This window comes from Vibrio sp. S12_S33, from assembly GCF_963889785.1.
GTDB lineage: Bacteria > Pseudomonadota > Gammaproteobacteria > Enterobacterales > Vibrionaceae > Vibrio > Vibrio aestuarianus.
Genome location: NZ_CAWPQZ010000009.1, coordinates 1 through 57,671 on the forward strand (window position 1 = coordinate 1; position 57,671 = coordinate 57,671).

52 protein-coding genes, 9 tRNA genes and 2 pseudogenes (1 of these 63 running past the window's edge) are annotated in these 57,671 nt (G+C 43.5%); 40 read left to right on the top strand and 23 right to left on the bottom strand.

Translation table 11 applies throughout. From position 1 onward, the window contains the following. Window positions 1-843, bottom strand: a pseudogene (locus AACW06_RS06095) (Ig-like domain-containing protein); the annotation flags it as partial. Window positions 844-1,105: 262 nt separating this feature from the next. On the opposite strand from AACW06_RS06095, the pseudogene AACW06_RS06100 reads away from it, so the two are divergent. Next, window positions 1,106-2,248 (top strand): annotated as a pseudogene (locus AACW06_RS06100) (IS3 family transposase). A gap of 303 nt (window positions 2,249-2,551) precedes the next feature. On the opposite strand, the gene glmS reads toward AACW06_RS06100, so the two are convergent. Together glmS and AACW06_RS06110 are read right to left on the bottom strand one after the other, a co-directional pair. Beyond that, a complete protein-coding gene (glmS, locus tag AACW06_RS06105; RefSeq protein ID WP_192074423.1) occupies window positions 2,552-4,384 on the bottom strand; it encodes a glutamine--fructose-6-phosphate transaminase (isomerizing) in 1,833 nt (610 codons plus the stop codon). Window positions 4,385-4,465: 81 nt separating this feature from the next. After that, window positions 4,466-5,227 carry a DeoR/GlpR family DNA-binding transcription regulator gene (locus tag AACW06_RS06110; protein WP_192074424.1) on the bottom strand — a complete coding sequence of 254 codons (762 nt, stop codon included), beginning with the start codon at window positions 5,225-5,227 and terminating at the stop codon, window positions 4,466-4,468. Window positions 5,228-5,654: 427 nt separating this feature from the next. On the opposite strand from AACW06_RS06110, the gene pykF reads away from it, so the two are divergent. Next, window positions 5,655-7,067, top strand: a complete 1,413-nt coding sequence (gene pykF, locus AACW06_RS06115; protein WP_192074425.1) for a pyruvate kinase PykF — start codon at window positions 5,655-5,657, stop codon at window positions 7,065-7,067. 647 nt (window positions 7,068-7,714) lie between these two features. Here pykF and AACW06_RS06120 read toward each other — a convergent pair. Together AACW06_RS06120 and AACW06_RS06125 are read right to left on the bottom strand one after the other, a co-directional pair. Continuing rightward, entirely contained in the window at window positions 7,715-8,407 is a 693-nt protein-coding gene (locus AACW06_RS06120; RefSeq protein WP_192074426.1) for an oxidative stress defense protein, read from the bottom strand. A 94-nt stretch (window positions 8,408-8,501) separates the two neighbouring features. Continuing rightward, a complete protein-coding gene (locus tag AACW06_RS06125; protein ID WP_192074427.1) occupies window positions 8,502-9,398 on the bottom strand; it encodes a LysR family transcriptional regulator ArgP in 897 nt (298 codons plus the stop codon). Window positions 9,399-9,524: 126 nt separating this feature from the next. Here AACW06_RS06125 and AACW06_RS06130 point away from each other — a divergent pair, with 126 nt between their 5' ends. Continuing rightward, a complete protein-coding gene (locus tag AACW06_RS06130; RefSeq protein ID WP_192074428.1) occupies window positions 9,525-10,157 on the top strand; it encodes a LysE family transporter in 633 nt (210 codons plus the stop codon). A gap of 9 nt (window positions 10,158-10,166) precedes the next feature. After that, window positions 10,167-10,649, top strand: a complete 483-nt coding sequence (locus AACW06_RS06135) for a YbaK/EbsC family protein (protein WP_192074429.1) — start codon at window positions 10,167-10,169, stop codon at window positions 10,647-10,649. Between the two features lie 87 nt (window positions 10,650-10,736). Here AACW06_RS06135 and mscS read toward each other — a convergent pair whose 3' ends face one another. From mscS to tkt, 5 genes are all read right to left on the bottom strand, one after another. Further along, the gene (gene mscS, locus AACW06_RS06140) at window positions 10,737-11,600 is read right to left on the bottom strand and encodes a small-conductance mechanosensitive channel MscS (RefSeq protein ID WP_192074430.1); all 864 of its coding nucleotides are present in this window, start codon (window positions 11,598-11,600) and stop codon (window positions 10,737-10,739) included. Window positions 11,601-11,891: 291 nt separating this feature from the next. Next, entirely contained in the window at window positions 11,892-12,968 is a 1,077-nt protein-coding gene (fbaA, locus tag AACW06_RS06145) for a class II fructose-bisphosphate aldolase (RefSeq protein ID WP_192074431.1), read from the bottom strand. Window positions 12,969-13,123: 155 nt separating this feature from the next. After that, the gene (locus tag AACW06_RS06150; RefSeq protein ID WP_192074432.1) at window positions 13,124-14,287 is read right to left on the bottom strand and encodes a phosphoglycerate kinase; all 1,164 of its coding nucleotides are present in this window, start codon (window positions 14,285-14,287) and stop codon (window positions 13,124-13,126) included. Window positions 14,288-14,435: 148 nt separating this feature from the next. Continuing rightward, the gene (gene epd, locus AACW06_RS06155) at window positions 14,436-15,476 is read right to left on the bottom strand and encodes an erythrose-4-phosphate dehydrogenase (RefSeq protein WP_192074433.1); all 1,041 of its coding nucleotides are present in this window, start codon (window positions 15,474-15,476) and stop codon (window positions 14,436-14,438) included. 195 nt (window positions 15,477-15,671) lie between these two features. Next, the gene (tkt, locus tag AACW06_RS06160; protein WP_192074434.1) at window positions 15,672-17,684 is read right to left on the bottom strand and encodes a transketolase; all 2,013 of its coding nucleotides are present in this window, start codon (window positions 17,682-17,684) and stop codon (window positions 15,672-15,674) included. A 335-nt stretch (window positions 17,685-18,019) separates the two neighbouring features. On the opposite strand from tkt, the gene metK reads away from it, so the two are divergent. The 7 genes from metK to ruvX all read left to right on the top strand — a co-directional run bounded on the left by metK (window position 18,020) and on the right by ruvX (window position 23,437). After that, window positions 18,020-19,174, top strand: coding sequence for a methionine adenosyltransferase (gene metK, locus AACW06_RS06165; RefSeq protein ID WP_171981359.1), 1,155 nt, complete (start codon window positions 18,020-18,022; stop codon window positions 19,172-19,174). Window positions 19,175-19,243: 69 nt separating this feature from the next. Beyond that, window positions 19,244-19,744 (top strand): SprT family zinc-dependent metalloprotease, encoded by a 501-nt coding sequence (locus AACW06_RS06170; protein ID WP_176313234.1) that lies wholly within the window; start codon window positions 19,244-19,246, stop codon window positions 19,742-19,744. A gap of 123 nt (window positions 19,745-19,867) precedes the next feature. After that, window positions 19,868-20,572: an endonuclease gene (locus AACW06_RS06175; protein WP_192074435.1), complete on the top strand. Its 705-nt coding sequence runs from the start codon at window positions 19,868-19,870 to the stop codon at window positions 20,570-20,572. A 107-nt stretch (window positions 20,573-20,679) separates the two neighbouring features. Beyond that, window positions 20,680-21,411 (top strand): 16S rRNA (uracil(1498)-N(3))-methyltransferase, encoded by a 732-nt coding sequence (rsmE, locus tag AACW06_RS06180; RefSeq protein ID WP_192074436.1) that lies wholly within the window; start codon window positions 20,680-20,682, stop codon window positions 21,409-21,411. Between the two features lie 13 nt (window positions 21,412-21,424). After that, window positions 21,425-22,372: a glutathione synthase gene (gene gshB / locus AACW06_RS06185; protein ID WP_192074437.1), complete on the top strand. Its 948-nt coding sequence runs from the start codon at window positions 21,425-21,427 to the stop codon at window positions 22,370-22,372. 53 nt (window positions 22,373-22,425) lie between these two features. Beyond that, on the top strand, window positions 22,426-22,989 hold the full coding sequence (locus AACW06_RS06190; protein ID WP_053308734.1) for a YqgE/AlgH family protein: 564 nt from the start codon (window positions 22,426-22,428) through the stop codon (window positions 22,987-22,989). Between the two features lie 19 nt (window positions 22,990-23,008). Then, the gene (gene ruvX, locus AACW06_RS06195) at window positions 23,009-23,437 is read left to right on the top strand and encodes a Holliday junction resolvase RuvX (RefSeq protein ID WP_053308735.1); all 429 of its coding nucleotides are present in this window, start codon (window positions 23,009-23,011) and stop codon (window positions 23,435-23,437) included. A 67-nt stretch (window positions 23,438-23,504) separates the two neighbouring features. Here the strand turns inward: ruvX and AACW06_RS06200 are convergent, their stop codons facing one another. Then, window positions 23,505-24,611 (bottom strand): PilT/PilU family type 4a pilus ATPase, encoded by a 1,107-nt coding sequence (locus tag AACW06_RS06200; RefSeq protein ID WP_053308736.1) that lies wholly within the window; start codon window positions 24,609-24,611, stop codon window positions 23,505-23,507. A gap of 10 nt (window positions 24,612-24,621) precedes the next feature. Continuing rightward, the gene (locus tag AACW06_RS06205; RefSeq protein WP_053308737.1) at window positions 24,622-25,659 is read right to left on the bottom strand and encodes a type IV pilus twitching motility protein PilT; all 1,038 of its coding nucleotides are present in this window, start codon (window positions 25,657-25,659) and stop codon (window positions 24,622-24,624) included. A 25-nt stretch (window positions 25,660-25,684) separates the two neighbouring features. On the opposite strand from AACW06_RS06205, the gene AACW06_RS06210 reads away from it, so the two are divergent. From AACW06_RS06210 to hemW, 7 genes are all read left to right on the top strand, one after another. Continuing rightward, a complete protein-coding gene (locus AACW06_RS06210; RefSeq protein ID WP_192074438.1) occupies window positions 25,685-26,392 on the top strand; it encodes a YggS family pyridoxal phosphate-dependent enzyme in 708 nt (235 codons plus the stop codon). A 33-nt stretch (window positions 26,393-26,425) separates the two neighbouring features. Continuing rightward, the gene (gene proC, locus AACW06_RS06215) at window positions 26,426-27,244 is read left to right on the top strand and encodes a pyrroline-5-carboxylate reductase (RefSeq protein WP_192074439.1); all 819 of its coding nucleotides are present in this window, start codon (window positions 26,426-26,428) and stop codon (window positions 27,242-27,244) included. A gap of 62 nt (window positions 27,245-27,306) precedes the next feature. Beyond that, window positions 27,307-27,864, top strand: a complete 558-nt coding sequence (locus tag AACW06_RS06220; protein WP_053308740.1) for a YggT family protein — start codon at window positions 27,307-27,309, stop codon at window positions 27,862-27,864. Beyond that, window positions 27,864-28,154 (top strand): DUF167 family protein YggU, encoded by a 291-nt coding sequence (gene yggU / locus AACW06_RS06225; protein ID WP_192074440.1) that lies wholly within the window; start codon window positions 27,864-27,866, stop codon window positions 28,152-28,154. The genes AACW06_RS06220 and yggU overlap by 1 nt, the downstream gene beginning before the upstream one ends. A gap of 42 nt (window positions 28,155-28,196) precedes the next feature. Further along, entirely contained in the window at window positions 28,197-28,628 is a 432-nt protein-coding gene (locus AACW06_RS06230) for a DUF4426 domain-containing protein (RefSeq protein WP_168523454.1), read from the top strand. A gap of 15 nt (window positions 28,629-28,643) precedes the next feature. Next, window positions 28,644-29,240, top strand: coding sequence for an XTP/dITP diphosphatase (locus AACW06_RS06235; protein ID WP_176245840.1), 597 nt, complete (start codon window positions 28,644-28,646; stop codon window positions 29,238-29,240). Between the two features lie 2 nt (window positions 29,241-29,242). Further along, a complete protein-coding gene (gene hemW, locus AACW06_RS06240) occupies window positions 29,243-30,403 on the top strand; it encodes a radical SAM family heme chaperone HemW (RefSeq protein WP_192074441.1) in 1,161 nt (386 codons plus the stop codon). Window positions 30,404-30,470: 67 nt separating this feature from the next. Here hemW and glsB read toward each other — a convergent pair whose 3' ends face one another. After that, window positions 30,471-31,391 (bottom strand): glutaminase B, encoded by a 921-nt coding sequence (gene glsB / locus AACW06_RS06245; protein ID WP_192074442.1) that lies wholly within the window; start codon window positions 31,389-31,391, stop codon window positions 30,471-30,473. Window positions 31,392-31,586: 195 nt separating this feature from the next. Continuing rightward, window positions 31,587-32,306 carry a tRNA (guanosine(46)-N7)-methyltransferase TrmB gene (trmB, locus tag AACW06_RS06250; RefSeq protein WP_192074443.1) on the bottom strand — a complete coding sequence of 240 codons (720 nt, stop codon included), beginning with the start codon at window positions 32,304-32,306 and terminating at the stop codon, window positions 31,587-31,589. Between the two features lie 175 nt (window positions 32,307-32,481). Here trmB and mutY point away from each other — a divergent pair, with 175 nt between their 5' ends. The 12 genes from mutY to AACW06_RS06310 all read left to right on the top strand — a co-directional run bounded on the left by mutY (window position 32,482) and on the right by AACW06_RS06310 (window position 36,628). Next, entirely contained in the window at window positions 32,482-33,537 is a 1,056-nt protein-coding gene (gene mutY, locus AACW06_RS06255; protein ID WP_192074444.1) for an A/G-specific adenine glycosylase, read from the top strand. Between the two features lie 20 nt (window positions 33,538-33,557). Next, window positions 33,558-33,830 carry an oxidative damage protection protein gene (locus AACW06_RS06260; protein ID WP_192074445.1) on the top strand — a complete coding sequence of 91 codons (273 nt, stop codon included), beginning with the start codon at window positions 33,558-33,560 and terminating at the stop codon, window positions 33,828-33,830. A gap of 78 nt (window positions 33,831-33,908) precedes the next feature. Further along, complete coding sequence (gene mltC, locus AACW06_RS06265; protein WP_192074446.1) at window positions 33,909-35,039, top strand: membrane-bound lytic murein transglycosylase MltC; 1,131 nt, start codon at window positions 33,909-33,911, stop codon at window positions 35,037-35,039. Window positions 35,040-35,144: 105 nt separating this feature from the next. Continuing rightward, window positions 35,145-35,220 (top strand) — tRNA-Phe (locus tag AACW06_RS06270). Between the two features lie 54 nt (window positions 35,221-35,274). Beyond that, window positions 35,275-35,350, top strand: a tRNA-Thr gene (locus AACW06_RS06275). Window positions 35,351-35,356: 6 nt separating this feature from the next. Next, window positions 35,357-35,432 (top strand) — tRNA-Phe (locus AACW06_RS06280). Between the two features lie 45 nt (window positions 35,433-35,477). Further along, window positions 35,478-35,553 (top strand) — tRNA-Asn (locus AACW06_RS06285). Window positions 35,554-36,115: 562 nt separating this feature from the next. Next, a tRNA-Phe gene (locus tag AACW06_RS06290) sits at window positions 36,116-36,191 on the top strand. A 54-nt stretch (window positions 36,192-36,245) separates the two neighbouring features. Then, window positions 36,246-36,321 (top strand) — tRNA-Thr (locus tag AACW06_RS06295). A 15-nt stretch (window positions 36,322-36,336) separates the two neighbouring features. Then, window positions 36,337-36,412: transfer RNA gene (locus AACW06_RS06300), tRNA-Asn, on the top strand. Between the two features lie 35 nt (window positions 36,413-36,447). Then, window positions 36,448-36,523: transfer RNA gene (locus AACW06_RS06305), tRNA-Thr, on the top strand. A gap of 29 nt (window positions 36,524-36,552) precedes the next feature. Further along, window positions 36,553-36,628, top strand: a tRNA-Asn gene (locus tag AACW06_RS06310). Between the two features lie 255 nt (window positions 36,629-36,883). On the opposite strand, the gene djlA is transcribed toward AACW06_RS06310, so the two are convergent. Beyond that, on the bottom strand, window positions 36,884-37,738 hold the full coding sequence (gene djlA, locus AACW06_RS06315) for a co-chaperone DjlA (RefSeq protein WP_192074447.1): 855 nt from the start codon (window positions 37,736-37,738) through the stop codon (window positions 36,884-36,886). Between the two features lie 148 nt (window positions 37,739-37,886). Here djlA and lptD point away from each other — a divergent pair, with 148 nt between their 5' ends. The 6 genes from lptD to apaH are packed head-to-tail and all read left to right on the top strand — an operon-like array spanning window position 37,887 to window position 44,658. Beyond that, window positions 37,887-40,238, top strand: a complete 2,352-nt coding sequence (gene lptD / locus AACW06_RS06320; protein WP_192074448.1) for an LPS assembly protein LptD — start codon at window positions 37,887-37,889, stop codon at window positions 40,236-40,238. Window positions 40,239-40,293: 55 nt separating this feature from the next. Next, the gene (gene surA / locus AACW06_RS06325) at window positions 40,294-41,589 is read left to right on the top strand and encodes a peptidylprolyl isomerase SurA (RefSeq protein WP_192074449.1); all 1,296 of its coding nucleotides are present in this window, start codon (window positions 40,294-40,296) and stop codon (window positions 41,587-41,589) included. Beyond that, on the top strand, window positions 41,579-42,571 hold the full coding sequence (gene pdxA, locus AACW06_RS06330) for a 4-hydroxythreonine-4-phosphate dehydrogenase PdxA (protein WP_192074450.1): 993 nt from the start codon (window positions 41,579-41,581) through the stop codon (window positions 42,569-42,571). The genes surA and pdxA overlap by 11 nt, the downstream gene beginning before the upstream one ends. Window positions 42,572-42,584: 13 nt before the next feature. Beyond that, a complete protein-coding gene (gene rsmA, locus AACW06_RS06335) occupies window positions 42,585-43,391 on the top strand; it encodes a 16S rRNA (adenine(1518)-N(6)/adenine(1519)-N(6))-dimethyltransferase RsmA (RefSeq protein WP_192074451.1) in 807 nt (268 codons plus the stop codon). A 60-nt stretch (window positions 43,392-43,451) separates the two neighbouring features. Next, window positions 43,452-43,832, top strand: a complete 381-nt coding sequence (gene apaG, locus AACW06_RS06340; protein ID WP_053308755.1) for a Co2+/Mg2+ efflux protein ApaG — start codon at window positions 43,452-43,454, stop codon at window positions 43,830-43,832. A 10-nt stretch (window positions 43,833-43,842) separates the two neighbouring features. After that, the gene (gene apaH, locus AACW06_RS06345; protein ID WP_192074452.1) at window positions 43,843-44,658 is read left to right on the top strand and encodes a bis(5'-nucleosyl)-tetraphosphatase (symmetrical) ApaH; all 816 of its coding nucleotides are present in this window, start codon (window positions 43,843-43,845) and stop codon (window positions 44,656-44,658) included. A 46-nt stretch (window positions 44,659-44,704) separates the two neighbouring features. Here the strand turns inward: apaH and folA are convergent, their stop codons facing one another. From folA to rplU, 6 genes are all read right to left on the bottom strand, one after another. Further along, on the bottom strand, window positions 44,705-45,187 hold the full coding sequence (folA, locus tag AACW06_RS06350; protein WP_053308757.1) for a type 3 dihydrofolate reductase: 483 nt from the start codon (window positions 45,185-45,187) through the stop codon (window positions 44,705-44,707). 53 nt (window positions 45,188-45,240) lie between these two features. Next, entirely contained in the window at window positions 45,241-45,714 is a 474-nt protein-coding gene (locus AACW06_RS06355; protein WP_053308758.1) for a threonine/serine exporter family protein, read from the bottom strand. 1 nt (window position 45,715) lies between these two features. Further along, a complete protein-coding gene (locus tag AACW06_RS06360) occupies window positions 45,716-46,477 on the bottom strand; it encodes a threonine/serine exporter family protein (RefSeq protein ID WP_053308759.1) in 762 nt (253 codons plus the stop codon). A gap of 116 nt (window positions 46,478-46,593) precedes the next feature. After that, window positions 46,594-47,769 carry an Obg family GTPase CgtA gene (gene cgtA / locus AACW06_RS06365; protein WP_053308760.1) on the bottom strand — a complete coding sequence of 392 codons (1,176 nt, stop codon included), beginning with the start codon at window positions 47,767-47,769 and terminating at the stop codon, window positions 46,594-46,596. Window positions 47,770-47,991: 222 nt separating this feature from the next. Continuing rightward, window positions 47,992-48,249, bottom strand: a complete 258-nt coding sequence (gene rpmA, locus AACW06_RS06370) for a 50S ribosomal protein L27 (RefSeq protein ID WP_053308761.1) — start codon at window positions 48,247-48,249, stop codon at window positions 47,992-47,994. Between the two features lie 21 nt (window positions 48,250-48,270). Beyond that, window positions 48,271-48,582 carry a 50S ribosomal protein L21 gene (gene rplU, locus AACW06_RS06375; protein ID WP_053308762.1) on the bottom strand — a complete coding sequence of 104 codons (312 nt, stop codon included), beginning with the start codon at window positions 48,580-48,582 and terminating at the stop codon, window positions 48,271-48,273. 272 nt (window positions 48,583-48,854) lie between these two features. Between rplU and ispB the strand changes: the two genes are divergently transcribed. Next, entirely contained in the window at window positions 48,855-49,826 is a 972-nt protein-coding gene (gene ispB, locus AACW06_RS06380; protein ID WP_172532105.1) for an octaprenyl diphosphate synthase, read from the top strand. A 128-nt stretch (window positions 49,827-49,954) separates the two neighbouring features. Here the strand turns inward: ispB and AACW06_RS06385 are convergent, their stop codons facing one another. Together AACW06_RS06385 and mdh are read right to left on the bottom strand one after the other, a co-directional pair. Then, window positions 49,955-51,361, bottom strand: coding sequence for a basic amino acid/polyamine antiporter (locus AACW06_RS06385; protein ID WP_192074453.1), 1,407 nt, complete (start codon window positions 51,359-51,361; stop codon window positions 49,955-49,957). A gap of 427 nt (window positions 51,362-51,788) precedes the next feature. Then, on the bottom strand, window positions 51,789-52,724 hold the full coding sequence (gene mdh, locus AACW06_RS06390; protein WP_053308765.1) for a malate dehydrogenase: 936 nt from the start codon (window positions 52,722-52,724) through the stop codon (window positions 51,789-51,791). A gap of 323 nt (window positions 52,725-53,047) precedes the next feature. On the opposite strand from mdh, the gene argR reads away from it, so the two are divergent. From argR to AACW06_RS06405, 3 genes are all read left to right on the top strand, one after another. Continuing rightward, entirely contained in the window at window positions 53,048-53,518 is a 471-nt protein-coding gene (gene argR / locus AACW06_RS06395; RefSeq protein WP_192074454.1) for a transcriptional regulator ArgR, read from the top strand. A 342-nt stretch (window positions 53,519-53,860) separates the two neighbouring features. Next, window positions 53,861-54,829 carry a TAXI family TRAP transporter solute-binding subunit gene (locus tag AACW06_RS06400; RefSeq protein WP_192074455.1) on the top strand — a complete coding sequence of 323 codons (969 nt, stop codon included), beginning with the start codon at window positions 53,861-53,863 and terminating at the stop codon, window positions 54,827-54,829. A 278-nt stretch (window positions 54,830-55,107) separates the two neighbouring features. Continuing rightward, on the top strand, window positions 55,108-57,671 hold the 5' portion of the coding sequence (locus AACW06_RS06405; RefSeq protein ID WP_192074456.1) for a TRAP transporter permease. It continues 16 nt past the right edge of the window; 2,564 of the gene's 2,580 nt are visible here — the first part of the coding sequence; the start codon lies at window positions 55,108-55,110; its stop codon lies beyond the right edge, outside the window.

Sequence of the window (57,671 nt, forward strand, 5' to 3'; positions counted from 1 at the left end):
AAGGCCGTCACTGTTTTCGGCCACATTGACGCTGCCGTCCGCCGCATCGGCTATGGTAACGGTTGGCGCGGTGTCACTCGTACCGTCGCCGTCGGTATCACCCGGTACGGTGGTGTCTAAATCGAACGTCACTGGCGTGCTTTCAGCTGTGGTGTTGCCCGCTGCATCACTGATACTGCTGGTAACACTATAAGTACCCTCGTCCGTCAAGCTTGGAATGGTGATGCTCGCACTGCCAGTATCGACGTCCGTTTGCGTCACGGTGTAGGTTTGTTCCGTGGTGCTACCATCTGGGTTGGTGATGGTTAACGTCACCGTATCACCCACTTCGACACCTTCAGGAATGGTCACTACGGTTTCAAGGCCGTCACTGTTTTCGGCTACGCTGACGCTGCCGTCCGCAGCATCGGCTATGGTCAAGATTGGCGCGGTGTCGCTAGGGATACTAGTGTCTGTCAAAAATAAATCATCTATTCTTTCGACATTAGGAGAGATTAAAAGTGGGCTTGTTTCAAAAAAAGTTGAAATATCTGGAAACTCAACATCACCAAAATCCAACGTAAACACTTCAGCAATAGAGGAGCTTACAGTTCCACCAGCTGCTGGCGCTAACTCTTCAAACAACGTGGGATCTAGTCCATCTTCAATTAGTTGCTCGATAGACTTTTTTTGAACGAGAGAAACATAATCATCTAAAGAATCTAGGTCACTAGACAATTCATACACCGCAGAAGCCACCAAAGTCCCTGATTCATCAAAAACAAGATAAACAGTACCGTCTTCCCTTGGTGATAAACCTTCCGTTACCACACCGCTCTCACTAATTGACACTACAAAATTCATCTTAAATCCTTGTAAATAAAATTTATTTAAACGAGAGCTCAAGATGCTTTGAGCGCACCATCTCTCCACAATATCTTTTGATTCAAAGTCAGCAAAACAAACTTCTACTATCCCTCATACAACATTAGCTCAAAATCACAACAACCCCAACAATTTTATTAAGTTTACGTTAGGTGCTTATTTCGGTGATTGAGAACGCTTGATCCGCACCAGAAGTTTTGGACACTGAGTTAAGTGAGTACAATCACTAACGAGGCGAACAATGACAACTAAGAAAACACGAATCAAACATGCTCCTGAATTTAAAGCCGAAGCGCTTAAGTTAGCAGAGAAAGTCGGTGTCGCTGTTGCCGCACGATAGCTATCGTTGTATGAATCTCAAATTTATGGGTGGCGTAACGCCGTCAAAAAAGATGCAAAAATCAGCGATAGAGAAAGAGAACTCGCCATTGAAAATGCCAAACTCAAACGATTATTGGCTGAGCAAGCTGAAGAGCTAGATATCGTAAAAAAGGCCGCCACCTACTTCGCGAAAAATCTAAAGTAGATTGCTATGAGTTTATGCTCGAACACCTGATGCAATATAGGATTGTCCGTATGGCAACAGTATTTGGGGTTTCTCGAAGTGGGTTTTATTATTGGATTAATAATCGCCATAAAGTCACTCAATGCAACGAGCACCGCAAGCAGCTTGATGGTAAGGTTCGAGAAGTTTTTGCTGATAAAAAGGAGCGCGATGGTGCAAGGCGTATTCAAAAAGAACTTGAAAAAAATGGTAATAAACACGATGTAAGAACTGTCGCCGCGAGCATGAAGCGTCAGGGATTGGTTGCGAAGGCGGCTCGTAAGTTCAAATGTACGACAGACAGTAAGCATAGACTTCCTGTAGCCCCGAACTTGCTTGAGCAAAACTTTAATGCGACAGCACCAAACCCAAAATGGGCTGGAGATATCACTTATCTAGCGACAAGCGAAGGCTGGATCTATTTAGCCGTTGTTATCGGCTTGTACTCACGGCAAGTTGTTGGTTGGTCAATGAGTACCAGAATGACCGCAACTCTGGTCTGTGATGCGCTATCGATGGCATTGTTCCGCAGAGGCATACCTGAAGAAGTGGTTATTCATAGTGATAGAGGTAGCCAATATTGCTCAAAATACTCCCGATACTTAATCGCAGCTCATAATCTAAAACAAAGTATGAGTAGGAAGGGACATTGCCGTGATGGAACGTTTTTTTCGTTCTTTAAAATCAGAGCGTTTAAACGAATTAAGCTTTATCAATCATCAGTCAATCGTAATGGAGGTAGAGAGCTACATTCGTTTTTACAACTATAAACGAAGTCATAGTGGGATTGATTATTTGACGCCAAATGAAAAATACCAACAAATACAAAAAGTGGCTTAAAAACTCTCCAAAAAAGCTGGATCATTACACTCTGAGAACGGCCCTCTGAAGGAACCTCATTGACATACAACCACTGTTTATAGCTAGACAGCTTTCCTGAGCCTCGGCCTTCTTTAATCCGATTGCTGATTTGCTTTTCAGTTAAAACATACTTTGATTTTGCCATCACAAAAACCCGGTCAACTTTTAATCGGTCTAACCGGGTTTGAAAAGTTTTCAACTTTAATGTTTCAGTTTCAAACTTTATTGTTTAGTTACAATCTTTATTGTCTTCCGACAGCCCATTTTTATTCATGCATAGTATTACTCAACCGTTACCGCTTTCGCTAGGTTACGTGGTTGGTCTACGTCGGTCCCTTTGATCAATGCAACGTAATAGGAAAGTAGCTGCATTGGAATGGTGTAATAGATAGGTGCTGTGATATCACTGACATGCGGCATGGTGATGATTTTCATGTTTTCATCACCTTCAAAGCCTGCTTTTTCGTCAGCAAAGACATACAACAAGCCACCACGAGCGCGAACTTCTTCCACGTTTGATTTTAGTTTTTCAAGCAGTTCATTATTCGGTGCAACAACGACTACTGGCATGTCTGCGTCAATTAATGCTAACGGGCCATGTTTCAATTCACCGGCCGCATAGGCTTCTGCGTGAATATACGAAATCTCTTTCAGTTTTAACGAAGCTTCCATCGCAATCGGGTAGAATTCACCGCGACCCAAGAATAGCGTGTGGTGCTTGTCAGCAAAATCTGTCGCTAACGCTTCAATTTCTTTATCAAATGACAAGGCTTGTTCAATTTGAGCTGGCAATGCATGCAATGCTTCTACTATCTCTGCTTCTTTTTCACGGCCAATCACACCTTTTTGTTTGCCAAGTGCGGTAACCATCATTAATAAAGCGGCTAATTGGGTAGTAAAGGCTTTGGTTGATGCAACACCGATCTCGGTGCCAGCACGAGTCATGAAGGCAAAATCAGACTCACGAACCAAAGATGAACCCGCGACGTTACAGACTGTCATGGCTGCCATGTAACCTTTTTCTTTCGCTAGACGCAATGCAGCCAGAGTATCGGCCGTTTCACCAGATTGAGAAAGGGTAATTAACAAACTGTTTGGACGAGTAACAAACTTACGGTAACGGAACTCTGATGCAATCTCAACATCACAACTTACGCCAGCAAGTGATTCAAACCAATAACGAGCCACCATGCCAGAGTTATAAGATGTCCCACACGCGATGATCTGCACGTGTTCCACTTTGTTGAGAATTTCTTCAGCATTGACACCAATGGCGTTAGTAATAACAGAATCAGCTGAAATGCGCCCTTCCATCGTATTGATCAACGCTGTTGGTTGCTCAAAGATCTCTTTTTGCATGAAGTGACGATATTTGCCTTTATCACCAGCGTCATGTTCAGCATTAGACTGTGTTTCTTCACGCTCTATTCGGTTGCCATTGGTATCAAAAATAGCGACTTCACGACGAGTGATTTCAGCAACATCACCTTCTTCAAGGTATATAAAGCGACGAGTTACGCTTAAAAGCGCCAATTGATCAGAAGCTAAGAAGTTTTCACCAACCCCTAAACCAATTACAATAGGGCTACCTGAACGCGCGACAACAATACGGCTTGGATCTTTACGATCAACCACGACCGTACCATAAGCACCACTTAGTTGCTTAGCCGTTTTTTGCAGCGCTTCACGCAAAGAAGAAGAACTACGAAGCTCCCACTCCACTAGGTGTGCAATGACTTCTGTATCAGTTTGAGATTCGAATACGTAGCCACGGTCACGTAACATTTCACGTAATTGTTCATAGTTTTCAATAATGCCGTTATGCACAACAGCGATGTCGCCCGACATGTGTGGATGGGCGTTAGCCTCAGAAGGTTCACCGTGTGTCGCCCAACGAGTATGTGCAATACCAGTACCACCAACAGCGTTTTGTTTTTCAACGGCATCAGCAAGTTCTTGAACTTTGCCTAAACGACGTACGCGAGTGAGGTTGCTTTCACTATCAACAACAGCAACACCAGCAGAGTCATAGCCTCGGTATTCTAAACGACGCAGTCCTTCAACTAGAATTTCTGCCACATCTCGTTGTGCTACTGCTCCGACGATTCCACACATAAGGTTTCACTCCATTTTAGATTTATGTTTCATCCCTAAATCCGCAGCGAAAGGCTTTACTTAGGGACGTTTAATACGTTGTTAAGCGCGAATAACTCGAACTTGATGAGATTCAATTAGCGCAGCCTTTTCGTCGCTCAGTTCATTATCAGTAACCAAAACGTTGATGTGTTCCCATGCCAGCTCTAGATTAGGAATTTTGCGTCCAACCTTGTCAGATTCAATCATGACAATCACTTCTCGGGAAACTTCAGCCATCACTTTGCTCAGACCCACTAATTCATTGAATGTGGTGGTGCCGCGATCCAGGTCGATACCATCGGCACCAATAAAGAGTTGATCAAAATCGTAAGAGCGCAAGACTGATTCGGCGACCTTTCCTTGAAAGGATTCGGAATGAGCATCCCAAGTCCCGCCAGTCATTAATAGTGTAGGTTCACTTTCTAATTCGTTTAGAGCATTCGCCACATTTAATGAGTTGGTCATCACTACCAGACCACGTTTTTCATTCAACTGCTGAATTAATGCCGCAGTAGTGCTACCACAATCGATCACGATGCGGTTATGGTCACGGATCAGCTTTGCAGCGACTCTTGCTAGCTTTAACTTTCGGTTCGAAACTTTAGAGCTAAATTCATCACTCACCACTTCTTTAGGTAAAGCGATGGCACCGCCATAGCGACGCAGTAACTGACCATTTTTTTCAAGAGAAGCCAAATCCTTTCTAATCGTCACCTCTGAGGTTTCAAACTGACCGGATAGAGCCTCAACGCTAACTTCACCTTGTTCATTCACTAAGTTAGCGATGGTGTGTCTTCTAAGCTGTGTATTTCGTTTCGACATGCTTGTTTACTTTTAACGTTACGAACCGAAACAAATAATACTCGAAACGAAACTTTACTGTCTATTTATTTCGAACAAAAAAATTAATAATTCATACTAAAACCTTGTCCTAAGACAATTCTTAGACAGTGATATTGAACTCATTAGGTGGTAGAATTCGCGCCGAAAAGAAAAAAAATTACAGAATTGACCGTTATTTTTTTGCAACTTACTGGGTTTAGGCTAAATAAGTAGCAGAATTACGACACAAAATCCGCAACAGCTGGTCATAAAATGACTAAACTGTTGAAAGACTTTCAGCTCTTTGGTCACAAAATCACTGAAATTGATGTAGGGTAATAGATAAGAATAGATTGCCACTTGTGATGACTTGAGAGCACAAAACTAACTTTCAAATTGTAATAAAATTTACCGGAGAGAACCTTCCATGAAAAAGACCAAAATCGTATGTACGATTGGCCCTAAAACTGAATCTGTAGAGAAATTAACTGAACTAGTAAACGCTGGCATGAACGTTATGCGTTTAAATTTCTCTCACGGTGACTTCGTTGAGCACGGTACTCGTATCGCGAACTTCCGCAAAGTAATGGAAAATACTGGTAAGACTTTAGCTATCCTTTTGGATACTAAAGGCCCTGAAATCCGTACTATCAAACTAGAAAACGGCGATGACGTTGATCTAGTTGCTGGTCAAGAGTTTATATTTACTACTGACACTAGCGTTGTTGGTAACAAAAACACTGTAGCTGTTACTTACGCAGGTTTTGCGAACGACCTAACTGTAGGCAATACTATCCTTGTTGATGACGGCCTAATCGAAATGGAAGTTATCGCGACTACAGCTACTGAAGTTAAGTGTAAAGTTCTAAACAATGGTGCACTAGGCGAAAACAAAGGTGTTAACTTACCTAATGTTTCAGTAAACCTACCAGCACTATCTGAAAAAGATAAAGCAGACCTTAAATTTGGTTGTGAGCAAGGCGTTGACTTTGTTGCTGCTTCTTTCATTCGTAAAGCTGACGATGTACGTGAAATTCGCGAACTGCTAACAGCAAACGGCGGCGCTAGCATCCAAATCATCTCTAAAATTGAAAACCAAGAAGGCGTTGATAACTTTGACGAAATTCTTGAGCTTTCTGACGGCATTATGGTTGCACGTGGCGACCTAGGTGTAGAGATCCCAGCTGAAGAAGTTATCTTCGCTCAGAAAATGATGATCGAAAAATGTAACCGCGCACGTAAAGTCGTTATTACTGCAACTCAAATGCTTGATTCTATGATCAAGAACCCACGTCCAACTCGCGCAGAAGCTGGTGACGTTGCGAACGCTGTAATGGATGGTACCGATGCAGTAATGCTTTCTGGTGAAACTGCTAAAGGTAAATACCCAGTTGAAGCTGTAACTATTATGGCGCAAATCTGTGCTCGTACCGACAGAGCTCTGAAAGCAGAACTAGGTTCACGTCTAGACAGCCCTCGTCTACGTATCACAGAAGCGGTATGTAAAGGCGCTGTAGATACAGCTGAGAAGCTAGCTGCACCACTTATCGTTGTTGCAACTGAAGCGGGTAAATCTGCACGTTCAGTACGTAAATACTTCCCAACAGCGAACATCATCGCAGTAACAACTAACGCGAAAACAGCTGCTCAGCTAGTGCTGACTAAAGGTGTTACTCCTGTTGTTGTTGATAGCATCGAAAACACTGACGCTTTCTACATCAATGGTAAAGAAATTGCTCTAACTTCTGGTCTAGGCAAAAAAGGTGATATCGTGGTTATGGTTTCTGGTGCTCTTGTTGCTTCAGGTACTACAAACACTGCATCTGTTCACGTTCTATAATCGAACGTCGAGTAAAAACAAAAAAATCGGGGCTTGCCCCGATTTTTTGTTTCTGCGGTTTGGATTATGTAGGCTGTTCACCAATGTATTTGCATTTACCAACCAAAAAACTCTTTGTGATGAGTGTTAAGTAATAACACCATAGGTAGAAAATAAAGCGCACTAAGCTTTATTCCCAATACGACCAAACAACCGATGGTCAATCTCACTAGAAAATAATTATACATACTATGCCTCTCGTGCCCGAAGCGTATGATTTCCTTATCTTTTAACTCAATAAATGAATAAAAAGCTAACTTCCTGCTTAGAACAGGGCAAACTGGTGATTAAAAAATAAACAGTTTACTTATTATTCAGTTTAGCTCAAGTGAAAAATGATATTAGACTTTAGTCTTGATGAGAGGAAAACGTAATACCACGCAATACCATCACTACTGCGGCACAAAGATACGATTACGCCCAAAGTTTTTGACTCATATCGAAGCATATCGGCACATTTGTGTAAGAACGTTTGCTGCCTTGGTTTAAGTCTATAAAATCGCGGCCGTGGAGTTAGACTTTAGTCTACCCCTACAGCCGCCACTAAACGATTTTAAACACTATAGACCTCAACAATAAAGATACAAAAACAGTATCATCTGTATTTTTCAGTCCTCTATTTTATACACAACATTGACCCTATCTCGAATAGTCAACGTTGAATCTTGGTAACCATTAGACTCAGAGTTAGCATCCATAGCCATTGCTCTCATCATGATCGGCTGGGTGCTAGGAGTGTTGTAATCAATTTTCCATACCTCACCCAACTTCAATTCAAACCCCTCAGCCAACGAACGAGCTTTTGCATTGGCATCTTTAATCGCTGCTAATCGTGCTTGTTGTTGGTATTTTTCTTGTTCACGAACTTTAAGTTGAATCTTATCAACTTGGTTGATTCCTTCACCCAGTGCAACATCTAAATATTGGTTTAATTTACTGAGATCAGAAACTTCCACTGTCACATTACGAGTTGCTTGGTAACCGATTAACTCTGGTTTGCCAGATTTGGGATAATGGTATTGCGGTGCGAGGTAGAGGTTAGAGCTAGAAATCTGCATTGAAGTAACACCAGACTCTTTCAAGCGGGCTACAAACGACTCAACAACCTTATCGACCGTTGCTTTAGCCTGTTCCGCTGTAAGTGTCGACTCGACGACCTTTACAGAGAATTCAGCCATGTCTGGTACAGCAATCACTTCACCATAGCCAGTAGTGGAAAGGTGAGGAAAGCTCATATCTTGCGCCCACGAACCAAAACTCATCAATCCACTTAATACGGCAACACTTGTTATCAATTTCATGTCTCTACCCTAATTCAATTACATGATTACATAATAGGCGATGTCAGCAGTAATCAAATAGCAGCAAAGCGAAATCACACAACTCTGACGTTGATCATTGAGGTAAGGCAGTTCGAGCATATTCAAGGATCGCTTGTGAGATCGCCTGCAATATGCCGGTTTCTAATTGCCAATGATGCCAATAAATTCGGTTGGTCAAAATAAAACCAGGAGTGATATCGATGAGAGCCCCTTTAGCGAGCTCTTTTTCTATCTGTAAACGAGGGATCAAACAATAGGCGGCACCTGATACCGCAAGTTTTACAAAAGCTTCAGAACTTCCAACCGTATGATTGATAACAGAATCTCTTGGAACGTTAAAGTGATCATGTAAAAATTTCTTATGTAAATCGTCATATTGATCATAGGAAACAGCAGGCGCTTTTTTTAAGGTATTAAAATTAACGCCTTGTGAGAAGTAACGTTGATAAAAGTCAGGATTGGCCACACAGACATAATCCATTCTTCCAAGGTAATCAGCACTACAGCCAGCAATGGGTTGGGACTCTAAGCTAATTGCTCCTGCAACCTCACCACTTTTCAGTTTATCAATGGTTCGAGACTCACCAAAAATCGCTAAATTTAACTCAACTTGCCGAGTTTTCATGATATTTGATAATGCAGGAAGCAGCCACGTCGCTAGACTATCAGCATTAGTCGCTATTGAAATCGAAGTGGGACGCGCACACTCTTCATTCATTAATTCAGGAACGAGATCATTTTCTAACAATAGAACACGTCGATAGAGCCCTAGTAGTTTTTTACCAATCATTGTCGGCCTTGGTGGCTGTTCACGAATTAAAACCGGTTGAGCAACAAACTTTTCAAGCTGCTTGATTCGCTGGGAAATAGCTGATTGAGAAATATAGAGATTTTCTGCAGCTCGTTCAAAGCTGCCTTGTTTTAATACCGCGTCCAGTGCTTCGATCCATTTATAATCCAATCCTCTCATGAATTATTTCCTTATGTTTAAACCTCATTAGACTTCCTTATATATTATTAAAATCATTAATTATACTTATTTTAAAACTGCCGCTATCTTGCACGCATACTTTTTATTCACAATATGAGGATGGATGTGAATTTTTGGATTTTGCTACAAGGGTTTGGCTTAGGCGCGACGATGATCATTCCTATCGGCGCACAAAATGCGTATGTACTCAACCAAGGTATTAAGCGTAATCACCACTTAACGACCGCAACCATCTGTAGTCTTTTAGATGTGCTATTTATAGCTCTGGGCGTATTTGGCGGTGGTGCGATTTTGTCGCAAAATGAGTCACTACTCACCGCAGTGACATTAGGTGGAATCGCATTTCTCTCATTTTACGGTTTTCTTTCTTTAAGAAGTGCTTTTAACCCACAGAAAAATCAGGAATCAAACAGTGAAGTGATTGCTCGTGGCAAGCGAACCGTCATTCTAGGTGCATTGGCCGTCACCGTATTGAACCCACATTTGTATTTAGATACTGTCGTCATATTAGGGTCGATTGGCGGTCAATTTGAAGGCAATGACCGGATTTTATTTGCCATAGGCACTATGATGGCATCGTTTGTTTGGTTCTATTCATTGTCCATCGGTGCGGCAAAATTAGGGCCAACGCTTTCCAAGCCAAAAGTAAAAAAAGGTATCGATATAGCGGTAGCGGTGATGATGTTTGCCATTGCCTTTATGCTGACCAAAGAACTAGCTCTTAGCTATTCCTCTTAGGAGTAAAACATGACTCGGCTAGAAGCCATATTTAAAGCAAATCTCGATTTATTAGCACAGGCAGGAATCACCTTTAACCAATGGCGACATGAACCGATCCTAGATTTTGCGACCGATGAAAAAATAGCGAAGCAATTGGATTGGATCGGCACACACAGTAAAAGTCTATTTCTAAAAATTAAAAATGGCGACTTTGTACTCTACTTGACAGAGAAAGACAAACGCTTAGACAGCAAGCAACTTAAAGCGTTGCTAGGTAAACGTCCTTCTATTTGTAGCGATGAAGAGATGATTGAACAATTAGGTTGTGTACCAGGTGCCGTTTGCCCATTTGGACTTCCGCCCCACATTATTATGGTTGTTGATCGCACTTTATTTCAGCATCAAGAGCTTCTGTATACGCCGGGCGATCCAAAATATACATTCGGTATTACTGGGCAAGATTTAGACCGATTGCTGTCACTACTTCCAAACACAATCCATACCTTATAGATAAGCTAATGACAGTAAAGGCGTGAAATGATAACTCATTTCACGCCTTTTTCTTTATCTAAATAAAATGGATTCTTACAAACCGAATCAATCTAGTTTGTTTAAATGCACATCCATTTGTGGGAATGGGATCTCGATACCATTGGCATCCAGTGCTTCTTTAATAGCTTGCATTGAATCAAAGTATACCCCCCAGTAATCTTCAGTTTTTACCCACGGACGTACTACAAAGTTTACAGAAGAATCAGCTAGCGCCAGTACACCAATCGTCATGTCTGGATCTTTTAAGATACGCGGATCTTTTTCCAACGTTGCACGTAACACTTGCTTAGTTTTTTGTAGATCAGCTTTGTAAGAAACACCGATCACCATATCAACACGGCGAGTTGCATGACGTGAATAGTTAGTAATGGCTCCACCAATAACGCTAGAGTTAGGAACAACAATCATTTTGTTATCTGGTGTTTTTAGAATGGTTTGGAAAATTTGAATAGCTTCAACAGAACCTGCCACACCGCTGATTTCAACATAATCACCAGATTTAAATGGACGGAATGCAACAATCAACACACCAGCTGCAAAGTTAGAAAGTGAACCTTGCAACGCTAAACCAATAGCCAAACCTGCCGCACCGATAACGGCAACCACTGAAGCAGTCTCAACGCCTACGCGCCCTAAAGCTGCAATCAGTACAATTACAAACAATAAGTAACGAACTAAACCATGGATAAATTCAACAACCACGTTATCCATTTCTTTCTTTTTCAAAACCTTCGTGACACTACCCGCCACGGCTTTAACCACAATATTACCGATGAACAGGATCAGTACCGCAGAGATAATATTAACACCGTATTGCACCAAAAGATCTGAGTTATCCATTAGCCAAGTATTCGCTTGCGCTAAACCATCGACCAATGGGACTTCAACCCCCATAGATTCACTAGCCATATTCTGTATCCTCTAAATAAAATCATCATAATTTTGCTGTTATAGCTAAACATCCAAGGTGAATACTTCAATTCACTCGAAATGTCATTTTTTTGGCACAATATCTTACTTTGAGAATTTTACAAAGCCAGTTTAATGATAAGACTGACAAAACAGAAACTTACCCTAAAACTTGATATCAGCTTGTTACAGATTAAGCAATGTTCTCACTATTCGCCAGTACTTAGACTGAATTTTGACAATAAAAAACCCGCTCAATGAGCGGGCTAAGATTGTATTCAATTTAATGAATTATAGTACGTCAATCGCGTTAAGGTCAGCGAATGCTTTCTCTAAGCGAGCAACCATTGAAGCTTGACCAGCACGTAGCCATACGCGTGGATCGTAGTATTTCTTGTTCGGAGCAGATTCACCAGTAGGGTTACCAATTTGACCTTGTAGGTAATCGTGGTTTTCTGCTTCGTACTTACGGATACCATCCCAAGTCGCCCACTGTGTATCAGTATCGATGTTCATTTTGATAACACCGTAGCTGATTGATTCTTTGATTTCAGCTTCAGAAGAACCAGAACCGCCGTGGAATACGAAGTTTAGAGCGTTAGGCGCAATACCAAACTTCTCTGCACAGTATGCTTGAGAATCACGTAGGATAGTTGGAGTCAGTACAACGTTACCAGCTTGGTAAACACCGTGCACGTTACCGAAAGAAGCCGCAATAGTGAAACGTGGGCTAACTGCACTCAATTTTTCGTAAGCGTATGCAACGTCTTCAGGAGAAGTGTAAAGCTCAGATGCGTCCATGTCAGAGTTATCAACGCCGTCTTCTTCACCACCAGTACAACCTAGCTCGATCTCGATAGTCATACCCATTTTAGCCATACGCTCTAGGTATTTCGCACAAGTTTCAACGTTCTCTTCTAGAGACTCTTCAGAAAGGTCTAGCATGTGAGAAGTGAATAGAGGCTTACCAGTTTGAGCAAAGAACTCTTCACCCGCATCTAGTAGACCGTCGATCCAAGGAAGTAGTTTCTTCGCCGCGTGGTCAGTGTGCAGAATAACGGGTACACCGTAAGTTTCCGCTACTGCGTGAACGTATTTCGCGCCAACAACAGCACCAAGAACTTGAGCGCCTTGACCTTCAAGTTTAACGCCTTTACCAGCAAAGAAAGCTGCGCCACCGTTAGAGAACTGAATAACTACTGGAGCTTTTACTTTCGCTGCTGCTTCAAGTACCGCATTGATTGAATCAGTATTTACTACGTTTACTGCTGGAAGTGCAAAGTTATTTTCTTTTGCTACTTCAAATACTTTCTGTACGTCATCGCCAGAAATCACACCTGGTTTTACAAAATCGAAGATCTTAGACATGGATTTGATCCTATTTATTCTGTCGTTTTAAAAATAAAACAGTTAAGTTTAAATTCTTGCAAACGTTTGCTCACAACTGACGCTATTCTAGCAGAATAAAAACGCCTATGCAGCAAACAAGAAAGCGGGAGTAATCCCCCCGCTTTCATTTATGATTATGCTTTAGCGCGCGCTTCTAGCATTTCAACCGCTGGTAACACTTTACCTTCAACAAACTCAAGGAAAGCACCGCCACCAGTAGAGATGTAAGAAACATCAGCTTTGATACCGAACTTGTCGATAGCCGCTAGTGTGTCACCACCACCAGCTACAGAGAAACCTGCAGATTCAGCGATTGCTTTAGAAATACCAGCCGTACCCGCTTCAAAGTTTTTGAATTCAAATACGCCTACAGGGCCGTTCCAAAGAATCGTTTTTGCGTTAGCAATGATTTCAGCAAGTTGAGCCGTTGAATCAGGGCCTAGGTCGAAAATCATGTCGTCATCTTGAACGTCAGCAACACTTTTGATTTCAGCTTCTGCGTTTTCGTCAAATGCTTTAGCACATGCAACATCAGTGGCTACTGGAATAGAACACTCTTTCATTAGTTTTTTAGCAGTTTCTAATAGGTCAGCTTCGTACAAAGACTTACCAACATTATGGCCAGATGCTGCGATAAACGTGTTCGCAATGCCACCGCCAACAACCAATTGGTCTGCAATTTTAGATAGCGACTCAAGAACTGTCAGTTTCGTTGAAACTTTCGAACCACCAACAATAGCAACCAATGGGCGTTCTGGGTTATCCATTGCTTTGCCTAGCGCTTCTAGCTCAGCTGCAAGTAGAGGACCAGCACACGCGGTAGGCGCGTTCATACCAACACCGTGAGTTGACGCTTGTGCGCGGTGAGCCGTACCGAATGCATCCATGACGAAGATGTCACACAGTGCAGCGTATTTCTTAGAAAGCTCTTCTTCGTTCTTTTTCTCGCCTTTGTTAAAGCGAACATTTTCTAGAACAACAAGCTCACCTGCGTTCAGCTCTAGGCCATCTAGGTAATCTTTTGCTAATTTAACTTCACAATCTAGCGCGTCGTTTAGGTAGTTTACAACTGGTAGTAGAGAGAACTCTTCCGCGTATTCGCCTTCGGTTGGACGACCTAGGTGAGAAGTAACCATTACTTTAGCGCCAGCCGCTAGACAGTGCTGAATTGTTGGTAGAGATGCAAGAATACGTGCATCAGAAGTTACTTTGCCATCTTTCACTGGTACGTTTAGGTCAGCACGGATAAATACGCGTTTACCTGCTAGGTCCAGGTCGGTCATCTTGATTACAGACATGGTTTGTCCTCTCAAATATTAATAAATAAAGTTTTTGGAAACCCGGCAACCTTGCCGAGCCTATTAATTCTTCAAACTGGTTATTGATATGGAGATTATCATTATTTATTTCAAGGATAAAAATAAATAATTCTCCATCATCCTGCTACTACTCGGATGCTTGCATTGCGAGCGCCGTATCCAGCATACGATTCGCAAAGCCCCATTCGTTATCACACCAAACGAGCATTTTTACTAACTGCCCATTACTCACTCTTGTTTGTGAACCATCAACAATCGCACTATGGGGATCATGGTTGAAATCGATGGAAACAAGCGGCGCTTCAGTATAGTCAACAATGCCCTGTAATGTACACTGAGATGCATTAACTATGGTTTGATTTACGTCATTAACTTTCACATTTGTATTAATTGTGACACTTAAATCCATAGCCGTCACATTTACTGTCGGTACACGCACTGATATGGCTTCGAATTTGTTAGAAAATTTCGGAAAGATCCTTTCAATCCCCTTATGCAACTTGGTGTCAACCGGGATGATAGATTGGCTGGCAGAACGAGTACGACGCAAGTCTGTGTGGTAAGCATCGATCACTTGTTGATCATTCATTGAAGAGTGAATAGTGGTGATGGTTCCCGAATCGATACCAAACGCTTCATCAAGCACTTTGATAATAGGAACAATACAATTGGTGGTGCAGGAACCGTTAGAGACTATGCGGTGTTCCGCGCGAAGTGTTTCATGGTTTACACCGTAGATGATGGTATTATCCAGATCATTCGCCCCCGGGTGAGAAAACAACACTTTCTTTGCACCGGCTTCAATATGCTCTAGACCATCAGCCTTAGAACCATACACACCCGTACAATCCAAAACAATATCGACCTCTAAATCGCGCCAAGGCAACAATTTAATTTCGCTAAGATGCAATATCCGAATCGAGTCGTATTTTCCCTTTACTTGCGACAAAGTGTCATGGTGGATATAGATGTGCTCTTGATCATGGCTGATTTTTTTTCCAAATCGACCATGACTTGTATCGTATTGCAGAAGGTGAGCCATCGCATCAGGCTGCGCCAACTCGTTCACGGCAACCACTTTAATGTGCTCATTCTTTCCACTTTCATATATCGCACGTAATACATTGCGTCCGATACGCCCAAAACCATTGATTGCGACTTTAAGCATTCTTCTATCATCTTAACTTTTTTAAGTGGCATAAATAGTAACCGATAGCAGCTAAGAGCAACACCCTAATAAAACGTTAAATAGAATTTCCCTGAACGCGTTAATTCTCACTCGCAGTATTGATACGTCGAGCAAATCAAAAAAGCCCCGCTCATGACAAGCGGGGCTCTATATTTTTTGTATGTCTAACGTAAATTAAGCAAGCAGCTCATTTGCTGTTTTCACTACGTTTTCAGTGGTGAAACCAAACATTTCGAACAACTGATCAGCAGGCGCTGACTCACCAAAGGTGGTCATACCGATGATCTTGCCGCCAAAGCCAACGTACTTGTACCAGAAATCCGCAATACCTGCTTCAATCGCGATACGTTTAGTCACGTCTGCTGGTAATACTGCTTCGCGGTAAGCGGCATCTTGCTTGTCAAATGCATCAGTAGCAGGCATCGACACAACGCGTACTTTCTTACCTTCTGCGGTTAGTTGCTCTGCGGCTTTCACTGCTAGCTCAACTTCTGAACCTGTCGCAATTAGGATTAGCTCAGGCTTACCATCGCTGTCTTTCAGGATGTACCCCCCCTTCGCAATGTTAGCCACTTGCTCAGCAGTACGCTCTTGCTGTGCTAGATTTTGACGAGAGAAGATAAGCGCAGATGGGCCATCTTTACGCTCAATCGCCAGTTTCCAAGCTACCGCTGATTCCACCTGGTCACATGGACGCCATGTGCTCATGTTTGGTGTTAAACGCAGTGAAGCAATTTGCTCAACCGGTTGGTGGGTAGGGCCGTCTTCACCCAAGCCGATAGAGTCGTGTGTGTACACTTGGATGTTCTGAATTTTCATCAGAGCGGCCATGCGCATTGCATTACGTGCGTATTCCATAAACATTAGGAACGTCGCGCCGTAAGGAACGAAACCGCCATGAAGCGCAATACCGTTCATGATGGCAGTCATGCCAAATTCACGCACACCGTAGTGAATGTAGTTACCTGAAAAATCTTCCGCAGTCAGTGATTTAGAACCAGACCACATAGTAAGGTTAGAAGGTGCTAAGTCAGCAGAGCCGCCCATAAATTCTGGTAGCATTGCACCAAAGGCTTCAAGCGCATTTTGTGACGCTTTACGTGATGCAATATTGGCAGGGTTAGCTTGCAAGTCGGCAATAATTGCGCTGGCTTTTTCTTCCCACTGCGCTGGTAATTCACCATTTAAACGACGTTTCAGTTCTGCCGCTTCCGCTGGATATGCCGCAGCGTATGCTTTAAATTTGTCGTTCCAAGCGGATTCTTTTGCTTGACCTGCTTCTTTTGCATCCCATTGTGCATAAATATCAGCAGGAATTTCAAACGGTCCGTGTTCCCAACCTAGGAATTCACGAGCCGCTTTAATTTCTTCCGCACCAAGAGGCGCGCCATGACAATCATGTGAACCCGCTTTATTTGGCGAACCAAAACCGATAATCGTTTTAGTACAAATCAAAGTTGGGCGACCAGTTTCAGCCTTCGCCGCTTCAATTGCCGCATTAATAGCTTCAGCATCGTGACCATCAACCGCAGGAATAACGTGCCAACCATACGCTTCAAAACGTTTAGGTGTATCGTCAGAGAACCAACCTTCAACATGACCATCAATAGAAATGCCGTTGTCATCCCAGAAAGCAACCAGCTTGCCAAGACCTAACGTACCCGCTAAAGAACAAGCTTCATGGGAAATACCTTCCATCAAGCAGCCATCACCCATGAATACATAAGTGAAGTGGTCAACGATGTCGTGGCCTTCTTTATTAAATTGTGCAGCTAGCGCTTTCTCTGCCATCGCCATACCAACCGCGTTGGTAATACCCTGGCCTAGTGGACCTGTAGTCGTTTCAACACCCGGTGCATAACCATATTCTGGGTGACCAGGGGTTTTTGAATGCAGTTGACGGAAGTTTTTCAGATCATCAATCGATAACTCGTAACCGCTTAGATGCAGCAAAGAGTAAATCAACATTGAGCCATGGCCATTGGAAAGAACGAAACGGTCGCGGTCTGCCCATTGTGGGTTTTGTGGGTTGTGATTTAGGTGAGAACGCCAAAGTACTTCAGCGATATCAGCCATCCCCATCGGTGCGCCTGGGTGACCAGAGTTGGCTTGTTGAACACCATCCATGCTAAGAGCGCGGATTGCATTGGCTAGTTCTTTATTAGAAAGAAGGTTACGGGAAGACATGTCTGCTCCTGAGTGCATTAAGCGAATTCAAAGTAACGAAATTGGGCTGAAAACAGCGCGGCTATTCTCTCAAAGCACTTTTATCACTGCAAACGTTTTACTGAGGAAATCCGGCTGTTTGTGGCTTATTTTTAGGATATTAACCCAAATTCAAAAAAAATTTGAGCAAACTTAAGCAATCGTTTGGCTTTCGGAACAGAAAAAAATTACTTGTAATTCGAGTATTCAAAACTAGAATAGACGTCTAGATGTAGAAACACCTACATAAATTAATGAATTGAGGTGGTAAGTTGCTAGCGACTTACCACCGACCAACTACTTAAATTGGAGCTCTCATGGCTAAGCACCTGTTTACTTCTGAATCCGTATCAGAAGGTCATCCAGATAAAATTGCAGACCAAATCTCTGACGCTGTCCTTGACGCCATCTTAGAACAAGATCCAAAAGCTCGTGTTGCTTGTGAAACTTACGTGAAAACAGGCATGGTGATGGTTGGTGGCGAAGTGACCACTTCAGCATGGGTTGATATTGAAGAATTAACTCGTCAAACAGTACGTGAAATCGGTTATGTGCACTCAGACATGGGTTTCGATGCAAACTCATGCGCCGTATTGAATACTATCGGTAAGCAGTCTCCAGACATCAACCAAGGTGTTGATAAAGCCGATCCTAAAGAGCAAGGCGCTGGTGACCAAGGTATCATGTTTGGTTACGCAACTAACGAAACAGAAATCCTAATGCCAGCACCGATTACCTACTCTCATCGTCTGGTACAAAGACAAGCAGAAGTTCGTAAAAACGGTACTCTTCCTTGGTTGCGCCCTGATGCAAAATCTCAGGTTACTTTCCAATATGACCAAGGCAAAATCGTTGGTATTGATGCAGTCGTTCTTTCAACTCAACACTGTGATTCTATCTCTACACCAGACCTACGCGAAGCGGTAATGGAAGAGATCATCAAACCAGTATTGCCAGCAGAGTGGATCAGCAAAGAAACCAAATTCTTTATTAACCCAACCGGCCGTTTTGTTATCGGTGGTCCAATGGGTGACTGTGGTTTGACTGGTCGTAAGATCATTGTTGACACCTACGGCGGCGCAGCGCGTCACGGTGGTGGTGCATTCTCTGGTAAAGATCCATCAAAAGTAGACCGTAGTGCAGCATACGCAGCACGTTATGTAGCGAAAAACATCGTCGCTGCAGGCCTTGCTGACCGTTGTGAAATTCAACTTTCTTATGCAATTGGTGTTGCTGATCCAACATCTATCATGGTTGAAACATTTGGTACCGAAAAAGTCTCAGAAGAGATCATTATCGAAGCAGTACGTCAACACTTCGACCTACGCCCATACGGCCTACAAGAAATGTTGAACCTACTACAACCAATCTACAAGAAAACTGCCGCTTACGGCCACTTTGGTCGAGAAGAATTCCCTTGGGAAGCAACAGATAAAGCCGCTATTCTTCGTGAATTCGCTGGCTTGAAATAAGCAACTGCATTGTAGATAAAAAATACACAAGCCCTTACTTTTTAGTAAGGGCTTTTTAGGAATAAATACGTGCAAAACTTTGAGTTACATTACCGCGCTCAAGCAAAAGTTAAACAATGTATTGATATCGCATCCGACCATTTTCGACATCCCTTTCCTTTGCCAACATTAAATTACCAACTCAGAGGCAAAGTCGCTGGAAAAGCTTATTTACAACGTTGGGAAATTCGCTTAAATCCCATTTTATTTGCAGAAAACACACAAGCTTTTTTAGATGAAGTGATCGCACATGAAATCGCTCACCTCATTACTTATCAACGCTATGGTCGAGTCCGTCCACACGGAAAAGAGTGGCAGAGTGTGATGAATCAAGTCTTTCATTTACCCGCCAATACCACTCATCGGTTTGAAGTCTCTTCTGTGCAAGGCAAAACCTTTGAATATCGCTGCGACTGTACTCGCTATCCTCTGACTATTCGTCGCCATAACAAAGTGTTGCGCCATCAAGCCACTTATCGCTGCCAACAATGTTCGCAAACTCTGATCTTTACAGGCGTACAGCTTTCTTAAATTAGTGTTCTATTCGCTGCCTTTCGTGATGACCATCCCCGAAATTAACGATAAAAACATCATTTATAATTCTTCATCCTGAGTGTTAGACTGAGAAAAACCATACTTATATCAGTCTAAATTATGTCGTATTTTCGTTTATTGTCTGTCGCAGGGCTCTTAGCATTACTCTCGTTTAGTGCACTATCAGCTCCACCCTCTTCATTTTCTAAAGCAAAGAAAGAAGCATTGAAGATCTATCAAGATCATCCAATTAGTTTTTATTGTGGTTGTGACATTGAATGGCAAGGCCGTAAAGGTACACCAGACTTACAAGCTTGTGGCTATCAAGTACGTAAACAAAAAACCCGCGCCAGCCGTATTGAATGGGAGCATGTGGTTCCTGCTTGGCAATTTGGTCACCAGCGTCAATGCTGGCAAAGTGGCGGGCGTAAAAATTGCACCAAGAATGATAGCGCTTTTCGTTCTATGGAAGCAGATCTACACAACTTAACCCCCGCTATCGGAGAAGTTAACGGTGATCGCTCAAACTACAATTTCAGTCAATGGAATGGAGTGGATGGTGAAACCTATGGTCGCTGTGAAATGCAGGTCAATTTCAAGCAACGTAAAGTCATGCCACCGGATAGAGCGCGCGGTTCGATTGCTCGTACCTACTTGTACATGAGCCAAGAATATGGTTTTCAACTATCAAAACAACAAACTCAGCTAATGCAGGCATGGAATCGCCAATATCCGGCAGATTCATGGGAATGTAAGCGTGACCAACGCATTGCTAAAGTACAAGGCAACCACAACCCATTTGTTCAAAAGCAATGTGGTTCATAATCCGTTGAAACGTTTAATCTTGATGGCTGAAACTCATTCTTGCCCCTTGTTTTTTCAGCTAAAAGCATCCATGTTAGTGGCTATTCAATGTCAGGCAGGAAGTTACCATGCGCATCCCTAGAATTTATCACCCGACCCCGATTTCGCAGCTCGGCACCATCGCGTTAAGTGATGACGCGGCTGGACATATTGGCCGAGTGTTACGCATGCAAGTTGGCCAAGAAGTGCTGCTATTTGATGGCAGTGGCGCTGAATTTCCAGCAACTATCAGCGAAGTGACGAAAAAAGGCGTGTTGGTCGAAGCAGCAGAACGCATAGAGAGTAGCTGTGAATCACCATTAAATTTACACCTTGGACAAGTCATCTCTCGTGGTGACAAAATGGAATTCACCATCCAAAAATCGGTTGAACTGGGGGTGAATACTATTACGCCACTGATTTCTGAACGTTGCGGCGTTAAACTTGATGCTAAACGATTCGAGAAAAAACTCGAACAGTGGCAGAAAATTGCGATCAGTGCCTGTGAGCAATGTGGCCGCAACACCGTTCCGGTGATTCGTCCTGTCATGCAGCTAGAAGCTTGGTGTGCAGAACAAAGTGATGCATTAAAACTTAACCTGCATCCACGAGCTAAATATTCAATTAACACCTTGCCAGAGCCTGTCACTAAAGTACGTTTATTGATTGGCCCTGAAGGCGGATTATCGGCACAAGAGATTCGCATGACGGAAGAATACCAATTTGAAGAAACCCTGTTAGGCCCACGCGTGCTTCGCACTGAAACGGCTGCCTTAACTGCAATTACTGCCCTTCAAGTTCGTTTCGGCGACCTTGGCTAACCGGAGAAAATCAATGATTAAACTTGGTATCGTAATGGATCCCATTGCATCCATTAATATTAAAAAAGATTCCAGCTTTGCCATGTTGCTTGAAGCACAGCGCCGTGGTTATGAAATCCACTATATGGAAATGAATGATCTACACTTAGATCAAGGCGTCGCAGTCGCCGATACAAAAATCGTCGAACTGAAAGAAGATCCAAATGGCTGGTATGAATTTAAATCACAACAAACCATTAAATTAGCCGAACTTGATACTGTATTGATGCGTAAAGATCCTCCGTTTGATACAGAGTACATCTACGCCACCTACATTTTAGAGCGCGCAGAAGACGAAGGCACTTTAATCGTTAACAAACCGCAAAGCTTACGTGACTGTAATGAAAAGCTATTTACTGCATGGTTCCCAGAACTGACACCAACCACAATTGTTACGCGTAAAGCTGAGAAAATTAAAGCCTTCCGCGAGCAGCATGGTGATATGATCTTAAAACCACTTGATGGAATGGGTGGCGCTTCAATATTCCGAGTCAAAGAAGGTGATCCTAACGTCTCGGTTATCATTGAAACATTGACCAACCACGGTCAAAACTACTGCATGGCGCAAACCTTCGTGCCAGACATCAGTAATGGCGACAAACGTATTTTGGTAGTTGATGGTGAACCAATGCCTTACTGCCTTGCTCGTATCCCAGCGAAAGGTGAAACACGCGGTAACCTAGCTGCAGGTGGTCGTGGTGAAGCTCGTCCACTGAGCGAAACCGATATTAAAATTGCACAGACAATCGCTCCAACACTGAAAGAAAAAGGCTTAATTTTTGTAGGTCTTGACGTTATTGGCGACAAGCTAACTGAGATAAATGTGACAAGCCCAACCTGTATTCGTGAGATTGAGGCGGCATTTGATATCTCAATTACCGGTAAGTTGATGGATGCTATCGAGCGTCGTATCAACAAGTAATGTTTAATAGGGTAAGTCATTACCCTATTACTCGCGGAAGGGTTGGAGGCAGTATGAATCTTACAAATCATTTTTTAGTCGCCATGCCAAGTATGCAAGATCCTTACTTTAAGCACAGTGTCATTTATATCTGTGAACATAATGAAGAAGGGGCGATGGGGCTAATGATCAATGCGCCGATAGATATCACTGTCGGGGGCATGTTAAAGCAGGTCAACATCGAACCAAGTTATCCGCAGATCCAAGTGGATAGCCTGAAAATGCCGGTCTTAAATGGTGGACCGGTTGCAGAAGATCGCGGTTTTATCTTGCATCGCCCAAAAGATCATTATGAGTCGAGTATTCGTATGAGTGATGACCTTGCTGTTACCACTTCGAAGGATATTCTATCCGTATTGGGTACTGATGCTGAACCAAGTAGCTATCTGGTTGCCTTGGGCTATTCAGGGTGGGAACCCGGTCAGCTCGAACTGGAACTTTCAGAAAATTCATGGCTGACCATTGAAGCTGATCCTGAGGTTATCTTTAATACGCCAATCCATGATAAATGGAGCCAAGCGATTAAAAAACTCGGCATCGACCCGATACAGCTGTCTGGCTTGGCTGGACACGCGTAAACCGATCAAGAACATAATTATGACTTCAAGAACCATTATGGCTTTTGACTTTGGCACCAAAAGTATTGGCAGTGCCATTGGTCAAGAGGTAACAGGAACGGCTTCACCGTTGAAGGCTTTTAAGGCCAATGACGGCATCCCTAATTGGGATGACATAGAAAAATTGATCAAAGAGTGGCAGCCCAACTTACTCGTAGTTGGGCTGCCTACTGATCTGCATGGCAAAGCACTAGAAACCATCACGCCGAGAGCGAAAAAATTTGCTCAACGTCTACAAGGTCGTTATGGCTTACCAGTTGAAATGCACGATGAACGCCTGTCGACCAGAGAAGCTCGCGCCGACTTATTTGAGATGGGTGGCTACAAAGCGCTTAGTAAAGGAAATGTTGACTGCCAATCGGCGGTCGTCATATTAGAGAGTTGGTTTGAGGCGCAGTGGGGCGAATAATCGCACCACTCACCAATACCTAATCCCAAACTAGTTTTGGGATTTTTCTTTTTACAACAGCTAAAAGTTAATCCATATCAATCTGAACATTATCTAATGAGCCGGATCCATAACGGTCACCGCGTTTGGTTTTGAGCATCAAACGTAAATCATTGGCTGAATCGGCACTATGAAGTGCGTCTTGCTCGCTGATCTTGCCATCAATCACTAGTTGGTAAAGCGCTTGATCAAATGTCTGCATGCCTACCTGTTGTGATTTCCCCATAGTGGCTTTCAGTTCGTGCAGTTCACCGCGGCGGATCAAATCAGAAACGCGCGGACTGTTGAGTAGGATCTCAAACACACCATGTCGCCCTTGTCCGTTTTTATCGCGGATCAACTGCTGGCCAATCACCCCTTTCAGGTTCATTGAAAGATCAAACAAAAGCTGATCTTTTTGCTCTTGAGGAACCAAATGAAGAATTCGCTCTAACGCTTGGTTGGCATTATTAGCATGTAACGTTGCCATGCATAAATGGCCCGTTTCAGCAAAGGTCATCGCATACTGCATGGTTTCTCGAGAACGTATTTCGCCAATCAAAATCATGTCAGGCGCCTGTCGAAGTGAATTCTTCAGCGCCACCTCGTAGCTTTCGGTATCTAACCCAACTTCACGCTGCGTGACGATGCATCGTTGATGCTCATGCACAAACTCGATCGGATCTTCCACCGTTAAAATATGCCCGCTTCGATGCGTATTGCGATACCCCGTCATCGCAGCCATCGTGGTCGATTTACCCGACCCCGTAGCCCCAACGACCAGAACCAAACCACGCTTTGCAATCGACAGATCCTGTAAAACTCCCGGTAACTTTAGGTCATCAAAGGTTGGAATATTGGTTTCAATACGACGGATCACCGCTCCCGGTAATTCACGTTGAAAAAAGGCGCTGACACGAAAACGCCCAAAATCACGCACAATCGCAAAGTTAGCTTCATGAGTGTGCTTAAACTCTTCACGGCGTTCGCTATCCATCATTGCATCGAGCAAATCAATCACTTGTGGTGTGGTTAGCTTTTCACCTTGCGCTCTCAATTCGCCATCAACTCGAAACAAAATCGGAGCACCAACCGTAATATAAAGATCCGATGCTTTTTGATTTAACATGCCCTCAAGGCATTGATTTAATTCCATGGGTTGTCTCTTAGAACGGGGATGAGTTCAATTCTAACTTTGTTTGCACTTCTTCAGCGTCAACTATACCTTGAGCAATGAGCTGCTTCGCATTTTGTTCCATGGTTTGCATCCCATGAGCCGCTCCAGTCTGAATAATGGAAAACATCTGAGCAACTTTGTCTTCACGAATCAAGTTACGAATGGCAGGCGTCCCCAACATAATTTCATGACAAGCAACTCGGCCACCACCAATTCTTTTTAGCAGTTTTTGCGCAATCACCGCACGTAATGACTCTGACAGCATAGAACGCACCATCTCTTTATCGCTGCCGGGAAACACATCAATAATTCGATCAATGGTTTTCGCCGCAGAGCTAGTGTGCAAAGTGCCAAACACTAAGTGGCCAGTTTCCGCCGCAGTTAACGCTAAGCTAATGGTTTCTTGGTCACGTAATTCACCGACCAAAATAACGTCTGGGTCTTCACGCAGAGCCGAGCGCAAAGCCGCTTTGAAACTGTGTGTATCGCGGTGTACTTCTCGTTGATTGACCAAACATTTATTGTTGCTATGCACAAATTCAATCGGATCTTCAATCGTCAAAATATGCTTGTTATGATGAGTATTAATGTAGTCAACCATCGCCGCTAGCGTGGTTGACTTACCTGACCCTGTTGGTCCAGTCACCAGTACCAAACCCTTTTCGTAGTTGGCAATTTTGCTGAAAATATCTGGCGTTTGCAGCTCTTCTAATGTCGGAATTGTGGTTGGAATTGTACGAAAAACAGCAGAGCAGCCGCGAGATTGATGAAACGCGTTGACACGAAAACGTCCGACATCAGGTAACTCAAACGAAAAATCGACTTCCAATTTCTCTTCAAATTCACTACGTTGAGCATCGTTCATGATCTCAAAAATCAAACGATGTACATCTGCATGAGTAAAAGCTGGCACTCCAAGCTTTCTTACTTCACCATCTATACGTACCATAGGTGGAACACCTGCAGAAAGATGCAGATCTGACGCGTTGTGCTTTACACTAAAATCCAGTAGCTCAGCGATATCCATTTAATTTCCTTAGTAAAGTCAGGCTATGAGTAGTATTCAACAAAACATTGAACAGATCACTTCACAAATTGAAAGTGCACAACAAAAGTGTGGACGCGCTCTAGATAGAGTGCAACTTTTAGCAGTCAGTAAAACCAAACCTGTCGAAGCCATTCTAGCAGCTGCGCAAGCTGGGCAGACTGCATTCGGGGAAAATTACGTGCAAGAAGGGGTCGATAAGGTGCAATACTTTGCTGCACAGCATCCTGAATTGGCCCTCGAATGGCACTTTATTGGCCCGATTCAATCCAATAAATCACGCTTAGTCGCTGAAAATTTTAGCTGGGTACACACGGTAGATAGAAACAAAATTGCCCAACGTTTAAATGACCAACGCCCATCAAGCATACCGCCACTACAGGTGTTAATTCAGGTAAACACTAGCGGTGAAAGCTCAAAATCAGGCATTTCTGAACAAGAAATATTTGAACTGGCAGAGTTGATATCCTCTCTACCCAACCTCACGTTAAGAGGGTTAATGTCAATACCTGAAAATGTGACAGACCATGCTTCTCAACTGGCAGCATTCCAAAAACTAGCCATGTTAAAAGCACAATTGTCCGAACGTTTTGCAGGGTTAGATACGTTATCGATGGGCATGAGTGGTGACATGGAAGCCGCGATCGAAGCAGGCAGCACCATGGTACGAATCGGTACCGCTATTTTTGGCGCACGCGACTACAGTCAATCGTAACAAGCGCACCAATCACAAGTTAGGAATCTTTTAATGGAACACAAAAATATCGCTTTTATCGGTGCGGGAAATATGGCGAAAGCCATCATTGCAGGCTTGGTTGCTAGTGGTTATCCGGCGAATAAAATCACCGCGACTGCACCATCAGAGACTCGACGTAAGCCACTTGAAGCCGATTATGGTATTCAGACTACTAGCGATAACTTGAGTGCAGCGCAACAAGCCGATGTCGTCGTGCTGTCGGTGAAACCACAACTGATGGCTAGCGTTTGTGAACCATTACAAGTGATCGATTTTTCAAACAAATTGGTTATCTCGATTGCCGCAGGGGTTTCAATTTCACGCCTAAACGAGATGCTAGCCTGCGATTTGAACATCGTGCGCGTTATGCCGAACACACCATCATTGGTCAATCGTGGTATGAGTGGCTTATTTGCAGCACCACGAGTTTCTATGCAAGATAAAACTTTTACCGCTGAGTTGATGCAAGCGGTTGGCGAAGTATGTTGGGTAGAACAAGAGTCGGGTATTAACGGAGTAATCGCCGCTGCAGGTAGTGCGCCAGCCTATTTTTTCTTGTTTATGGAAGCGATGCAAACCGAAGCCATCGCACAAGGTTTTGACCAAGCGACCGCTCGTTTGTTGGTTCAGCAAGCCGCGCTAGGTGCCGCAGAAATGGTGGTAGCGAATCAAGATATTGAGCTATCCACACTGCGTGAACAAGTGACCTCCAAAGGTGGCACTACCGCAGAAGCCATTCGTACTTTTAATGACCACCAGCTGTCAGATATTGTGGCAAAAGCGATGCAAGCAGCCGTCGCACGTGCACAAGAGATGGAAAAACAGTTTTAATCCTAGTGTCGTTTCACTAAGCTATAGCGCAAACGACACACTACTCGTATTAAGGGCCATTTATGAATTCAATGAGTTTTTTGATATCCACCCTGTTTGATCTGTATATCATGGTTGTGATCTTACGTATCTGGCTTCAAGCAGCGCGTGCGGATTTCTATAACCCATTCTCACAATTTATCGTTAAATCAACACAACCAGTTGTGGGACCACTGCGCCGCGCAATCCCATCGATTGGCAGTCTTGATTTAGCCACCGTGCTGTTTGCTTATGTACTATGCGTCCTTAAATTCGTCGCATTGATCTTAATCGCCTCGGGCGGTTCAGTTAGCTTCAGTGTGGACTTTTTATTCCTAGGCTTACTATCTTTGATTAAAGCGGCGGGCGGTTTACTGTTTTGGGTATTGTTGATCCGCGCTATTTTGAGCTGGGTTAGCCAAGGCCGTAGTCCAATTGAATACGTTTTCCATCAATTGACAGAACCAATGCTGGCGCCTATTCGCCGTATTTTACCTGCAATGGGTGGCTTTGATTTAAGCGTATTAGTGCTCTTTATTGGCCTTCAATTTGCCAACTTCCTGATGGGCGATCTGATTGGCCCAGTGTGGCACCAGTTGTAATGTCAGTTGCCGCTTGGCAAGAGGGCGACGATTTAATTCTCAAGCTCTACATTCAACCTAAAGCAAGCCGCGATAGCATCGTCGGCTTGCATGGTGAGGAGCTGAAAGTCGCCATCACTGCACCTCCGGTCGATGGTAAAGCTAATGCACATTTAACTAAGTTTTTGGCCAAACAATTTAAAGTGGCTAAAAGTTTAATAGAGATTGAAAAGGGAGAATTGGGCCGTCACAAACAAGTCAGAGTCCATTCACCACAAGTGATACCAACACCTATTGAAGCCATCTTGTGATGGCTTTTTATTTAGTAAACCTGCATGCATAAGGAGCAAACCATGCGCAAATGGATTATCGCCCTACTGATGGCAGTCCTCTCACTGCCCACTCTAGCCGAGCAGTTTAAGACCATTAAAAACGTGGAAGTGCACTACTCCGCCTTTAATTCCACCTTTTTGACACCGCAAGTGGCGCGCAGCTACCAGCTCAAACGTAATGGCTATTCCGCAATTTTAAACATCAGCGTACTGGATAACTCATCATTAGGTAAACCTGCGGTCGAAGCGAAAATTACCGGTTACGCCAAAAACCTCATTGGTAATTTACGTGAGCTAGAATTTAAACAAGTAAAAGAGGGAGATGCAATCTACTACATTGCTCAATTCCCGATCACCAATGAAGAAAATTTGAGTTTCGATATTGATGTTAATACTGGCTTAAAAGGGGCTGGCAAACTTAAATTTTCCCAAAAATTTTATGTCGAAGAATAAAGAGAAACATTGAAGATGAAAAAAATAGTCTTAGCCACCGGCAACCAAGGCAAAGTGCGTGAAATGGCCGATCTCCTCTCTGATTTTGGCTTTGATGTGGTTGCGCAAAGCGAATTCAATGTGTCTGAAGTAGCCGAAACTGGCACCACTTTTATTGAAAATGCGATCATCAAAGCACGTCATGCCGCTAAAGAAACAGGCTTACCTGCGATCGCTGATGATTCAGGCTTAGAAGTTGATTACCTACAAGGTGCTCCGGGCATTTATTCGGCTCGCTACGCCGGTGAGAAAGCAAGCGACCAACAAAACTTAGAGAAACTATTAGCAGCAATGGATGGTGTGCCAGATGAACAACGCAACGCACGTTTTCATTGTGTTTTGGTTTTAATGCGCCACGAAAACGACCCAACACCTTTAGTTTGCCATGGCAAATGGGAAGGACGAATTCTCCATCAAGCACATGGCAGCAATGGTTTTGGCTATGACCCAATCTTCTTTGTACCGGAAGACAACTGTGCCTCAGCGGAACTAGATCCTGTGCGTAAAAAGCAGTTATCACATCGCGGCAAAGCACTGCAAAAGCTATTTCAAGCCATCAATGAGCAAAAATAATAATGCTGCAACCACCCGCACTTAGCTTGTATGTACACATCCCTTGGTGTGTACAAAAATGCCCATATTGTGACTTTAACTCACACGCGCTGAAACATGATATTCCCGAGCGTGAATACATTGATGCGCTACTGGAAGATCTCGATACCGACATCGCCAAATATCAACTGGCTGACACCCCTCGCCCACTGCATTCTATTTTTATTGGTGGTGGTACACCAAGCCTGTTTTCCGCACAAGGTATTGCCCGCTTATTGCAAGGCATTGAAGCACGAATCGCGTTTAAGCCTGATATTGAAATCACAATGGAAGCGAACCCTGGCACGGTAGAAGCCGAGCGCTTTGTCGGTTACCGACAAGCTGGTGTGACCCGAATATCGATTGGTGTACAAAGCTTTGAGCAACAAAAACTTGAGCGCCTAGGTCGTATCCATGGTCAGCAAGAAGCCGTCAATGCCGCCCACTTAGCTCATCAAATTGGGCTCAATAGCTTTAACCTTGACTTGATGCATGGTTTGCCGGATCAAAGCACTGAACAAGCACTAGCAGATTTAGACAAAGCGATAGAGCTTAACCCTCCGCACTTATCGTGGTATCAGCTAACCATTGAACCCAATACCATGTTCTACTTCAAACCACCGACACTACCTGACGATGATGCACTGTGGGATATTTTTGAATTAGGTCATCAAAAATTGGCGGCAGCTGGGTACGTACAATATGAAATTTCAGGCTACAGCAAGCCCGGCTATCAATGTCAGCACAACCTCAATTACTGGCGCTTTGGTGACTACCTCGGTATTGGCTGTGGTGCTCACGGTAAACTGAGTTTTGCTGATGGTCGAATTGTACGCACCACCAAGGTCAAACACCCTCGCGGCTATCTCAACTTACTTAAACCTTATCTGGATGGTGAAATGGAAGTGGCTGACAGTGATCGCCCATTCGAATTTTTCATGAACCGTTTTCGACTGATGGAGCCTTGCCCAAAACAGGATTTTGTCGAAACCACAGGCTTAAGTTTAGATGTCATCAAGCCGACCATTGATTGGGCACTGGCAGAGCAATATTTAAGTGAAAACGCGACACACTGGCAGATCACCGAGAAAGGAAAATTGTTCCTCAATGATTTGTTAGAAGCCTTTATGGCTGATGAAGAGTAACGCTAAGACGCCTCTTATAGAGGGGCGTCATTAATGTATAAAACGGTTTGCAAACGAAAACAATGTATTAAAAGATAGAGCGGCCAATGCGTTCTGCTAATAACTCTAATGCTTTTGTCCCAGCCAGAGAGTTTCCCGAAGGATCGAGCTCTGGAGACCATACAGCAATCGTCATTTCCCCCGGGACAATGGCAACAATACCACCGCCTACGCCAGACTTGCCCGGCATACCCACTCGATAAGCAAACTCTCCCGCTCCATCGTACAAACCACATGTGGCTAGTAGTGCATTAATTTGCTTGCTTTGAGTGGTCGTCACAATCGCTTCCCCCGTCTGTACCGAAACACCTTTATTGGCCAGGTAGCTAAAAGTTTTCGCCAACTGGACACAACTCATTTTCAGTGCACAAGCGTGAAAATAGTTATGAAGAACCGGAATAACCTCGTTGTGAAAATTACCAAAAGAGCGCATCAGGTAGGCTATCGCGGCATTACGGTCACTGTGCATCATTTCAGAGGCAGCCACCACTTTGTCGTACACGATACTCTCTTCACCGGATAGCTGGCGCACAAATTCAAGCAAACGTTGTCGAGGCGCAGACAAGCGACTATGCAGCATATCAGCTACCACTATTGCTCCCGCATTGATAAAAGGGTTACGAGGAATACCCTGTTCCATTTCAAGCTGAATCATCGAATTAAATGCTTGGCCTGAGGGCTCTTTGCCAACACGTATCCATAACTCTTCTGGCTTATACAACATCATCGCCAGTGTTAAACTCAGTGCTTTTGAAATCGATTGAATCGAAAAACCTTGGTCTGCATCTCCCGCTTTAATCACTTCGCCTTGGTTGGTATAAACCGCAATCGCCAGTTTTTGATTCGAAACTTTCGCCAACGCAGGAATATAATTGGCGACCTTGCCGTGACCGATAAGAGGGCGAACTTCATCCAAGATGTCCGTAAGTATTGCTTGTGTCGGTTTCATTGATGACCTTACCTTCGGTGAGAAATGTACTTTCTCTATTTTTATAATGGTGATGTTTTGTAGGGCGCTAAGGCCGAAAAAGCCAACATTACTATAATGTTGGCTTTTATTTAATCGTTTATTATAGCGAGCATGCTTAGCGGTAATGGATAACGACTAAACGCACTTCATTTGTAGTAGTGATACAAACACGCCTTATGCAATACGCTTGTATTTAATATCCCACACGCCATGACCTAAACGGTGGCCACGCGCTTCAAACTTGGTCAATGGTCGTTCATCTGGGCGAGGAATATAGTCACCATCGGTTGCAATATTGGTAAAACCTGGCGCTTGGTTCATTATCTCAATCATATGCTCAGCATAATTTTCCCAGTCTGTCGCCATATGGAAGATACCTTCTTCCATTTTTAGTTTTTGACGTACCATTTCAGCAAATTCTAACTGTACGATACGGCGTTTATGGTGGCGCTTTTTATGCCAAGGGTCTGGGAAGAACAGTTGCAAAGTATGCAGGCTGCTCGCTGGGATCATGTGCTCAAAAACTTCAACCGCATCATGACACATTACACGTAAGTTAGTGACACCCGCTTCGCGCGCAGAAGCTAAACACGCCCCAACACCAGGACTGTGTACTTCAATACCAAAGAAATTTTTCTCAGGTGCATTTTTAGCCATTTCAACTAATGAGGCACCCATACCAAAACCAATCTCCAACACTACTGGATTGTCATTGCCAAAAACAGCGCTCCAATCAAGTAATTGTGGCTGGTAATCAATACCCATTGTTGGCCAACATTCATTCATCGCAGCTTCTTGGCCTTTAGTTAATCGACCTTCACGACGAACAAAACTACGGATTCTGCGTAGGATCTTGCCTTCTTCGGTGTATTCGTTGGTGGTTACTTCACTCATTGATCTTGCCTGCACATTGATTAATCAAAGCGGGGATTATCCAAAGAATCATTCTCGGTGCAAGTGTTATCGAAATAAACTTGCTGGATAAACCCACACTGTTTGTCGGTTTTACAACTCATCATTTATGTGGTGCAATTTTGCCCCACTAAAACTATAAACTAAAGAGCACGTCGTGACACCTTTCGCTAAAGCCATTTTAAAATGGTATGACGCCTATGGGCGCAAACATTTACCATGGCAACAGAATAAAACCGCTTACAGCGTTTGGCTGTCTGAAATTATGTTGCAGCAAACCCAAGTAACCACGGTGATCCCCTATTTCGAACGCTTTATGCAACGTTTTCCAACCGTGGTTGACTTAGCCAACGCCGAGCAAGACGAAGTTTTGCATCTGTGGACAGGGCTTGGTTATTACGCGCGCGCACGTAACCTTCACAAAGCGGCTCAAATTGTTGCGAGTGAATATGGCGGAGAGTTTCCCCTTAATATAGAGCAAATGAATGCTCTACCGGGTATTGGCCGCTCTACAGCGGCTGCGGTACTCTCTTCGGTTTATAAGCAGCCACACGCTATTTTAGATGGCAATGTAAAACGCACATTAGCGCGCTGTTTTGCTGTAGAAGGCTGGCCGGGACAGAAAAAAGTCGAAAATTTATTGTGGCAATACGCCGAAACCAATACACCCAGTCAAGATGTCGATAGCTACAACCAAGCTATGATGGACATGGGATCCATGGTTTGTACTCGTAGTAAACCGAAGTGCACGCTCTGCCCTGTTGAATCCTTTTGTATCGCCAATAAACAGGGTAACCCTCTCGATTACCCGGGTAAAAAACCCAAAACAGAAAAACCAACCAAGCAAACTTGGTTCATCATGATCCATCATAATAATCAGGTTTGGTTAGAACAGCGTCCTCAAAGCGGTATTTGGGGGGGGTTATTTTGCTTTCCAGAAAACCCTAATAGCGCGATTGAAGATCAACTTGATCACAGGGCAATAAAAGAAAGTACCGTGCGTTCAATTCGTCCTTTGATCGCATTTCGTCATACTTTTAGCCACTACCACTTAGACATTACGCCAATATTGGTTGAACTGTCTCAACAACCCAATATCATCATGGAAGGAAGCAAAGGTCTTTGGTATAACTTATCGCAACCAGAACAAATCGGCTTAGCTGCCCCTGTAAAGCGGCTATTAGAAAGCCTTTCATTTGAAATTAACCCTTAAAAACTTAAGAGGAAGTCATTATGAGCCGCACTGTATTTTGTGCTCGACTAAATAAAGAAGCCGACGGTTTGGATTTTCAACTTTACCCTGGTGAATTGGGTAAACGTATTTTTGATAACATATCAAAAGAAGCATGGGCGCAATGGCAGCATAAACAAACCATGCTAATCAACGAGAAAAAACTCAATATGATGGATGCAGAACATCGTAAGTTGCTCGAAACCGAGATGACCAATTTCCTATTTGAAGGAAAAGAAGTTCACATTGAAGGCTATACGCCTCCAAGCCAATAAAAGTAACCTTATTTATTTCAAGGATAATCAATGACATCATAGTCAACGCTCTGATGTCATTTTTGTATTGGGAACCTAATGAGAAAGCTGACTTACTTTTTTATTGCAATGCTGCTGGCGGGTTGCAGCCGAGAATTCATAGAACGTATTTACAACGTCGACTATGAACCCACCAACCGCTTTGCGAAAAACCTAGCGCAATTACCCGGGCAGTTTGTCAAAGATACCGCAGCTTTAGATGCATTAATTAGCAGTTTCTCCGGTAACATCGAAAAACGCTGGGGTAGCAAAGAAATTAAAGTTGCAGGTAAAAGTAACTATGTAAAATACATCGATAATTACCTTAGCCGCTCTGAAGTTAACTTTTCTGATGGCACCATTATTGTCGAAACCGTATCCCCGACCGATCCCAAAAAGCATCTGCGTAATGCCATTATCACCACCTTATTGACGCCTGATGATCCTGCCCAAGTTGACCTTTTTTCATCACAAGATATTGAACTAAAAGGCCAGCCATTTTTGTACAACCAAGTTCTGGATCAAGACAAACAGCCAATTCAATGGTCTTGGCGTGCTAATCGATACGCTGATTATCTGATTGAAAATCAATTAAAAACGAAAAATGTAGATTTCAAAAAAGCCTATTACGTGCAAATTCCGATGGTGGTCGACCACGCATCAAAGCGTAGCTACAAGTACGCGGATATTGTGCATCGAGCATCAAAGAAATATGACATCCCAGAAGATCTGATCTACGCGATCATCAAAACAGAAAGTAGTTTTAACCCTTACGCCGTCAGTTGGGCCAATGCTTACGGCTTAATGCAAGTAGTACCTAAAACAGCAGGCCGAGATGTCTTTTCTTTGGTGAAAAAGAAACCAGGTGAACCTAGCCCTGAGTACCTATTTAACCCAGAAAATAATATTGATACTGGCACAGCCTATTTTTATATCCTCAAAAATCGCTACCTGAAGGACGTAAAGCACCCAGCATCTCTCGAATACAGTATGATTTCGGCTTATAACGGCGGCACTGGTGGAGTTCTCAACACCTTCAATAAAGACAGAAAACGGGCCATGAATAACTTAAATTCACTGCAACCCAACCAAGTTTACTGGGCGCTCACTAAAAAACATCCCAATTCAGAATCAAGAAGATACTTAGAAAAAGTAACAAAGTTTAAAAAGGAATTTAACACCAGTGGCTAGTAAAGGTGTTTTTGTCTAAATTCTCAGCAAATAAACAATTTTTTGAAAATATTTAAAAAAAGCAGTTGACGATTGAGAGGAAAATCCGTTTAATAGCGCTCCGTTGCCCGGATAGCTCAGTCGGTAGAGCAGAGGATTGAAAATCCTCGTGTCGGTGGTTCGATTCCGCCTCCGGGCACCACAAATTAAATTGTTGGTGCTTAACTTAAGTAACAGCAAGCAATAAATAAAGTGTGCCGACTTAGCTCAGTAGGTAGAGCAACTGACTTGTAATCAGTAGGTCACCAGTTCGACTCCGGTAGTCGGCACCATTTATTGCCTCGATAGCTCAGTCGGTAGAGCAGAGGATTGAAAATCCTCGTGTCGGTGGTTCGATTCCGCCTCGAGGCACCATTATTTGGAGCAAGTGTTTAATAAAGACATTTGCACAAGAATAATTCCCCCTTAGTTCAGTCGGTAGAACGGCGGACTGTTAATCCGTATGTCGCAAGTTCAAGTCTTGCAGGGGGAGCCACTTTAAAAGCCAAGTCGCAAGACTTGGCTTTTTTGTATCTATAGATTTCATCCCATCATATATCCACCATCCATATTATCGCCCCCCTTCATTGAATAGCGACAAAACAAACCCAAGTCGGTGATGATGTTTTTATACCCTTCTTACTTGAAGTTGTTTGGGTATAAGCGACTTAATATGATCGAAGAAAGTGGTGTACAACTTAGCCAGGTGGTTACTGAAAGTCACAATAGTACCCAAACTTTGACCTCACTCTCTAATGAACTCGAACTGTGGGTGAATAAATTCACCATAAAAAACTAGCACTCTGTATTACAGCAATAGCTCAACACACATCATCAAATTCAACAAAAGCATGTTTTCGACGTGCTTTTGTTTTTTCTCCTTTTAATTAAATGGCCTTATTTCATTATCAGATATCCATTTCCCTACATAATCCACTACCATTTATTAACCTAAATGGGCAAAAACGAGTCACTAAGTATAGAAAAGCAACAAACGACATTTTTTTTGCATTTTAGTGTTGACGTTAAATGCGAAAAACCTTTTAATACACCCCGTCGCCCGGATAGCTCAGTCGGTAGAGCAGAGGATTGAAAATCCTCGTGTCGGTGGTTCGATTCCGCCTCCGGGCACCACAGTTTCTAAATTGTTGGTGCTAAGCACAGACAATAAAATTAAAGAAAATATGTGCCGACTTAGCTCAGTAGGTAGAGCAACTGACTTGTAATCAGTAGGTCACCAGTTCGACTCCGGTAGTCGGCACCATTCTTTAAAACCTGCTCCCCCTTAGTTCAGTCGGTAGAACGGCGGACTGTTAATCCGTATGTCGCAAGTTCAAGTCTTGCAGGGGGAGCCACTTTTCATCAATGAGCCATAGCTTATTGATTCGGAGCCGACTTAGCTCAGTAGGTAGAGCAACTGACTTGTAATCAGTAGGTCACCAGTTCGATTCCGGTAGTCGGCACCATCCTCTTGATGAGAGATAAAAGCATCAATTCCCCCTTAGTTCAGTCGGTAGAACGGCGGACTGTTAATCCGTATGTCGCAAGTTCAAGTCTTGCAGGGGGAGCCACCTTTCAAAGCCAAGTCGAATGACTTGGCTTTTTTCATATCTGAATCATAAAAAAGAGCCAGTATCGACTGGCTCTTAAATCTACGACTCAAACCGAGTTTATACCAATTGTAATAAATAACTGGTCATCCTAGCTTGTTAAAACACTCGCTAACTGCGTTAGAATTTTGATTACAAAACAACGGTTACCGAAAAATCTCGCCTTGTTATCAAGCATTTTCCTTACGCTATTTCTGAACACTTACGTAATTGGTACTATTTGAAGCCTTTCACTTTTTTGATTAGGTCATAAGCATTTTGGATTTGTTGTGATTTTTCTTTCGCAACATTCATCATTTCTGGTGGTAAGCCTTTGGCCATTAGTTTATCTGGATGGTGCTCGTTCATCAGCTTGCGATAGGCTCGCTTAATTTCTTTGGAATCCGCAGTGTCGTCCACCCCCAAAACATCATAAGCGTCTGACAAGCGATCGCCTTGTGAAGCTTGCTGCCATGAACCTGATTGTTGCTGCCCTTGGTGTCCACCAAAACTACCACCATTTTGTTGAAAGCGGAAAGCCGCTTCTTGCATACGTAAACGTTGCTCTAATTGTGCTGAAGAAAAGCCCAAACCATTGGCTATTTTGTGCAGTACACTACGTTCACTCGGATGCAGAGAACCATCAGCAAACGCTGCGGATATTTGCAGTTCAAGGAAAAACTGCATCAAATCAAAACGGCCACCGGTTGATAAGCGCACTCGCTCAAGTACCTCATCAAGAGGAAAGTGTGGCTCTTTACCATCACGAAATGCTGCTTGTGCTGCGGCTCTTTGCTCACCATGCAGATTCATTCGTTCCATCATCGTTGTGGCGAGTTGAATCTCTTCTTTGGTTACCTGCCCTTTGGCTTTGGCTACATGCCCCATTACCGCAAATGCAGCTTTGAAAAACTCTTCTTGTCGCTCACTTTGGCTTGGACCAGAGCCAAATGCGCCAGTTTTAAAACCCGCTTGATTTAAGCGGCGAGCCTTATCAAATTGATGCCCGAGGAATAAACCAAACACTGCGCCAAACGGCCCGCCAAACAAGAAGCCAAAAAAAGCGCCAAGAATTTTGCCAAAAATATGCATTATGTGCTCTCAATCTATGAATTTTTTAGTAGTGAAGCTGTCTGATAGTGCCTGGAGCTTCAATTTCCTTTATGATAGGAAACGTTTTATTTAACATTCGGCCATTCACATTCCGAATCAATCAAGTTCAACAGGATAGTACAACTCGATGTCATGTTTTTCCCGCACCATACTAGCCGCTTCAATCAGCGCAGCTCTTTTTGTGCCACCGACTCAAGCAGAAGCTATGTTAGACGATAGTGTGCAGGAACTGCCCGCTATAGATCAATGTTTGATCAACGAACCCGAAGCTGAAGGCGCTAATGAGCAGCCTATCAATGTTGAAGCCGATACGCTAGAAGCAGTGAATGGCGAACGCGCAAACTACAAAGGTAACGTGGTCGTCGTTCAAGGCAAAAAACGTATTTTGGCAGATACAGTGACTCTTCACCAAAAAGAAAACATTGTGGTTGCTGAAGGCAATGTAAACTTTAGTGATGGCGAAGTAAAAACCGTTTCAGACAAAGCGACCAATGATCTTAATACCGACTTAATGACGCTAGAAAACACAAAATATCAGTTTTTGTGTGAACCAGGACGCGGTGAAGCGGTTTATGTTTCAAAAACAGGCAAAGCGATTTATGAAATTGAAGATGGTTCGATTACCTCTTGCCCCGAAGGCGATAACGCTTGGCGTTTGAAAGCATCGAGCATCGATATTGACCAGAACGAAGAACAAGCGACGTTCTACAACCCTCGTTTTGAAATTCAAAATGTACCGGTTTTTTACCTACCGTTTTTAACCGTACCGATTGGTGATACTCGTAAGACTGGTTTTTTGTACCCAACGATATCTTATGGCTCTAGTGATGGTTTTGAGGCTGAAGTACCTATCTACTGGAATTTGGCACCAAACTACGACCTAGAAACCACGTTTAAATACATGCAAGAACGTGGCACACAGTTAAACAGCAAATTTCGTTATCTGAGTGACTTCGGTAGCGGTAGCATTAAATCCGAATATTTACCTGACGATAAAAAATACACTGAACAAGGAAACCGTTGGGGCTTCCAATATGAACATAGCGGTATTTTCAACCAGATATGGAAATTTGATATTGATTACTCTCGCGTCAGTGACATTAGCTACTTTTCCGATGTAGATTCTGACATTGGTAACCGTGAAGATGGGCAGTTAATTCAAGAAGGTCAAGCTACCTATCGCTCTGATAATTGGGATTCATCAATACTGGTTCGTGATTTTCAATTACTCACTGAAGATAAAACAAATACCAATCAACCATACCGTTTAATACCACAGCTTGCGTTTAACTATTACGCACCAGAGCTGCTGCCCTATATGGACTTCGACTTAATCAGTCATATATCACGCTTTGAAACCAATGCAACAGGCAAACCCGCTGCAACACGGGTACATATAGAACCCGGCATTACTATCCCTATCGCTAATACCTGGGGGACCTGGACTACCGAAGCCCGATTGTTAGGGACTTATTACCAACAAGATCTCGATGGTGTTACAGCAAGTGAATACCAAGATCTTGAAGAAAGCGTCACTCGCGTTATACCTGAATTTCGCTCTCATGCCGGAATTGTCCTAGAAAGAAATACCGCAATCTTCGAGGACTACACACAAACTCTCGAACCACAACTCCAGTACTTGTATGTACCGAAAGAAAATCAAAAGAACATTGCTAAATACGATACAACGCTGCTGCAAACCGATTACTATGGGCTTTTCCGCAGCCGCAAATACAGTGGTGTTGATGAAATAGCAGCAGCAAACCAATTTAGCTACGGCGCATCAACCCGCTTCTTTGATGAGCAATATAAAGAACGTTTGAACATCTCTTTTGGTCAAATTCTATACCTTAGCAAAAGCAACCGACTGGATAACAGTAATAACAAAGAGGTTAAATCCAACTACTCCGCTTGGGCGGTAGAAATGGACTTCAACTATGACGATTACCTTTTCTACCACGGTGGCGTTCAGTACGACATTGATACAAGTGCGATGCAACTCGCCAACAGCACCTTAGAGTATCGTGCTGGCTCTGGATATATTCAAACTAACTATCGTTATGTAACGAAAGAGTATATCGAAAACACCGTCGGTGATAGCGTTCCGGTAAATTCAATCACTGTCGATGGCATTTCACAGGCTGGTTTATTAGGCGGTTACCAGATTAATCGTAAATGGAATGTGAGCGGTCAGTACTTCTACGATTTAACGACCGATGAAAGCTTGGAGTGGCTGGCGAACTTAAGCTATACCTCTGATTGTTGGTATATCGGCTTTACCTATAGCAATCAGTTAAGACGTTGGAATGGTAACTTTATCACTGACCCGGATGCTGACCCAGTTTATGAAAATAACTTTAGCCTAAACTTCGGCATTGTCGGCTTTGGTACCACCATTGGTGCAGGTTCAGGTTTAGCTGGAGTTGATAACGCTGGTAATGCTTTAGGTTATGGTCGCCCATTTACTCTAAGTAACTAATTTATTTGGCCTATGCTATCACGTAGGCTTTTTCTCATCTTTGATAGGACTGCAAATGAAATTGTGGAAACACACCCTTATTGGCTTAGTTGCAACATTAAATATTGCAACCGCTTCAGCGACTCCCGTTGAGCTTGATCGCGTTGCCGTTATCGTCAATAGCGGCGTTATTTTGCAAAGCGATATTAATAGCGCCATAAAAACCCTGCACATCAATGCTAAGAAAAATAACCAAGCACTTCCTGATGAAAAGGTCCTGCGCGAACAAGTGATAGAAAAACTGATTATCGATACCGTTCAGCAACAAGAAGCTGAGCGTATTGGAGTGCGGATCGATGATAATCGCCTTAATGAAGCCATCAATGAAATTGCTAAAAATAACAACCAAACGATTGACGAACTGACTACTTCTGTTGCCGCTGAAAATTTAACTTACGCAGAATTTCGCGAACAAGTGCGCAAAGAAATTGCGGCTAGTGAAGCTCGCAATGCTCTTGTGCGCCGTCGAGTCAATATCCTCCCTGCTGAAGTCGATAACCTAGCCGATATCCTTGCCCAGGAAACCAATGCGACCGTTCAGTATAAAATTGGTCATATCCAGCTACGTTTTAGTGATGACCAAAATAAAACCGTTGTTGAGAAACAAGCCAAAGAATTAGCTGAAAAACTAAACCAAGGTGCTGATTTTAGTACCATGGCTTATACCTACTCTAAAGGTCCAAAGGCACTACAAGGTGGTGATTGGGGTTGGATGCGTAAAGAAGAAATGCCAACCATCTTTGCCGATCAAATCAAAATGCAAAATAAGGGTACTATTATTGGTCCATTTCGTAGTGGTGTTGGCTTCCATATTTTAAAAATCGAAGATGTGAAAGGCTTAGAAACGGTTGCGGTAACCGAAGTAAATGCACGCCATATTCTGATAAAACCAACGGTTATTTTAAATGATGATGGAGTTAAAAAAGAGCTAAATGACTTCATCCGACGCATTAATGCAGGTGAAGCAACCTTTGCCGAACTCGCTCAACAATACAGCCAAGACCCTGGTTCAGCTGCGCAAAATGGTGAATTAGGCTACCAAACACCTGACTTATACGTTCCAGAATTCAAACACCAAGTTGAAATCTTGCCAGTTGGTCAAATCAGCGAGCCCTTTAAAACCGTGCATGGCTGGCACATTGTTGAAGTACTTGATCGCCGTGAAGTTGACCGTACCGATTCTGCAATTAAAAATAAAGCCTATCGTATTCTTTTTAATCGCAAATTTAATGAAGAAGCAAGTGCTTGGCTGCAAGAAATGCGCGCCAGTGCCTTTGTGGAAATCTTAAAGGATGAGCAAGATGACAATTAAGCGCATTGTTGTCACGGCTGGTGAGCCAGCAGGTATTGGTCCAGATTTAGTACTGGCGCTATCTAAAGAAAATTGGGCACATCAACTCATTGTGTGCGCTGATAAAACTTTACTCGAACAACGCGCACAGCAACTTGGTATTAATGTAAAACTTGAAGATTATGACTCAAGTGCGGAGCCTACCCCCCAACAAGCGGGGTCATTAGTTGTGGATCACATTCCTCTCGCAACCCTCGTTGTCGCGGGGAAGCTTGATGAAGCAAACGGTCATTATGTATTAAACACATTAGAAAGAGCCGCTTTAGGCTGTATGAATGATGAATTTGATGCTATTGTCACCGGCCCTGTCCATAAAGGGGTGATCAACCGTGCTGGCGTTGCTTTTAGTGGCCACACCGAGTTTTTTGCTGAGAAGTCAAATACACCATTAGTCGTGATGATGCTTGCAACTGAAGGATTAAGAGTGGCATTGGTGACGACTCACATCCCACTTGCGTATGTATCCAAAGCGGTTACGGAAGATCGGTTAGAAAAAATCATTGCGATCCTACATAAGGATCTGTTGGAAAAATTTGCCATCACAGAACCGACGATTTATGTGTGTGGATTAAATCCTCATGCAGGAGAAGATGGCTGCCTAGGTCGTGAAGAGATTGAAACCATCACGCCGACACTAGAAAAGATTCGTCAACAAGATGGCATTAATTTGATAGGCCCACTACCAGCCGACACCATCTTTAACGACAAATACTTGCAAGATGCCGACGCTGTTTTAGGCATGTATCACGACCAAGTTTTACCCGTATTAAAATACAAAGGTTTTGGTCGTTCAGTAAATATTACTCTTGGTCTACCCTTTATAAGAACATCGGTCGATCATGGCACCGCGCTCGAATTAGCAGGGAAAGGGGTTGCGGATACAGGGAGCTTTAGAACAGCACTCGCCTACGCAATTGACTTGGTAGAAAAGAAACCTAATTAATTTCGAGAAAACTATGAGAAATGATGTCCACTTAGGACACAAAGCGCGTAAACGTTTTGGTCAAAACTTCCTAAACGATCCATACATTATTGATGGTATTGTCTCTGCGATTAATCCACTACCAGGGCAAAACCTGGTTGAGATTGGTCCTGGTCTTGGTGCCATCACTGAACCTGTAGGCCGTGAAGTCGATAAATTTACGGTCATAGAGCTGGACCGTGACTTGGCTGAACGTCTCCGTAACCACCCTGAATTATCAAGTAAATTGACGATTCATGAAGGCGATGCCATGCGTTTCGACTTCACTCAATTAGTGAAGCCAAATAATAAACTGCGTATTTTTGGCAACTTGCCGTATAACATTTCAACACCGCTAATGTTCCACTTATTTGAATTTCATAAAGACATTCAAGACATGCACTTCATGTTACAAAAAGAAGTGGTTAATCGTTTAGCTGCGGGCCCTGGTAGCAAGGCATACGGCCGTCTAACCGTTATGGCTCAGTATTTCTGTAAAGTAATACCGGTATTAGAAGTACCACCTACTGCATTTGTACCGCCACCAAAAGTAGATTCAGCCGTTGTACGTTTAGTGCCTTATGAAGTCCTACCGCATCCAACAACCAATATGAAGTGGTTGGAACGAGTGTGTCGTGATGGCTTTAACCAACGTCGTAAGACGGTACGTAACTGCTACAAAGGTTTAATTGAAGCGGAAACGTTAGAAGAACTTGGTGTTAACCCTGCTTTACGCCCAGAAAACCTAACACTTGAACAGTTTGTTGCTATGGCAAACTGGTTAGACGCTAATCACGCCTAATGACGATTGAGCGATATACTTTCAATGTCTATCGCTCATCTATCAAAACAAGGAGTTAACATGGACGTATCTCAACCTTGTATCAAAATCCAAGTCCAAACTAAATACATTGCCGAACAGTCAAGTCCTGAATTACATCGCTATATATTCGCTTACCTCATCACCATCACCAACTTAAGTAAACAGCAAGTTCAACTTATGAGCCGCCGCTGGCTTATCACTGACTCTAATGGTAAGCAAATGTCGATTGAAGGCGATGGCGTCGTTGGAGAGCAACCAATTATCCAAGCCAATGATGAATACTCCTATCACAGTGGAACGGCTTTAGAGACACCTGTCGGTGTTATGCAAGGTCACTATGTCATGCTTGATCAAGATCAGAATGAATTTATCGTAGAGATAGCCCCTTTTCGTCTCGCGATCCCCAACGTTTTAAATTAATGAGGTACTTGTGGCGAATTATATCGTCGGTGATATTCAAGGCTGTTTTGATGAACTTCAGCATCTGCTTGCTACCGTAAAATTTCAACCACAACATGATACGCTTTGGCTAGCGGGTGACTTAGTCGCACGGGGGCCAAAATCATTAGAAACATTACGCTTTGTAAAAGCGCTAGGTAATTCAGCGCGCGTCGTGTTAGGTAACCATGATCTTCACTTACTCGCGGTATCTATTGGGATTCATCCGGCCAAATCTCGAGATAAAACACTACCGATCCTTCAAGCTCATGACGCTGACGAACTATTAGAGTGGCTACGCCATCAACCACTTATGGCTGAACATCCCGAGTTTGTGATGTGTCATGCCGGTATTTCGCCGCAGTGGGATCTCAATACAGCACGTGAGGCAGCAAAAGAAGTCGCCGCGGTTTTGCAAGGTGAAAACTGGCGCTGGTTGATAGAGCAGATGTATAGCAACACTCCCGATATCTGGAGTCACAAGCTGCAAGGTATCGAGCGTTATCGCTACATCATCAATGCTTATACCCGCATGCGATTTTGTTTTACGGATGGAAGGCTAGACATGGCGTGTAAGCTGCCGCCACAACAAGTTAGCGATGACGCACTCGTGCCTTGGTTTGATGTTCCTCAGCGAATTCCATTAGATAAAACCGTCGTATTTGGTCACTGGGCCGCATTGGAAGGCTACCGCAGTCAATACTGCATTGGATTGGATACTGGCTGTGTATGGGGAGGAACTCTGACCATGCTACGTTGGGAAGATCAACAATATTTCATTCAACCAGCTTTAGCACACAAAAACTAACGGATTAGAACATCCGGATCAGCGTTTAATGGTGATCCGGAATCTGTTATTTCTTATCGAAAATCACAAACTGCATGTTGTGTGCATTTTTTTCATCCGCTTGATACGCTTCACGATGCACTTCCTGCCACTCACTTCCCCATTCAGGAAATTGGGTATCACCCTCAACATTTAAGTCAATAAAGGTGAGGTATAGCTTATTGGCTTTTGGCATACAGGCTTGATAGATAGAACCCCCACCAATGATCATCACTTCATCCACATCACCCGCAACCTTGATTGCTTCATCTATAGAAGGCGCAACACAGACTCCTTCAATCATCAGAGAAGCATCACGGCTGATCACGATATTATGGCGACCAGGTAGAGGACGACCAATCGACTCATAGGTTTTACGCCCCATGATCACAGGTTTACCTAAAGTACAGCGCTTAAACCACGCAAAATCAGCAGGTAAATGCCATGGCATTTGATTATCTTTACCAATAACTCGCTTGTCTGCCATCGCGGCAATCATACTGATGATCATAAAATAAGATCCTAGAGTGGAATGAGAGAAAACGATATTCCGCTTTCAATGTTCTAAACAATGGGTTTACGGCGATAGAATAGCAAGCCTGGTACCGCGAGACCAACCGCTAAGCCGGCAATAATAAACATTGCCTTCAGAAAATTAGCCATCAGCGTCGAAAACAGTTCAGGGGTGAAGCCAAGATGGTTAATTTCAACCATGGCGATCATTGCTTTAAAAGCAAAGACACCAGGTACCATCGGGATTAACGCCGCCACAGTGAACACTTTGGGGTGTGCCAAAAATTTATGCGACCAATTAACGCCGACCATTCCAACAATGGTTGCGGCGAAAAAAGTCGCCCACTCAATTGGAATACCAAATTGCATCATCAAATAACGCGAGCCATGACCAATCGCACCACCTAAAGCACAGTACTTAAGCGCAGGTACGGGCACATTGAATACCAAAGCAAAACCCACCGCAGGAATCGCTGCAAAAAACATATCATTAGCTAAGCCAATCAATAAATTCATCCAATCCATGTTACCACCCCCACACGCCAGTCAGACTCATCGCAGCCACAATCCCAAGACTAGTTGCCAAGGTGAGTAAGCTGGCCATGACAAAACGGGCAATGCCCATATTGATGTAGCCTTTGAGCATATCAGCAACCGCATTAATCAATGGAAAACCAGGCACTAACATCAATACCGAAGAAGCCATGACAATGGTCGGCTTATTACCTAATTGGTAAATGACCGCTTGAGTAGAAATGGTAGACGTAACAAATGCTGTGACCGCAAAGTTGACGAGCGGATTAAAGTGGCGATGGCCTATTTCTTGGCGAACGATCATGCCTACAGCAGAAGCAATGAAAGTCATTGCAAATACGGTCCAATCTCCGCCAGCCAAACGAGCGAATGCCGCACATGAAAGACCGATCATCACCACCACTAACCAACGATTATAGCGCTCTGGACTTATTTGATTGAGTTTCTTCTGTGCAAGAGAATAGTCTAAAATTCCTTTCTCCATCATGATACAAATGCGCTGCACTTGAGTCACAACTCGCATGTTGATACCACGATCAGGGCAACGACGAGCGGTCGTAATGCAGTGGCTATCATAAACGGTAGTCAATACTAACGAACTGGCGGAAAGTGATACTTCCACTTCACTCATTCCACAGGCTGCGCCCATTCGACGCATAATATCACCCACTAAAGTGCTTTCAGCACCATGCGCTAATAACATCTGCCCTGCTTGGGCGACTAATCGAGAAACCGATCTCTGTTTGGATGCCATGATTCCTTTCCTAACGTCCTAAAAGTGCAACATTTTGCACGAAAATAAGTATCTGAAATTTGATTTAGACACAAAAAAGCCGCAATTGCTATTGCGGCTCAATACTTTGGACAAAATTAATCACGAACATAGATAACGTGACCGTCATCTTCTTCGTCATCCCAATCGTCCCAATCATCATCGTCATCTTCAGTAATAACGTTCTGACCACTCATTGCATCTTTATGGTAATCATCCCACATGAAGTCAACTTTTTGCGCTTCGCTTAGCTCTTCTTTTTCACGAGGTAATGTTTCCATAAAGTCAGCCAGCTCACGGCATAACTCCGCGGTGCCTTTCTTATTCACAGCCGAAATTTTGAAGTATTTACCTTCCCAAGCCAATGCTTCCAAGATCTCTTGGATCTTTTCATCCGCTTCTTCTTCCAGCATAAGATCAACTTTGTTGAACACTAACCAACGTGGTTTTTGTGCTACTTTCTCGCTGTATTGCTCGAGCTCATCAATGATGGTTAGTGCATTTTGCGCCGGATCACTTTGATCAATCGGCATGATGTCGATCATATGCAGCAACACGCGACAACGCTCTAGGTGTTTTAAGAAGCGGATACCCAAGCCAGCACCATCCGCAGCGCCTTCGATCAAGCCTGGAATATCGGCAACCACAAAGCTCTTCTCAGGGACAACACTCACCACGCCTAAGCTTGGGATTAAGGTTGTAAATGGATAATCGGCAACTTTCGGTTTTGCAGCAGAAACAGAGCGAATGAACGTCGACTTACCCGCATTAGGTAAACCAAGCATACCGACATCAGCAAGCAGCAATAGCTCAAGACGCAACTCACGGACTTCACCTTTAGTACCCATTGTCTTTTGACGTGGAGCACGGTTAACCGAGGACTTAAAGCGAGTGTTTCCTAGACCGTGCCAACCGCCTTTTGCGACCATGACAGTTTTGCCATGCTCAGCAACTTCACCAACCACTTCATTGGTATGGATATCAACCGCACGCGTACCGACAGGGACTTTTAGCGTAATGTCCTTACCGCGTTTACCAGTACAGTTACCACCACTACCATTTTTACCACGCTCAGCTGCGTAGAAACGCTGGAATCGGTAGTCAATTAGAGTATTAAGGTTTTCGTCAGCTTGAATGTAGACGTCACCACCATCACCGCCATCGCCACCGTCAGGGCCACCTTTCGCCACGAATTTTTCACGCCAAAAGCTAACGACACCGTTACCGCCATCGCCCGCTTCGACTTTAATTACCGCTTCATCAACGAATTTCATTTGTTACTCCGCACTATTTGCGCTGCGATATCACTGTTACACAATGATATAAATTCTAGCAGATACAGACTCAGAATCGACCTTGGTCATCCTTTGTTTCACCTGCAATTGGAACACATAAGGAGAAACTCTAGCGATTAGAGTGTCTTCTTTTCTGTTCGACTGATAAATAAAAAACCCCACCGTAACGGCAGGGCTTTTGAATTCAGCTAGGTATTAAACTTATTCAGCTTCGATGCTAACAAATTTACGGTTTTTAGAACCTTTGACCTCAAACTTCACTTTACCTTCGGTAAGAGCGAAAAGAGTATGGTCTTTACCAATACCAACGTTAGTGCCTGCGTGGAACTTAGTACCACGTTGACGAACGATGATGTTACCTGCAAGAACAGATTCACCACCGAAACGCTTAACACCAAGACGTTTGCTTTCTGAATCGCGGCCGTTACGAGTAGAACCGCCAGCTTTTTTGTGTGCCATTGTTAAACTCTCCTAAATTACTTAAGCGTTGATGCCAGTGATTTTCACTTCAGTGAACCACTGACGGTGGCCTTGCTGCTTACGAGAGTGTTTACGACGACGGAACTTAACGATTTTAACTTTATCGCCACGACCGTGTTGTACTACTTCAGCAGTAATTTTACCGCCTTCAACAAGAGGTGCACCAACAGTGATAACCTCACCGTTAGCAACTAGAAGAACTTTATCAAATTCAACAGTTGCACCAGTTTCAACGTCTAATTTCTCTAAACGAAGAGTTTGACCTTCGCTTACACGGTGTTGTTTACCACCAGATTGGAAAACAGCGTACATATTTTACTCCGCTCTTTCCGCACAGCCGTATGCTTTTTATTTGAGCAATTTGGGTGTGCGCTAAACTAATCATCAATAGGGCGCAGATTCTACGCGAATGAGTACCCTAAGACAAGCCATATTTTGAAAAAATTGGCGAAAAGCTAATCGCCAATGAAAAGTGCCGCAATCATGCCTTTAAGCCATGTATTAATCAACGTTTTTTAGTGTATTATTCGAGAATTATAGAAGAACAAAATACCTTATAGGTTCTAACTTCAGCCGGATCAATCATGGATTTTAACGCTATCCAAACACTTACTGCCAACGACATGGCAAAAGTGAATGAAACAATTCAAGCTCAGCTCAACTCTGATGTATCTTTAATCAACCAATTAGGGTTTTATATTGTCAGTGGCGGAGGTAAACGCCTGCGCCCTCTGCTGGCTATCTTGTCAGCTCGCGCTCTCGGTTATCAGGGAGAGGCGCACACGACCGCAGCCGCATTTATCGAATTTATTCATACTGCGACCTTGTTGCACGATGATGTCGTCGATGAGTCTGACATGCGTCGTGGCAAAGCAACTGCCAATGCCGCATTTGGTAATGCCGCCAGCGTGTTGGTCGGAGACTTCATCTACACCCGTTCATTCCAAATGATGACTAAGTTAGGATCATTAAGGATCCTCGAGTTAATGAGCGATGCTGTAAACGTCATTGCGGAAGGTGAAGTTCAGCAGTTAATGAACTGTAATGATCCTGACACCACCGAAGAAAGTTATATGCAGGTGATCTACTCAAAAACGGCACGTTTATTTGAAGCGGCAACTCAAATTGGCGCTATCTTAAACGATGCCCCTCAAGAGATCGAAACAGCTTTACAAAATTACGGCAAATACCTCGGCACCGCTTTCCAGCTCATTGATGACGTGATGGATTACACCTCTGATGGAAAAGAGATGGGCAAGAACGTTGGTGATGATCTAGCGGAAGGTAAACCCACTTTACCACTGCTGTATGCCATGCAAAATGGTACACCAGAACAAGCCAGTATGATCCGCGAGGCAATTGAAAAATCGAATGGCATGGAGCGTTTAGATGAAATTCTAGCGGTCATGAAGCAGACAGGTTCGTTAGAATATACAACGCAAAAAGCGCAACAAGAAGCCGATAAAGCGATCGCTGAACTTGCTGTAATTACTGATAGCGATTACAAACAGGCGTTGATTACACTGGCTCATATGGCAGTGAACCGCACTAAGTAACCGATGATGATGGCTCGATATAACTTGCGATTTGTTCTTCTATTTTATCCGCAAGTAATCAAGCATTAGACAAACAGAGATGAAGAGCCTTGTTATCAAGGCTCTTCATCATTCTAGTAAGCCTTAAGCTACAACCCACCTTGCCAAATCATCCCACAAGCAACAACAGCAACAACGGTCAAAGCACACGCGCCAAACTTCTCTCTCCCTTGGAATGGATGAATGCCCTGCTCTCGTTTAGCTTTGATGTAGAAATAAAGCCCTGGCAGATACAGCAATGCAGAGAGCATCAAATAATGCAAACCAGAAGCGTACAGCAACCACACCCCATAAATCGTCGCCGACAAACCAATGATGAGTAACTTGCCACGATTTTTCTGTTCAATCGCCAGCTTAAGCGTGAATGCACCGACCAAAAAATATGGCACTAAGATCATTTCAGATGCAAAGATCAACAATGTGTCATAGGTACTACCTGCATACATCACTAAAATCAATGAACACTGGATACAAATATTGGTTAACGTCAACGCCTTAACCGGGCTGCCCGCTGCATTTTGTTTAGCGTAAATTGCTGGAAACACTTTATCTTTTGCGCATAAAAATGGTGCTTCGGATGCCAGTACTGTCCAGCTTAAAAATGCCCCACAAACAGAAATAATAAGACCGATACCAATGATGTACTCGCCCCACGGGCCAATAATCATGGTCAGTACTTTTGCCATTGATGGATTCTGATATTGCGCCAGTTCTACCGGCTTGATAACACCCATTGACAGCAACGTCACCAGCACATATATCGTCAGAGCTGTCAACAAACCGAGAATGGTCGCTTTGCCAATATCAGCACGATGACGAGCTCGACTAGACACGACGACAGCACCTTCAATACCAATGAACACCCACACGGTAATCAACATTGTGCTTTTGATTTGGGTAAGCAGATCGTGTTCGCTGCCAAAATGAAGCCCAGTAAAATCTAGCGTAAATTTATCCCAACTAAAGGCAAATGCAGCGCAAAGAATAAACAGAACTAAAGGTACCATTTTCGCGAAGGTAGTAATGAGGTTAATAAACGCTGCGGTTTGCACTCCCCTTAACACCAGTAAATGCACAAGCCAGAGTAATACCGAAGCACTAGCAATAGAAACCCAAGTATTTCCTGGTCCGAAAATGACGCTATCAGGGCTATCAAAAAACATCCCCAACGTGCTAAAAACGATGACTAGATAAGAAACATTGGCGACCATGGCACTAAACCAATAACCCCAGGCAGAACAAAAACCTGCAAAGTCTCCAAAACCCTCTCTGGCGAAACCAAACACACCGCTATTGATGTGCGGCTTATGGATCGCTAGTTGTTGGAAAGAAAGCGCAAGAAAGATCATCCCTATACCAGTGATCCCCCATCCAATCATGACGGCTAAAGGGCTAGCCACAGAGGCCATATTTTGCGGCAGGCTAAATACACCAGCACCAATCATTGAGCCAATGACAAGCGCTGTGAGTGAGCCTAAACCGAGTTTATTATCCATGGTGATGTTCCTGTGAGTATCTACACATACGAGGAAGAAGGCGCTATTTTAGAGAACAATATGATAAGACATAGCCCTTAAGTGATCTTTATCACCTAGATAGTGATAAAGATGGCAACTTCATTGCCGAGGATCAAAAAGATAGTAAGTTCATCATCAAAATAACAGTGAAAACAGTAAAAAACTCCGCATTTTACACACAGAAAAGCGTCTTAATATAAAAAGTTGCATTTACTCAAACAATAACTCTGAGTTGGCCTTAAAAATTAAAATTAAAATCAATTACTAAAAACAGGTAAATATAGCGATTAAACCGCTTAAAACACACAAATACTAAACCGGTTAAAGTGCTGTTATGAAAACATTTAGCCTATAAAAAATGCCGCTCTTAAAAGAGCAGCATTTTTAGAGTCATGATGTTTCGCGATTATTTAGCGAATTCAACACCAATAGCGATATCACCTTGCAGTGTTTCAAGCATGCCGTCCAAAGCAGCTTGCTCATAAGCACTTAATACACCGTAGCTTAATACTTCCTCTACGCCGTCTTTGCCTAATTTGATTGGTTGAGCAAAGAAAGAAGCATGTTCGCTACCACCATCAACGTAAGCGCACTCAACAATACCAGGTTCACCTTGCAGTGCTTTCACTAAAGACAGACCAAAACGGCAAGCCGCTTGTCCCATAGAAAGTGTTGCACTACCGCCACCCGCTTTTGCTTCAACCACTTCAGTACCAGCGTTTTGAATACGCTTAGTTAAAGCTTCGACTTCTTCAGCGCTAAACTCAACGCCTTCAACTTGAGATAGAAGAGGCAAAATAGTGACACCAGAGTGACCACCAATAACAGGTACACGAACCTGGCCTGGATCTTTATCTTTAAGTGCTGCCACAAAGGTTTCAGAACGAATAACATCCAGTGTAGTCACACCAAATAATTTACGCTTGTCGTACACACCCGCTTTTTTCAATACTTCAGCCGCAATTGGCACTGTTGTGTTTACTGGGTTGGTGATGATACCAACGCAAGCTTTAGGGCACACTTTCGCAATTTTTTCTGCCAACGCTTTAACAATGCCAGCGTTAACATTAAATAGATCAGCACGATCCATACCTGGTTTGCGCGCAACACCAGCTGAAACTAACACCACATCCGCACCTTCCAGTGCTGGCGTTGGATCTTCTCCAGCATAACCTTTGATCGATACCGGTGTCGGGATATGGCTAAGATCAGCAGCAACACCAGGGGTAACTGGTGCAATATCGTATAATGCTAGATCTGAACCAGCAGGAAGACGGTTTTTAAGTAGAAGTGCTAGGGCTTGACCGATGCCACCAGCGGCACCAATAACAGCTACTTTCATCGTAGTTCTCCTTGAGAGTTAATCTCTTATAAATGTTTTTCGTAGGGTATTTTTAAGGTAAAACGCTATAGCAATCACAATATGATTACAATCAATTAACGTCAGCTTTGCGACCTTGCGCAATCGCAAAAAAACGTGCCACAAAACCAATGGCGATTATGACGCTTATTATCTTTACTGACAAAAGCTTAAGCCGCTATTCGACTAAAGTTTTACGCCAACTTTACAGTGACCTTTTAGACACTTTTGCAGGATAGTTTGGCGATAAATGCATAGCTATGCGAGAATATGCAGCAATAAATGTTCAATCGAAGATGATGACTATGCGCAATAATGATAAGCAAGATAATCTAGTTCGTGTTTTTAAAGCCCTACTAAAAGAAGAACGATTCGGCTCTCAAGGTGACATCGTTGATGCACTGCGTAACGGAGGGTTTGAGAATATCAATCAATCTAAAGTTTCTCGCATGCTCACTAAGTTTGGTGCCGTACGTACTCGCAATGCAAAAATGGAAATGGTTTACTGCCTTCCTGCTGAGCTTGGGGTTCCGACAGTATCAAGCTCACTGCGCGAACTGGTGCTAGATATCGACCATAACGCTGCACTGGTTGTGATCCATACCGGCCCTGGCGCAGCGCAGCTTATTGCTCGCTTGCTCGACTCTTTGGGGAAATCAGAAGGTATTTTAGGCGTAGTAGCCGGTGATGATACGATTTTTATCACCCCAACTTTGAATGTCACAACAAAGCAACTATTTGATTCTGTTTGCGATCTGTTTGAATACACAGGTTAAACTTCAGCTCAAACTCCGCTCATTTTCTAACATTATCAGAGTCGTGCCGCTTATTGAGGCGTGACTCTGTTCACATCTTCAAAAATAAGACATCACTAATTAAGTGATAATAACTCATTGATAAGCAAGCTATTGTCATATATTTGACACTAAAGGAGTCACTAATATATAGCCTATTTCGCTATGTTTTTTAACATTCCTATAATTATGTGTCGATTTTTTGGTATTATTTAGCCGCTTTTTCAACACACGGATTGAAAAAGACGACGTTTCCTAGTTAAGGAAACTACCCCTATATTGCTATTATTTATGGGGTTAATAATGGATAAGGAAGGAAAATTCATGGCATTGAATAAATTGATTAAAGTTGGAGCGATTGCAGCTGCAGTGATTGGCGCGGGTGCGGTCAATGCTCAAGGGTTCATAACAATTGGTACTGGCTCGGTGACGGGTGTTTATTACCCAACGGGCGGTGCGATTTGTAAACTTGTCAACAAAGGACGTAAAGATCACAACATTCGTTGTTCTGTAGAATCAACTGGCGGCTCTATCTACAACGTTAACACTATTCGTGCTGGTGAGTTAGATTTCGGTATCGTTCAGTCAGACTGGCAGTACCATGGCTACAATGGTACCAGTAAATTTGAAGAGCAAGGTCCATACAAAAAACTACGTGCGGTTTTCTCACTTCATACCGAGCCTTTCAACATCATCGCACGTGCTGATTCTGGCATTAATGGCGTAGCAGACCTGAAAGGTAAACGTGTCAACATTGGTAACCCAGGATCTGGTGACCGCGCAACCATGGGCGTTGTTATGGATGCGATGGGTTGGACTAACGATAGCTTCAAACTTGCCTCTGAACTAAAAGGCTCTGAGCGTTCTCAAGCATTATGTGATAACAAAATTGATGCCTTCATTTACATGGTTGGACACCCAAATGGTTCAATCAAAGAAGCAACAACTTCTTGTGATGCGAAATTAGTTTCTGCAACAGGACCTGAGATTGACAAAATCGTCGCAGGCAACCCTTACTATGCATATAGCACAGTACCTGCTGGCATGTACCGTGGTACAGAGCAAGATGTGAAAAGCTTTGGTGTAGCGGCAACATTAGTGACGAGCACTGACGTTTCAGACGATGTGGCCTACAACTTAGCTAAAGCAGTATTTGAAGATTTTGATACCTTTAAACGCCTACACCCTGCTTTCGCAAACTTGAAAAAAGAAGACATGGTAAAAGCGGGGATCTCTATTCCTCTTCACCCTGGCGCTGAAAAATACTACAAAGAAATTGGCCTGCTAAAATAATGTCGCACTGCGATAACTCATAACTTAGCGAACCAGAAAGGAGGTGTCATGCCTCCTTTCATTAACACATTCATATATTCCAAACCGTTAGAGTTTAGCCAAGCTGTTAAAACTCTATATCTTAGGGATGTATTTTGGTTTTCAATGATTAGAAAACCAACTTTGATCGATTCCTGAAAACCCTACTAATCTGTTCACGGCAATGAATCATTCATGCCGAATGCACTGATGTATGGAAACTTTTCAGATCAGACCATCACATAATAAGGATAACGTACATGACGAAGACAACGACTCAGTCTACCGATGTGCAAGAAATGGTGGCGCAATCCGATACTGGCGCAAGAAACCCAAATGGGTTATCTGGGCGCATTCTATGGTTTGTCCCACTATGTTGGTCATTGTTCCAACTTTGGTATGCATCACCGTTACCATTTATCTTCAATTTTGCTGTCTTGAACGATACTCAAGCACGAGCCATTCATCTTACTTTTGCCGTATTCCTCGCGTTTACCGCTTATCCCGCCATGAAGAGTTCATCGCGAGATCGCATTCCTCTTATCGACTGGCTATTGGCCTTAGCAGGAAGTTTCTCGGCTGCCTACATCTACCTTTTTTATACCGAGTTGGCGGGGCGTTCGGGAGCTCCAACAATATTGGACATCGTCGTTTCAGTCATTGGCATGGTGTTACTTCTTGAAGCAACACGCAGAGCGTTAGGTCCACCGTTAATGATGGTGGCTGCGATATTCTTGCTCTATACCTTTGGCGGCCCATACATGCCAGATGTCATTGCTCATAAAGGTGCAAGCTTAAATAAAGCAATGTCGCATTTATGGCTAACGACCGAAGGGGTATTTGGGGTTGCGTTAGGGGTATCCACTTCTTTTGTCTTCCTCTTTGTTTTATTTGGCGCCATGCTTGAGCGTGCGGGAGCCGGTGCTTATTTCATAAAAGTCGCGTTTTCAATGCTTGGCCATATGCGTGGTGGTCCAGCAAAAGCTGCGGTGGTTGCATCCGGTTTATCTGGCCTAGTATCTGGCTCATCAATTGCCAACGTTGTGACAACCGGAACCTTTACCATACCATTGATGAAACGGGTTGGTTTTCCGGGTACTAAAGCCGGAGCGGTCGAGGTTGCGGCATCAACCAACGGACAATTAACGCCACCAATCATGGGAGCGGCGGCATTTTTAATGGTCGAATATGTCGGTATCTCGTACGTTGAAGTTATCCGTGCCGCATTACTGCCTGCACTCATCTCTTACATTGCGCTGATCTATATTGTGCATTTGGAAGCCTGTAAAGCCGGTATGACCGGACTACCTCGTCGTAATACACCGACCTTGCTTCACAGCTTGCTCTCTTTTACCGGCACAATTTTAGGTCTGTGCGTCATCAGCGCTGTCGTTTATTACGGCATTGGCTGGACTAAAAACGTATTCGGCGCAGCAGCAACCTCTATCGTTACTATTGCATTACTGTTGACCTATGTCGCCTTAGTTAAGATCTCTGCTAGCTATGCCGCTGAAGGGGCAATGGATATGGATGCTGAACTGACCGAAGTTCCAGATCCGGGTCCGACGGTAAAGTCTGGTCTTCATTACCTCTTACCAATTGTGGTTCTAGTATGGTGCTTAACGGTAGAACGTTTTTCCCCAGGACTTTCCGCCTTCTGGGCCACCGTGTTTATGATCTTTATTTTGATCACTCAACGACCTCTCATGTCGCTCATTAACAAAACCAATGATGTGAATATCCAGATCAAAGCGGGTTTTATTGACTTAAGTGAAAGCCTAGTGTCTGGCGCTCGCAACATGATCGGTATTGGTGTAGCAACAGCGGCTGCAGGGACTGTCGTCGGTGTCGTCACGTTGACGGGGATTGGTCTCGTCATGACTGATTTTGTTGAGTTCATCTCTGGTGGTAGCGTGATCATGATGTTGCTCTTCACCGCAGTGATCAGTCTGATCCTCGGTATGGGTCTACCAACAACAGCTAACTATATCGTTGTATCGACGTTAATGGCTCCGGTGATTGTTACTTTAGGTGCGGCACATGGGCTTATCATTCCACTGATTGCAGTCCACCTATTTGTGTTCTACTTCGGTATTTTGGCAGATGATACACCACCGGTTGGTCTCGCGGCCTTTGCCGCGGCTGCTATCGCGAAATCAGATCCGATTCGTACTGGTATTCAAGGTTTTGCCTACGATATTCGTACCGCTATTTTGCCATTTATGTTCGTGTTTAATACACAACTACTGTTGATGGGTATTGATACTTGGTGGCATTTAGCATTGACCATCTTCTCAGCCATCACGGCGATGCTACTGTTCTCAGCAGCAACTCAAGGGTGGTGGTTTACTCGCAGCAAATGGTGGGAAACCGTCTTATTGCTGGTGCTCACTTTCTCATTCTTCCGCCCTGGTTTTTGGTGGGATATGATTTACCCAGCGACCGAGATCCATCCAGGAACTGAGATTGCTCAAATTACTGAGGGACTCAATGTCGGAGAGTCTATTGAACTGATCGTTGCTGGTGAAACACTTGACGGAGATTTCCGTTCAAAAACGGTACTACTGCCTTTTAATGATGAAGCAGTAAGCGCTGAAGAGCGTATTCAGTCTATGGGGCTAACTCTCAAGCAAGTCAATAACCGTATGATTGTCGACATGATTGAATTTGGTAGCCCAGCAGAAGCATCAGGGATTGATTTCGATTGGGAAATTCGCTCAGTCGTGGTTGATAGTGACCGTCCAATGAAAGAGTGGGTATTCCTACCTGCGCTACTATTGGTCATTGCTTTAGCATGGAATCAAAAACGTCGTATCAGAACACA

Bases quoted from the DNA above. Each gene is read 5' to 3' on its own strand.
- glmS (WP_192074423.1), bottom strand. From the start codon at position 4,384: ATGTGTGGAATCGTCGGAGCAGTAGCACAACGAGATGTGGCAGAAATT.
- AACW06_RS06110 (WP_192074424.1), bottom strand. From the start codon at position 5,227: ATGTCGAAACGAAATACACAGCTTAGAAGACACACCATCGCTAACTTA.
- pykF (WP_192074425.1), top strand. From the start codon at position 5,655: ATGAAAAAGACCAAAATCGTATGTACGATTGGCCCTAAAACTGAATCT.
- AACW06_RS06120 (WP_192074426.1), bottom strand. From the start codon at position 8,407: ATGAAATTGATAACAAGTGTTGCCGTATTAAGTGGATTGATGAGTTTT.
- AACW06_RS06125 (WP_192074427.1), bottom strand. From the start codon at position 9,398: ATGAGAGGATTGGATTATAAATGGATCGAAGCACTGGACGCGGTATTA.
- AACW06_RS06135 (WP_192074429.1), top strand. From the start codon at position 10,167: ATGACTCGGCTAGAAGCCATATTTAAAGCAAATCTCGATTTATTAGCA.
- mscS (WP_192074430.1), bottom strand. From the start codon at position 11,600: ATGGCTAGTGAATCTATGGGGGTTGAAGTCCCATTGGTCGATGGTTTA.
- fbaA (WP_192074431.1), bottom strand. From the start codon at position 12,968: ATGTCTAAGATCTTCGATTTTGTAAAACCAGGTGTGATTTCTGGCGAT.
- AACW06_RS06150 (WP_192074432.1), bottom strand. From the start codon at position 14,287: ATGTCTGTAATCAAGATGACCGACCTGGACCTAGCAGGTAAACGCGTA.
- epd (WP_192074433.1), bottom strand. From the start codon at position 15,476: ATGCTTAAAGTCGCAATCAATGGTTTTGGGCGTATCGGACGCAATGTA.
- tkt (WP_192074434.1), bottom strand. From the start codon at position 17,684: ATGTCTTCCCGTAACCTTCTTTCTAATAAAGAACTAGCCAATGCAATC.
- metK (WP_171981359.1), top strand. From the start codon at position 18,020: ATGGCTAAGCACCTGTTTACTTCTGAATCCGTATCAGAAGGTCATCCA.
- AACW06_RS06175 (WP_192074435.1), top strand. From the start codon at position 19,868: ATGTCGTATTTTCGTTTATTGTCTGTCGCAGGGCTCTTAGCATTACTC.
- rsmE (WP_192074436.1), top strand. From the start codon at position 20,680: ATGCGCATCCCTAGAATTTATCACCCGACCCCGATTTCGCAGCTCGGC.
- gshB (WP_192074437.1), top strand. From the start codon at position 21,425: ATGATTAAACTTGGTATCGTAATGGATCCCATTGCATCCATTAATATT.
- AACW06_RS06190 (WP_053308734.1), top strand. From the start codon at position 22,426: ATGAATCTTACAAATCATTTTTTAGTCGCCATGCCAAGTATGCAAGAT.
- ruvX (WP_053308735.1), top strand. From the start codon at position 23,009: ATGACTTCAAGAACCATTATGGCTTTTGACTTTGGCACCAAAAGTATT.
- AACW06_RS06200 (WP_053308736.1), bottom strand. From the start codon at position 24,611: ATGGAATTAAATCAATGCCTTGAGGGCATGTTAAATCAAAAAGCATCG.
- AACW06_RS06205 (WP_053308737.1), bottom strand. From the start codon at position 25,659: ATGGATATCGCTGAGCTACTGGATTTTAGTGTAAAGCACAACGCGTCA.
- AACW06_RS06210 (WP_192074438.1), top strand. From the start codon at position 25,685: ATGAGTAGTATTCAACAAAACATTGAACAGATCACTTCACAAATTGAA.
- proC (WP_192074439.1), top strand. From the start codon at position 26,426: ATGGAACACAAAAATATCGCTTTTATCGGTGCGGGAAATATGGCGAAA.
- AACW06_RS06220 (WP_053308740.1), top strand. From the start codon at position 27,307: ATGAATTCAATGAGTTTTTTGATATCCACCCTGTTTGATCTGTATATC.
- yggU (WP_192074440.1), top strand. From the start codon at position 27,864: ATGTCAGTTGCCGCTTGGCAAGAGGGCGACGATTTAATTCTCAAGCTC.
- AACW06_RS06230 (WP_168523454.1), top strand. From the start codon at position 28,197: ATGCGCAAATGGATTATCGCCCTACTGATGGCAGTCCTCTCACTGCCC.
- AACW06_RS06235 (WP_176245840.1), top strand. From the start codon at position 28,644: ATGAAAAAAATAGTCTTAGCCACCGGCAACCAAGGCAAAGTGCGTGAA.
- hemW (WP_192074441.1), top strand. From the start codon at position 29,243: ATGCTGCAACCACCCGCACTTAGCTTGTATGTACACATCCCTTGGTGT.
- glsB (WP_192074442.1), bottom strand. From the start codon at position 31,391: ATGAAACCGACACAAGCAATACTTACGGACATCTTGGATGAAGTTCGC.
- trmB (WP_192074443.1), bottom strand. From the start codon at position 32,306: ATGAGTGAAGTAACCACCAACGAATACACCGAAGAAGGCAAGATCCTA.
- AACW06_RS06260 (WP_192074445.1), top strand. From the start codon at position 33,558: ATGAGCCGCACTGTATTTTGTGCTCGACTAAATAAAGAAGCCGACGGT.
- mltC (WP_192074446.1), top strand. From the start codon at position 33,909: ATGAGAAAGCTGACTTACTTTTTTATTGCAATGCTGCTGGCGGGTTGC.
- djlA (WP_192074447.1), bottom strand. From the start codon at position 37,738: ATGCATATTTTTGGCAAAATTCTTGGCGCTTTTTTTGGCTTCTTGTTT.
- lptD (WP_192074448.1), top strand. From the start codon at position 37,887: ATGTCATGTTTTTCCCGCACCATACTAGCCGCTTCAATCAGCGCAGCT.
- surA (WP_192074449.1), top strand. From the start codon at position 40,294: ATGAAATTGTGGAAACACACCCTTATTGGCTTAGTTGCAACATTAAAT.
- pdxA (WP_192074450.1), top strand. From the start codon at position 41,579: ATGACAATTAAGCGCATTGTTGTCACGGCTGGTGAGCCAGCAGGTATT.
- rsmA (WP_192074451.1), top strand. From the start codon at position 42,585: ATGAGAAATGATGTCCACTTAGGACACAAAGCGCGTAAACGTTTTGGT.
- apaG (WP_053308755.1), top strand. From the start codon at position 43,452: ATGGACGTATCTCAACCTTGTATCAAAATCCAAGTCCAAACTAAATAC.
- folA (WP_053308757.1), bottom strand. From the start codon at position 45,187: ATGATCATCAGTATGATTGCCGCGATGGCAGACAAGCGAGTTATTGGT.
- AACW06_RS06355 (WP_053308758.1), bottom strand. From the start codon at position 45,714: ATGGATTGGATGAATTTATTGATTGGCTTAGCTAATGATATGTTTTTT.
- AACW06_RS06360 (WP_053308759.1), bottom strand. From the start codon at position 46,477: ATGGCATCCAAACAGAGATCGGTTTCTCGATTAGTCGCCCAAGCAGGG.
- cgtA (WP_053308760.1), bottom strand. From the start codon at position 47,769: ATGAAATTCGTTGATGAAGCGGTAATTAAAGTCGAAGCGGGCGATGGC.
- rpmA (WP_053308761.1), bottom strand. From the start codon at position 48,249: ATGGCACACAAAAAAGCTGGCGGTTCTACTCGTAACGGCCGCGATTCA.
- rplU (WP_053308762.1), bottom strand. From the start codon at position 48,582: ATGTACGCTGTTTTCCAATCTGGTGGTAAACAACACCGTGTAAGCGAA.
- ispB (WP_172532105.1), top strand. From the start codon at position 48,855: ATGGATTTTAACGCTATCCAAACACTTACTGCCAACGACATGGCAAAA.
- AACW06_RS06385 (WP_192074453.1), bottom strand. From the start codon at position 51,361: ATGGATAATAAACTCGGTTTAGGCTCACTCACAGCGCTTGTCATTGGC.
- mdh (WP_053308765.1), bottom strand. From the start codon at position 52,724: ATGAAAGTAGCTGTTATTGGTGCCGCTGGTGGCATCGGTCAAGCCCTA.
- argR (WP_192074454.1), top strand. From the start codon at position 53,048: ATGCGCAATAATGATAAGCAAGATAATCTAGTTCGTGTTTTTAAAGCC.
- AACW06_RS06400 (WP_192074455.1), top strand. From the start codon at position 53,861: ATGGCATTGAATAAATTGATTAAAGTTGGAGCGATTGCAGCTGCAGTG.